Annotated in this window: 54 protein-coding genes (2 of these 54 only partly in view); 31 read left to right on the top strand and 23 right to left on the bottom strand. The window is 69.2% G+C overall.

Annotated features, from left to right (window positions below; translation table 11 throughout):
- Positions 1-786, bottom strand: the 5' portion of a protein-coding gene (locus FGL91_RS10305) for an aldo/keto reductase (protein ID WP_153243767.1). Its footprint begins 177 nt before the window's first position; the window shows 786 of its 963 coding nt (coding positions 1-786); the start codon lies at positions 784-786; the stop codon falls past the left edge of the window.
- Between the two features lie 100 nt (positions 787-886).
- Between FGL91_RS10305 and FGL91_RS10300 the strand changes: the two genes are divergently transcribed.
- From FGL91_RS10300 to FGL91_RS10275, 6 genes are all read left to right on the top strand, one after another.
- Complete coding sequence (locus tag FGL91_RS10300; protein WP_153243766.1) at positions 887-1,621, top strand: SDR family NAD(P)-dependent oxidoreductase; 735 nt, start codon at positions 887-889, stop codon at positions 1,619-1,621.
- Between the two features lie 96 nt (positions 1,622-1,717).
- Positions 1,718-2,818 carry a zinc-binding dehydrogenase gene (locus tag FGL91_RS10295; RefSeq protein WP_153243765.1) on the top strand — a complete coding sequence of 367 codons (1,101 nt, stop codon included), beginning with the start codon at positions 1,718-1,720 and terminating at the stop codon, positions 2,816-2,818.
- A gap of 7 nt (positions 2,819-2,825) precedes the next feature.
- On the top strand, positions 2,826-3,788 hold the full coding sequence (locus tag FGL91_RS10290; protein WP_153243764.1) for an aldo/keto reductase: 963 nt from the start codon (positions 2,826-2,828) through the stop codon (positions 3,786-3,788).
- A 35-nt stretch (positions 3,789-3,823) separates the two neighbouring features.
- Positions 3,824-4,822 (top strand): alpha/beta hydrolase, encoded by a 999-nt coding sequence (locus FGL91_RS10285; protein ID WP_153243763.1) that lies wholly within the window; start codon positions 3,824-3,826, stop codon positions 4,820-4,822.
- On the top strand, positions 4,819-5,802 hold the full coding sequence (locus FGL91_RS10280) for an alpha/beta hydrolase (RefSeq protein WP_153243762.1): 984 nt from the start codon (positions 4,819-4,821) through the stop codon (positions 5,800-5,802). Before FGL91_RS10285 ends, FGL91_RS10280 begins: the two co-directional genes overlap by 4 nt.
- Positions 5,799-7,019, top strand: coding sequence for a multidrug effflux MFS transporter (locus tag FGL91_RS10275; RefSeq protein WP_227991487.1), 1,221 nt, complete (start codon positions 5,799-5,801; stop codon positions 7,017-7,019). Before FGL91_RS10280 ends, FGL91_RS10275 begins: the two co-directional genes overlap by 4 nt.
- Here the strand turns inward: FGL91_RS10275 and FGL91_RS10270 are convergent.
- From FGL91_RS10270 to FGL91_RS10240, 7 genes are all read right to left on the bottom strand, one after another.
- Complete coding sequence (locus tag FGL91_RS10270; protein ID WP_165875488.1) at positions 7,013-7,366, bottom strand: Imm8 family immunity protein; 354 nt, start codon at positions 7,364-7,366, stop codon at positions 7,013-7,015. The two genes, FGL91_RS10275 and FGL91_RS10270, sit on opposite strands and share 7 nt — an antisense overlap.
- 549 nt (positions 7,367-7,915) lie before the next feature.
- On the bottom strand, positions 7,916-8,305 hold the full coding sequence (locus tag FGL91_RS10265; protein WP_153243761.1) for a hypothetical protein: 390 nt from the start codon (positions 8,303-8,305) through the stop codon (positions 7,916-7,918).
- 101 nt (positions 8,306-8,406) lie between these two features.
- Positions 8,407-9,201, bottom strand: a complete 795-nt coding sequence (locus tag FGL91_RS10260; protein ID WP_153243760.1) for a hypothetical protein — start codon at positions 9,199-9,201, stop codon at positions 8,407-8,409.
- Positions 9,202-9,524: 323 nt separating this feature from the next.
- Complete coding sequence (locus FGL91_RS10255; RefSeq protein WP_153243759.1) at positions 9,525-10,196, bottom strand: tetratricopeptide repeat protein; 672 nt, start codon at positions 10,194-10,196, stop codon at positions 9,525-9,527.
- Positions 10,197-10,367: 171 nt separating this feature from the next.
- Positions 10,368-10,598 carry a hypothetical protein gene (locus FGL91_RS10250; protein WP_227991485.1) on the bottom strand — a complete coding sequence of 77 codons (231 nt, stop codon included), beginning with the start codon at positions 10,596-10,598 and terminating at the stop codon, positions 10,368-10,370.
- A gap of 1,129 nt (positions 10,599-11,727) precedes the next feature.
- A complete protein-coding gene (locus tag FGL91_RS10245) occupies positions 11,728-12,393 on the bottom strand; it encodes an SDR family oxidoreductase (RefSeq protein ID WP_153243758.1) in 666 nt (221 codons plus the stop codon).
- A 39-nt stretch (positions 12,394-12,432) separates the two neighbouring features.
- A complete protein-coding gene (locus tag FGL91_RS10240) occupies positions 12,433-12,984 on the bottom strand; it encodes a hypothetical protein (protein ID WP_153243757.1) in 552 nt (183 codons plus the stop codon).
- 66 nt (positions 12,985-13,050) lie between these two features.
- On the opposite strand from FGL91_RS10240, the gene FGL91_RS10235 reads away from it, so the two are divergent.
- Both FGL91_RS10235 and FGL91_RS10230 read left to right on the top strand, forming a co-directional pair.
- The gene (locus tag FGL91_RS10235; RefSeq protein ID WP_131493772.1) at positions 13,051-13,635 is read left to right on the top strand and encodes a TetR/AcrR family transcriptional regulator; all 585 of its coding nucleotides are present in this window, start codon (positions 13,051-13,053) and stop codon (positions 13,633-13,635) included.
- A 94-nt stretch (positions 13,636-13,729) separates the two neighbouring features.
- Positions 13,730-15,715, top strand: coding sequence for a primary-amine oxidase (locus FGL91_RS10230; RefSeq protein ID WP_194239197.1), 1,986 nt, complete (start codon positions 13,730-13,732; stop codon positions 15,713-15,715).
- A gap of 196 nt (positions 15,716-15,911) precedes the next feature.
- Here FGL91_RS10230 and murQ read toward each other — a convergent pair whose 3' ends face one another.
- Both murQ and FGL91_RS10220 read right to left on the bottom strand, forming a co-directional pair.
- The gene (gene murQ, locus FGL91_RS10225) at positions 15,912-16,847 is read right to left on the bottom strand and encodes an N-acetylmuramic acid 6-phosphate etherase (protein WP_153243756.1); all 936 of its coding nucleotides are present in this window, start codon (positions 16,845-16,847) and stop codon (positions 15,912-15,914) included.
- Positions 16,837-17,730, bottom strand: a complete 894-nt coding sequence (locus FGL91_RS10220) for an N-acetylglucosamine kinase (RefSeq protein WP_194239196.1) — start codon at positions 17,728-17,730, stop codon at positions 16,837-16,839. Before FGL91_RS10220 ends, murQ begins: the two co-directional genes overlap by 11 nt.
- Before the next feature lie 135 nt (positions 17,731-17,865).
- On the opposite strand from FGL91_RS10220, the gene FGL91_RS10215 reads away from it, so the two are divergent.
- Positions 17,866-18,723: a MurR/RpiR family transcriptional regulator gene (locus tag FGL91_RS10215; protein ID WP_134353243.1), complete on the top strand. Its 858-nt coding sequence runs from the start codon at positions 17,866-17,868 to the stop codon at positions 18,721-18,723.
- Positions 18,724-18,741: 18 nt separating this feature from the next.
- Here the strand turns inward: FGL91_RS10215 and FGL91_RS10210 are convergent, their stop codons facing one another.
- Positions 18,742-19,848 (bottom strand): DUF998 domain-containing protein, encoded by a 1,107-nt coding sequence (locus tag FGL91_RS10210; RefSeq protein ID WP_227991479.1) that lies wholly within the window; start codon positions 19,846-19,848, stop codon positions 18,742-18,744.
- Positions 19,849-19,950: 102 nt separating this feature from the next.
- Between FGL91_RS10210 and FGL91_RS10205 the strand changes: the two genes are divergently transcribed.
- From FGL91_RS10205 to FGL91_RS10170, 8 genes are all read left to right on the top strand, one after another.
- Positions 19,951-20,907, top strand: coding sequence for a helix-turn-helix domain-containing protein (locus FGL91_RS10205; RefSeq protein ID WP_047521664.1), 957 nt, complete (start codon positions 19,951-19,953; stop codon positions 20,905-20,907).
- A 229-nt stretch (positions 20,908-21,136) separates the two neighbouring features.
- Positions 21,137-21,925, top strand: a complete 789-nt coding sequence (locus tag FGL91_RS10200; RefSeq protein ID WP_153243754.1) for a MoaF C-terminal domain-containing protein — start codon at positions 21,137-21,139, stop codon at positions 21,923-21,925.
- A gap of 24 nt (positions 21,926-21,949) precedes the next feature.
- Positions 21,950-22,339 carry a nuclear transport factor 2 family protein gene (locus tag FGL91_RS10195; RefSeq protein WP_153243753.1) on the top strand — a complete coding sequence of 130 codons (390 nt, stop codon included), beginning with the start codon at positions 21,950-21,952 and terminating at the stop codon, positions 22,337-22,339.
- Positions 22,340-22,406: 67 nt separating this feature from the next.
- The gene (locus FGL91_RS10190) at positions 22,407-23,579 is read left to right on the top strand and encodes an ABC transporter substrate-binding protein (protein ID WP_047521669.1); all 1,173 of its coding nucleotides are present in this window, start codon (positions 22,407-22,409) and stop codon (positions 23,577-23,579) included.
- A gap of 71 nt (positions 23,580-23,650) precedes the next feature.
- Positions 23,651-24,511, top strand: a complete 861-nt coding sequence (locus tag FGL91_RS10185; RefSeq protein WP_131493782.1) for a branched-chain amino acid ABC transporter permease — start codon at positions 23,651-23,653, stop codon at positions 24,509-24,511.
- Positions 24,498-26,270, top strand: a complete 1,773-nt coding sequence (locus tag FGL91_RS10180) for an ABC transporter permease subunit (protein WP_153243752.1) — start codon at positions 24,498-24,500, stop codon at positions 26,268-26,270. Before FGL91_RS10185 ends, FGL91_RS10180 begins: the two co-directional genes overlap by 14 nt.
- On the top strand, positions 26,267-26,959 hold the full coding sequence (locus FGL91_RS10175) for an ABC transporter ATP-binding protein (protein ID WP_153243751.1): 693 nt from the start codon (positions 26,267-26,269) through the stop codon (positions 26,957-26,959). The genes FGL91_RS10180 and FGL91_RS10175 overlap by 4 nt, the downstream gene beginning before the upstream one ends.
- Before the next feature lie 39 nt (positions 26,960-26,998).
- Entirely contained in the window at positions 26,999-27,649 is a 651-nt protein-coding gene (locus FGL91_RS10170) for an HAD-IA family hydrolase (RefSeq protein WP_194239195.1), read from the top strand.
- Between the two features lie 12 nt (positions 27,650-27,661).
- Here FGL91_RS10170 and FGL91_RS10165 read toward each other — a convergent pair whose 3' ends face one another.
- Positions 27,662-28,477 (bottom strand): SDR family NAD(P)-dependent oxidoreductase, encoded by an 816-nt coding sequence (locus tag FGL91_RS10165; RefSeq protein WP_047521679.1) that lies wholly within the window; start codon positions 28,475-28,477, stop codon positions 27,662-27,664.
- Positions 28,478-28,530: 53 nt separating this feature from the next.
- The gene (locus FGL91_RS10160) at positions 28,531-29,277 is read right to left on the bottom strand and encodes an SDR family NAD(P)-dependent oxidoreductase (protein ID WP_131493786.1); all 747 of its coding nucleotides are present in this window, start codon (positions 29,275-29,277) and stop codon (positions 28,531-28,533) included.
- Positions 29,278-29,521: 244 nt separating this feature from the next.
- Between FGL91_RS10160 and FGL91_RS10155 the strand changes: the two genes are divergently transcribed.
- Genes FGL91_RS10155 through FGL91_RS10135 form a run of 5 tightly spaced genes read left to right on the top strand, consistent with a single transcriptional unit; the run spans position 29,522 to position 34,289 of the window.
- Entirely contained in the window at positions 29,522-30,979 is a 1,458-nt protein-coding gene (locus FGL91_RS10155) for an APC family permease (protein ID WP_153243750.1), read from the top strand.
- A 44-nt stretch (positions 30,980-31,023) separates the two neighbouring features.
- Positions 31,024-31,863 (top strand): molybdenum cofactor biosynthesis F family protein, encoded by an 840-nt coding sequence (locus FGL91_RS10150; protein WP_153243749.1) that lies wholly within the window; start codon positions 31,024-31,026, stop codon positions 31,861-31,863.
- 1 nt (position 31,864) lies between these two features.
- The gene (locus FGL91_RS10145; RefSeq protein WP_153243748.1) at positions 31,865-33,508 is read left to right on the top strand and encodes an amidohydrolase; all 1,644 of its coding nucleotides are present in this window, start codon (positions 31,865-31,867) and stop codon (positions 33,506-33,508) included.
- A gap of 27 nt (positions 33,509-33,535) precedes the next feature.
- Positions 33,536-33,892 carry a YidH family protein gene (locus FGL91_RS10140; protein WP_047521713.1) on the top strand — a complete coding sequence of 119 codons (357 nt, stop codon included), beginning with the start codon at positions 33,536-33,538 and terminating at the stop codon, positions 33,890-33,892.
- Between the two features lie 13 nt (positions 33,893-33,905).
- Complete coding sequence (locus FGL91_RS10135) at positions 33,906-34,289, top strand: DUF202 domain-containing protein (protein WP_227991460.1); 384 nt, start codon at positions 33,906-33,908, stop codon at positions 34,287-34,289.
- Between the two features lie 72 nt (positions 34,290-34,361).
- Here FGL91_RS10135 and FGL91_RS10130 read toward each other — a convergent pair whose 3' ends face one another.
- Genes FGL91_RS10130 through FGL91_RS10110 form a run of 5 tightly spaced genes read right to left on the bottom strand, consistent with a single transcriptional unit; the run spans position 34,362 to position 40,088 of the window.
- Positions 34,362-36,677, bottom strand: coding sequence for an arylsulfatase (locus FGL91_RS10130; protein WP_153243747.1), 2,316 nt, complete (start codon positions 36,675-36,677; stop codon positions 34,362-34,364).
- Positions 36,678-37,466 (bottom strand): ABC transporter ATP-binding protein, encoded by a 789-nt coding sequence (locus FGL91_RS10125; protein ID WP_131493793.1) that lies wholly within the window; start codon positions 37,464-37,466, stop codon positions 36,678-36,680.
- Positions 37,463-38,299 (bottom strand): ABC transporter permease, encoded by an 837-nt coding sequence (locus FGL91_RS10120; protein WP_153243746.1) that lies wholly within the window; start codon positions 38,297-38,299, stop codon positions 37,463-37,465. Before FGL91_RS10120 ends, FGL91_RS10125 begins: the two co-directional genes overlap by 4 nt.
- Positions 38,299-39,078: an ABC transporter permease gene (locus tag FGL91_RS10115; RefSeq protein WP_194239194.1), complete on the bottom strand. Its 780-nt coding sequence runs from the start codon at positions 39,076-39,078 to the stop codon at positions 38,299-38,301. Before FGL91_RS10115 ends, FGL91_RS10120 begins: the two co-directional genes overlap by 1 nt.
- A gap of 5 nt (positions 39,079-39,083) precedes the next feature.
- Positions 39,084-40,088: an ABC transporter substrate-binding protein gene (locus FGL91_RS10110; protein ID WP_131493796.1), complete on the bottom strand. Its 1,005-nt coding sequence runs from the start codon at positions 40,086-40,088 to the stop codon at positions 39,084-39,086.
- Between the two features lie 150 nt (positions 40,089-40,238).
- Between FGL91_RS10110 and FGL91_RS10105 the strand changes: the two genes are divergently transcribed.
- On the top strand, positions 40,239-40,850 hold the full coding sequence (locus FGL91_RS10105; RefSeq protein ID WP_047521698.1) for a TetR/AcrR family transcriptional regulator: 612 nt from the start codon (positions 40,239-40,241) through the stop codon (positions 40,848-40,850).
- A gap of 92 nt (positions 40,851-40,942) precedes the next feature.
- On the opposite strand, the gene FGL91_RS10100 is transcribed toward FGL91_RS10105, so the two are convergent.
- The 3 genes from FGL91_RS10100 to FGL91_RS10090 all read right to left on the bottom strand — a co-directional run bounded on the left by FGL91_RS10100 (position 40,943) and on the right by FGL91_RS10090 (position 44,640).
- Positions 40,943-42,406 (bottom strand): GMC family oxidoreductase, encoded by a 1,464-nt coding sequence (locus tag FGL91_RS10100; protein WP_153243745.1) that lies wholly within the window; start codon positions 42,404-42,406, stop codon positions 40,943-40,945.
- A gap of 3 nt (positions 42,407-42,409) precedes the next feature.
- Entirely contained in the window at positions 42,410-43,849 is a 1,440-nt protein-coding gene (locus FGL91_RS10095) for an aldehyde dehydrogenase family protein (protein WP_194239193.1), read from the bottom strand.
- Between the two features lie 353 nt (positions 43,850-44,202).
- Positions 44,203-44,640, bottom strand: coding sequence for an Lrp/AsnC family transcriptional regulator (locus FGL91_RS10090; protein ID WP_194239192.1), 438 nt, complete (start codon positions 44,638-44,640; stop codon positions 44,203-44,205).
- A gap of 152 nt (positions 44,641-44,792) precedes the next feature.
- Between FGL91_RS10090 and pdhA the strand changes: the two genes are divergently transcribed.
- The 8 genes from pdhA to paaZ all read left to right on the top strand — a co-directional run bounded on the left by pdhA (position 44,793) and on the right by paaZ (position 54,821).
- Positions 44,793-45,911 (top strand): pyruvate dehydrogenase (acetyl-transferring) E1 component subunit alpha, encoded by a 1,119-nt coding sequence (gene pdhA / locus FGL91_RS10085; RefSeq protein WP_131493801.1) that lies wholly within the window; start codon positions 44,793-44,795, stop codon positions 45,909-45,911.
- The gene (locus FGL91_RS10080; RefSeq protein WP_194239191.1) at positions 45,908-46,936 is read left to right on the top strand and encodes an alpha-ketoacid dehydrogenase subunit beta; all 1,029 of its coding nucleotides are present in this window, start codon (positions 45,908-45,910) and stop codon (positions 46,934-46,936) included. The genes pdhA and FGL91_RS10080 overlap by 4 nt, the downstream gene beginning before the upstream one ends.
- Positions 46,933-48,330 (top strand): dihydrolipoamide acetyltransferase family protein, encoded by a 1,398-nt coding sequence (locus FGL91_RS10075; RefSeq protein WP_153243744.1) that lies wholly within the window; start codon positions 46,933-46,935, stop codon positions 48,328-48,330. The genes FGL91_RS10080 and FGL91_RS10075 overlap by 4 nt, the downstream gene beginning before the upstream one ends.
- A 133-nt stretch (positions 48,331-48,463) precedes the next feature.
- Positions 48,464-49,783, top strand: a complete 1,320-nt coding sequence (locus FGL91_RS10070) for an MFS transporter (RefSeq protein ID WP_153243743.1) — start codon at positions 48,464-48,466, stop codon at positions 49,781-49,783.
- A 130-nt stretch (positions 49,784-49,913) separates the two neighbouring features.
- Positions 49,914-51,104, top strand: coding sequence for an acetyl-CoA C-acyltransferase (locus FGL91_RS10065; protein ID WP_153243742.1), 1,191 nt, complete (start codon positions 49,914-49,916; stop codon positions 51,102-51,104).
- The gene (locus FGL91_RS10060) at positions 51,104-51,859 is read left to right on the top strand and encodes an enoyl-CoA hydratase/isomerase family protein (protein WP_194239190.1); all 756 of its coding nucleotides are present in this window, start codon (positions 51,104-51,106) and stop codon (positions 51,857-51,859) included. Before FGL91_RS10065 ends, FGL91_RS10060 begins: the two co-directional genes overlap by 1 nt.
- Complete coding sequence (locus FGL91_RS10055; RefSeq protein ID WP_153243741.1) at positions 51,856-52,722, top strand: 3-hydroxyacyl-CoA dehydrogenase family protein; 867 nt, start codon at positions 51,856-51,858, stop codon at positions 52,720-52,722. Before FGL91_RS10060 ends, FGL91_RS10055 begins: the two co-directional genes overlap by 4 nt.
- 14 nt (positions 52,723-52,736) lie before the next feature.
- Entirely contained in the window at positions 52,737-54,821 is a 2,085-nt protein-coding gene (gene paaZ / locus FGL91_RS10050) for a phenylacetic acid degradation bifunctional protein PaaZ (protein WP_153243740.1), read from the top strand.
- 200 nt (positions 54,822-55,021) lie between these two features.
- Here paaZ and FGL91_RS10045 read toward each other — a convergent pair whose 3' ends face one another.
- Together FGL91_RS10045 and paaK are read right to left on the bottom strand one after the other, a co-directional pair.
- Positions 55,022-55,630 (bottom strand): TetR/AcrR family transcriptional regulator, encoded by a 609-nt coding sequence (locus FGL91_RS10045; RefSeq protein WP_081997108.1) that lies wholly within the window; start codon positions 55,628-55,630, stop codon positions 55,022-55,024.
- 79 nt (positions 55,631-55,709) lie between these two features.
- On the bottom strand, positions 55,710-56,369 hold the 3' end of the coding sequence (paaK, locus tag FGL91_RS10040) for a phenylacetate--CoA ligase PaaK (protein ID WP_407665261.1). 666 nt of this gene lie beyond the right edge of the window; the window shows 660 of its 1,326 coding nt (coding positions 667-1,326); its start codon lies off the right edge, out of view — the gene reads right to left on this strand; the stop codon is at positions 55,710-55,712.

Genomic DNA, 56,369 nt, shown 5'->3' with positions numbered 1-56,369 from the left:
GACGCCGAGCGCGGCCGGCGTGACCCCGAACTCTCCCGCGACCCGCGCGACCTCGGGGTACACGGCGGCGATCTGCTCCCGGATGCCTCCCACGTCGGCACCGATCTTCCGCTCTGGCATGCGTCCGGTGGCGAGGATTCCGCCCTCGAACACGTCCGACGCCTGGAGCGCGAGAGCCCCCTCGGCGAACAGCGGACCATAGGCGTCCCCCTCCGCCATCGATCGCCGAGCGATCCCGTACTTCAACTGCGCGAACGCCGGGCCAGCCATGCCCTGCGCCGCGGCGACGGCGAGCGCCTCCCGCGTGTGCTCGATCCGCCAGTTGTTGATGCCCCAGGAGCCCACAAGCCCCTCGGCGATCAGCTCGTTCACGTCGGCGACGAGGCGCGGCAGGTCCGGAGCGTCGAGGTAGTCGCCCACGACGAGGGTGTCGAACCGGTCGAGGCCCGCTCGCTCCAGGGACTCGACCAGTTGCGCACGGAAGCCCTGGCTCGGCCAGTCCCACAGCCAGAGCTTGCCGCACAGCACGATGTCATCGCGGTCGACGCCGCTCGCTCTCAGAGCCTGCCCGAAGAGGATGTCGGTCTTCGAGTTCTCGGAGTGCGGACCCATGTTGTAGTACGCGACGTCGAAGAAGCCGGCGTCCAGCTCGACCGCCCGGCGGATCAGCGCCACCGCGTCGTCGGGCGCCATCCGATCCCAGGTGTTCCAGGATCCGAGCGCCAGCGGGGGCACCGGGGCGCTCCGGGAATCCAGCGGCTTCCAGGGATATGTCGTTTCGGGCATGAAGGCTCCTTCGCCGTCTCGAGACACGGGGTTGTGTTTTTCTATGTTTGTAGAATATAACGGAGACATCCCGTCAGAACCGCCGTCAGTGAGGACGAACATGACCGTATCCCCCCGCCGCATCCTGGTCACCGGCGGCGCGTCCGGCCTCGGCCGTGGCATCGCCACCGCGTTCCGCGACCGTGGAGACGAGGTCTTCATCGGCGATGTGAACGCGGACGCCGCCACGGCGATCGCCGCCGAGATCGGCGCCACCGCACTCACCCTCGACATCGGCGACGAGTCCTCCGTGCGCGCCGCAGCCGAACGACTCACTGCCGACGGCGGCATCGATGTCCTGGTCAACAACGCCGGCATCGTCGCCGGCGGCGGCACCCTGCAGGAAGTTCCGGTCGACGTCGTCGACGCGGCCCTGCGGGTCAACGTGCGCGGAACCTTCCTCATGCTCCGGATCTTCGGCGCGCTGCTCGCCGACGCAGGACACGGCGCGATCGTCAACATCTCGTCCATCGGCGCACGGCAGCCCACCCCCGGACTGGGGCACTACGAGGCGACGAAGGCCGCGGTCGACGCCCTCACCCGCACCGCGGCGATCGAGCTCGCCGCCTCGGGTGTCCGGGTCAACGCGGTCGCCCCCGGTCCCGTGCTCACGCCTCTCACCGCGGACTTCGCCTCGAACCCGCAAGCCCGTGCGGCGTGGGAGTCCCGCATCCCGCTCGGCTCCATCGCCGAGGTCGACCAGATCACCCCGCTCGTGCTGTTCCTCGCGAGCGACGCCGCCAGCCACATCACCGGAGTCTCCGTCCCCGTCGACGGCGGACAGCTTCTGGTCTGACGCGAGATCGATTCCGCACCTTCCCGTCCCCTCCGAGGCCCCTTTCTGATCCGCCACCCGCCCCGCTGACCCACCCGCCCGCGACTGGAGAACCGCATGCCCCTCCCCACCCGCACCAAGGCCGCCGTGCTCACCGCGCACGGCGAGCCGCTCACCCTGCAGGAACTGCCTCTCCCCGCCGAGATCGAAGCGGGCGCCGCGCTCGTGCGCATCGCGTGCACCACGCTGTGCGGCACCGACATCGAGATCTGGGAGGGACGGATGACCTTCCCCGGCATGCTCCCGATGGTGCTCGGCCACGAGATGGTCGGCGAGATCGTCGCCACCGGCCCCGACACGAAGGACGCCCTGGGCCACCCCCTCTCCCCCGGAGATCGCATCGGCTGGTCCGAGTCGACCTGCGGCGAGTGCTACGGCTGCGTGGTGCTGCGCGAGCCCGTCGCCTGCTCCCGCCGCGGGTACGGCTTCCTGCAGCGTGCGGACGTGCCTCCGTTCGCCACCGCGGGACTCTCGGAGTACGCCTATGTGACCCCGGGGGCAGCCAAGCTGCTGCTCCCGTCATCCGTCAAGGACACCTGGGCCTCGATGGCCGGATGCGCGGCCAAGACCGTGTTGCGGGCCTTCGAGCGGGCAGGGCGCATCCGCCCCGGCTCGACCGTGGTCGTGCAGGGCGCCGGGGCGCTCGGCATCTTCGCCACGGCCGTCGCGAAGATCTCCGGTGCAGGCCAGGTCATCACGGTGGGCGCCCCCGCCGCCCGGCTCGAACTCGCCGGCCGCTTCGGCGCCGATGCGGTCGTCGACTTCCGCGACGGCCCGGTGGTCGATCAGGTGATGGCGCTCACGGGAGGGCGCGGCGCCGACCACGTGTTCGACTTCGCGGGTGCGCCCAGCGTCGGCCCTGACGCGATCGCGATGGCCGCCCAGCGCGGGACCGTCACGATCGTCGGCTCGACCGGTCCCGCAGGCGACGACTTCCCGCTCAGCACCATCATGGGCAAGGAGCTCACGGTGGTCGGCTCACTCAACGGCGACATCTCCGACTACTCCCGTGCGATCGACTTCTTCACCGCGTTCGCGGATCGCTACCCCTGGGACAACCTCTTCAGCGCGCCGGTCGGCCTCGCCGACGCCTCCGCGAAGATCGCCCACATGCACGACCTCGATGAGGTCAAAGCCGTCATCGACCCGAGACTGTGAGGACTCCATGACCACTCCCCTCCTGCCCCGACGCGAGATCGGCCGCAGCGGCATCGACGCCTCACTGTTCTCTCTCGGCTCCTGGCACACCTACGACCGGATGGACTTCGCCGACGCGGTCGCAATGCTCCGCGAGGCCGTGGACCGCGGTGTGAACCTCTTCGACGTGGGCGTGTACTCCGCGCCTGGAGCGCCACCGGTCTTCACCGACGTGATCTTCTCAGCGATGGTGCGCGCTGCAGGCCTCCGGCGCGACGACTGGCTGCTCTCGTCGAAGCTGTGGCTCGAGGCCTTCGGCGACGACGGCTTCCGCCCCCAGCTCGAGAACGCGCTGATGCGGGTCGGCGTCGAGCACGCAGACCTCGTGATCCTCGGAGACCTGCGGCGCGACGACCTCGACCTGCGTGACCTCGTGCTCGACCTCGCCCGCCTCGCGGAGGCCGGCCTCATCCGCACCTGGGGTGTGAACAACTGGTCGGCATCGAGCATCCAGTCCCTGATCGACATCGCCGCGGCGGAGGGCGTGGCCGGACCGCAGATCGCGCAGTTGAAGTACAGCGTCTCCCGGCGCTCGATCCCCGACGGCGGCCCCTTCGCCCGGCTGTGGGAACAGGGGCTCACTCTGCAGGCCTCCGACTGCCTCGAGGGCGGCGTGCTCGCCGGCAAGATCAACGGCGACCGGCAGATCGGCCGCGACCCCGGTGACATCCGGGAGCGGATCATCCACGATGTGCCCGCCTTCACCGAGGTCGCCGCATCCCTCGACGTCTCACCCGCGCAGCTCGGGATCGCGTTCACCCTCACCCATCCGGCCCTCACCACGACGCTGTTCGGCGCCTCGAGCGGGGAACAACTGCGCGCCAACCTCGACGCCGCAGCCCTGGTCGATCGGGTCGGCGGCGATGAGTTGCGCCGCCTGGTCGAACCGTTCTGGGCCGACCGCGGGGTCGTCGACCCCGAAGGCCCCTGACCCGCCGCTTCGACCTTCCATCCTCAAGGAGAACCATGACCGCCACCGCCGCCGGACGCCCGACCGTCACCCCCGTGCCCTTCGACCCCGAGGTGCAGGCCGTGCTCGACGAGATCGCGAAGAACCCGCAACCGGCCCTCACCCGCGACACCCTTCCGCGTGACGGCGTCGACCAGATGTTCCCCGACAACGACGCCGTGATCGCCGGGCGCGACATCGAGTGGGAGGACCGCGTCATCCCCGGTCCCGCCGGAGCACCCGACCTCGAGATCACGGTGTTCCGCCCCGCCGGCGCCCACGGCGAAGTGCTCCCCGGTTTCGTGAACATCCACGGCGGCGGCATGATCGTCGGCCACCGCTCGTGGGAGACCGGCCGCGTGGTCGACATCGTCGACGAACACCGGGTCGTCGCCGTCAACGTCGAGTACCGCCTCGCTCCGGAGAACCCCTACCCCGCGGGCGTCGAGGACTGCTACGCCGCCTTCGTGTGGGTTCATGAGCACGCCGCGGAACTCGGCATCGACCCGGAGCGCCTCATCGTCGGAGGCGGCAGTGCGGGCGGGGGGCTGACAGCCGCTGTCGCCCTCATGGCGCGCGACCGACAGGGGCCCGTCATGGCCGGGCAGCTCTTGCTGTGCCCGATGATCGACAACACCAACACCAGCGTCGCGAGCCGCCAGTACGACGGCATCGGCACCTGGCAACGCGAGATGAACCTGCTGGCGTGGTCGTGCGTGCTGGGCGACGACCTCGCCTTCCACCCGGACGCCCCCGCCTACGCCGCCCCCAGCCGCGCGACCGATGTGTCGGGGCTCCCGCCCGCCTTCATCGAAGTCGGCGAGGCCGAGGCCTTCCGCGATGAGGACACGGAGTACGCGCTGCGCATCTGGGCCACCGGAGGACAGGCCGAACTGCATGTCTGGGGCGGCGGAGCGCACGGCTTCGACATGTACATGCCGGAGGCTGAGATCTCCCGAGCCGCTCTCGCCGCTCGCGCCTCGTGGTTGCGTCGCATCTGGCGGGCGGACCGATGACCGCGCCGCTGCCTGTCCCGTATGACCCGGAGCTCGTCGCCGGCCTCGACGCGTTCGTCGGGATGGTGGAGATCATCCCGCTGCGTGCCGACACGATCCATGCCAACCGCGACCACTTCGCGACGATCATCCCGCCCATAGCCGCACAGGCCGCGGGTCGGGAGGTCGTCTGGGAGGACCGTGTCATCCCCGGACCGCACGGGGCGCCGGACGTCGAGATCACGATCATCCGCCCCGCCCGCGCGACTTCCGTGCCCGCACCCGCGGTCCTGTCGATCCACGGCGGCGGGATGGTGCTCGGCACCCGGTTCTTCGGCACCGCCGAGCTCATCGACCTCGCCGAGCGGCACGGCATCGTCGGGGTGGCCGTCGAGTACCGGCTGGCACCCGAGCATCCCGGTCCCGCGCAGGCGGAGGACTGCTACGCCGCGCTGGAGTGGATGGCCGCCCACGCCGACGAGCTCGGCATCGATCCCGCCCGCATCATCGCCTCGGGGATGAGCGCCGGCGGGGGCCTGTCGGCTGCCGTCGCGCTGATCGCCCGGGATCGCGGCGGTCCGCACCTGGCCGGCCAGCTGCTCGGCTGTCCGATGCTCGACGACCGCAACGAGACCGCCTCCAGTCGGCAGTACGACGGCTTCGGCGCGTGGGATCGGAACAACAACGACACCGCCTGGGATGCCATCGCCGGGGACGACCGGTTCACCGACCGCGTCTCCCCGTACACCGCGCCCGCCCGCGCCACGGACCTCGCCGGTCTCGCACCCGCGTTCATCGAGGTGGGCGCTGCCGAGACGTTCCGCGACGAAGCCGTCGACTACGCCCTGCGCATCTGGGCGACCGGCGGACAAGCCGAGCTGCATGTGTGGGCCGGCGGGTACCACGGCTTCTCCGGGTTCTCGCCCGAGGCCGAGGTCTCGAAGGCCGCCGTCGCCGCGCGGGAGAGCTGGCTGCGCCGCATCCTGCGCCTGGGCGGATGAGCCTGCCCCTTCCCGAGGAGCTGGCTCGCCCGCGAATGAGCACCCTGCGGGCGATGCTGGTGCTCGGGATGCTGGAGGCTTTCGGGCCGTTGTCGATGGACCTGTATCTGCCACAGTTGCCGCAGCTCGCCGCGTCTCTCGGCACGACGGAGGCTCTGGCGCAGGTGACGATGTCGGCGTGCATGATCGGTCTCGGGCTCGGACAACTCATCGCGGGACCGCTGAGCGATCGACTCGGAAGGCGACTGCCGCTGATGGTCGGAGTCTCGGCCTTCGCGGTGCTGTCGCTGGTGTGCGCCCTCGCGCCGAACATCGAGCTGCTGCTGCTCGCCCGTTTCCTGCAGGGGCTCGCGGGCTCGGCGGGGATCGTGATCTGCCTGGCGATCGCACGAGACCAGTTCGAGGGTGTCGAGCTGTCGCGGATGCTGTCGCTGCTGTTCCTCGTCTCCGGAACCGCACCGATCATCGCGCCGGTCGTCGGTGGGCAACTCGCCCGGGTTATGGACTGGCGGGGCATCTTCGGCGTGCTCAGCGCCGTCGGGGTCGTACTGCTCCTCATCGTCGTGTTCGCCCTGCCCGAGACGCTGCCCGCCTCGGCGCGGCGCGGCGGTGGCCTCGTGGTGCTGCGGGATCATGCCCGTGCCGTGATCCGCGACCGCCTGTTCATCGCGGTGCTGTGCGCGGCGGCGGGAGGCGGCGTCGCGTTCTTCACCTACCTGTCGATGTCATCGTTCGTCCTGCAGGATCAGTTCGGCCTCACCCCGCAGACCTTCAGTGTCGCGTTCGCGGCGGGGGCGCTGGCGAGCATCGTCGGCAGCCAGACCAGCAGGCTCGTCGTGCGGCGGTGGGGGCCGTTGCGCGTCTATCTGGGTGGGATCACGGCGACGCTGCTCTCCACGACGACCTTCCTCGTGCTGACGTTGGCCGGCACCGGCGTCTACGGAGTGATCGCTGCGCTGATCGGGTTCATGCTCTGCTCGGGAGTGGGTGGCCCGAACGGTCAGACGCTGGCCCTCGCGCACCACGGCAGCCGCGCGGGCACAGCCTCCGCCCTGCTCGGCATGGCGACCTTCCTGTTCGGGCCCGTAGTAGCGCCGATCGCGGCCGGATTGGGTGGCTCGAACGCGGTCACGATGGCCGTCACGATGACCCTCGCAGCGGCCGCCGCCGCGGTCGCGGCCTGGGTGTTCGTGCGGCCGGCCGCAGCGCCTCAGTAACGGTAGTTGTCGAACTCCCAACGGCCAATCTGCACCAGGCTGAGCAGGAGTTGTTGCCAGGTCGCTCCAGTGGCCAGCCCAACCTCGCGACGAAGTCGCCGCATCGCGAGCTCGAGGTCGAAGACTTCCATCACGAGGGTGTGCCGAAGCATCTGCACGCGATCGCGATGAATATCACGTGCGAGCCAGCGCGGCGTGCAGACAAGCACGTCGAAAGACTCTTCCCCGGGTCCGTCCTCCGGTCCGATCAGCAATCGAATCCATTGTCCCTCGTCCAAGGGATCACGCGGCCGGTAGGACTCCACGTCCAGATCTGAACTGTAGAACGATTTGATGACTGCTTTCATTCGTATATGTCCGATTGTCCGATTGATTGCCCGGTCCACAGGAACACCGAAGCGACTCAAAGCCTCTAGGAGAGATTCCCGGATCTTCGCAAGCAGATGGCGAAATGCGAGCGAACCTACACCCGCAACCATGGCAACTACGCCAAGCGCGACGAACAGTATCGCAAACATACTATATGCGCGGCCCTCCAGATGTACACCTATCTCTAGGTGGCTCCAAGCTGGAATTGCGTCAGAACATGATACAAATCTTCACCTTCGCGCCATTCGATGGCGCTGGTTCAGCGTCGCAGCGGATCTTCCTTTATCCACGCCCGCTTCAATCGCTCATGTGTTCCTAGACCATCGGGTGGGATGCGCCGATCCGACCACTTTGCTCCGCTACGAATCCACTCAGCTCGGAAATCTGCGGTCGACTCGAACGTGGAGTCTTCATACCCCCATTCCACATTGCAGCATGGGCAGATATCGAAGCTACCGAAGCGGCCGTCCTCTCCCCAAGGCAACCATTCGCTTGCGTCATAGCCACACACTCTACAATATCGAAAATCAAAACTGGGCATAGAAATACTCCAAGTTTGTTGAATACGAATGGTCATTAAGATGGTAATAAGTCTTCGGGGCGCCGAACTTGTTCATCACGCCGAATACGTTGGTTTCTGGGTTATACCGCACAATGTCACCATTCTGCCGCACGCCAGTCAACGTGCCTGGCGGCGGCGTGCGCAAAAACTTCTGCGCCTGCGCGACGTAATCGAGTGAATTCTTCACGCCGGCAAACTCGGCACCATGCTTGTTAAAATGGCTGAGGGCATTCTGAGACGCGGAACGTTTGGAGCTCGAGCTCCAGATCGGCCCCGAAATGCGACTGGAAGGCGTCTGGGTCGATCCTCGCGGGGCGACCGTTGGGGTCATCTTACGGTAGGTGTAGATCCCCATGGGGGTGGTGTATCCGCGCATATTCGAAGGCATCGCCCGCGAAGTCAGATAGTTGCCGCCTTGTGAACCACCCGCCCAGGGGTTCCACCACTTCTCGCCACTCAGGTCGTGGCCGTTGATGGGGTCAGTGGCCAGGAGTAGTCATTCGCTCCGCCGCCCTCGATCGGGTCGACTTGCAGGAACCTCCCCAGAGCGGGGACATACAACCGCACCCCCATCTCGACCACCAGCGTCGAACCTGCAGACTCTGCCGGCTTCAACGCTCCCAGATGCCAGAGGGTGTTTCCTGCGACCTGCCCCGTGTCATCCGATGCGACCGTGCCGATCGCGAACGTCACCGGATCGACCGGCTGACCGAACGGATCCCACAACAACAACGCACTCGTCGTCGTCCCGGTCCGAGTCACGAGCCCATGCCCACCCAACCCGGGGAACGACCACGTCACCTCCCCAGCCCGGCTCATCCACGACACGCCACCCGGCAACCCCACACTCCGCGTGAGATCCGACCCGACCTTCTGACCCCACGCCGCATCGCCACCCGCCGCGAACAGATACTTCGTCGTCACTGGAGCCGCAGACCCCGCCGGATCCATCGTCCGCGACACGATCCGACCCGACACATCCCGCACGATCGCGACAGTCGTCCCATCGTCATACGTCGTCCCGACATGCCGATTCGCAGCGTCATACGAGAACTGCATGTCACCCAGGCGAACCGTGTTCCCCCGCACGTCATACTCGATCTCCGACGCGGCCACCCCGTCCGCAACCGTCGTCGCCCCCGGGATCGCCCCCGTCACCGACGACGACAACAACCGATCCGCCCAGTCATAGCAATACGACGTCGACGTCGTGACCGGAGCCTGCCCCGGCGCAGTCCATACATCGGTCAAGCCGGTCCTGTTGCCCGACATCCCCGCCGCCGCATTCGGACCGCACCCACCCGACGAATCGAACCCATAAGTGAGCTCATGCCCGGGAATGACCGCCGACGTCAACCGCCCCGCTGCATCGCAGCCGTACGTCGAAGAGTACGTCGTCGACCCCATCGAAGAGTGCTGCTTCGCCACACGACCCGACTGCGTCCGCACGACGTTGTCCGAAACGAGCTGCCCCGCGACCAGCCACTCCTCGGCCACGACGCGATCTGCTGCATCACGACCGACACTCTCGTTCGTCGGCAATCGAGAGATCGACACGGTAGCTGCGCTGACCCTTAGTCAGACGATGCCTCCAGAGGCGTCGAGTCGCCCATCCGCTTGGCGAGCTCGTGAAGTTCATGTGCGCGCTCGGTTTCACCCTTCTCAAGCAACATCACCGCAAGGTTGTGTGCACTATGGCCATCCCCGCTAGAAATGCCCGCCCAGTAGGCCGCCTCAGCTGTGTCAAGCTCTCCTGGTTCCTCGGCAAGGAGGTTTCCGAGCAAGAGTGCGGCACCGTAGACGTCGGCAGCAACTGCTCGTGCGAGAAACTCTCGAGCCTCGGCTGTCCTACCTTGACGGAGCAAAAGGTCTGCCAATGGCACTCCGAATTCCTCCGAGTCGTCTAGCCCCTTCTTGAGCAGATCCTCCGCTTCGTGGAGATCTGTAGACGTTCTCGCGCTTACGAGGCTCTCCCCAAGAAGGCCAGCGAGTCGAGCGGGGTTGCCGGCCTCCGCGGCGATCGCTTTCCTCAACCACACCTCCGCTTCTTCGTTGTGCCCCATCCAGTTGAGACTCTCGCCGAGTGCTGCGAGCGCTGCGCTTGAGCCGCCATCGGCAGCTTCGCGAAACATCGAAATCGCCAGACGCTCGTCGACGTCCCATACAGCAGCTGCAAGCTCGAACAGGGTGCTTGGTGTCGCCCCTGCTTCGAAATCGACAGAATCCAGGTCGACGGTGGGAATCATTCGGCTGATGGCAGCTCGGTCACACGCGCCATCCCGTCCGCACGCCGCCCGCAAGAAGTCCAAGTATTGCCCCGCGACAAACGCATCCTCCGCGGCACGTCGATCCGGTTTCACCGGTGCCTCCTCAGGCGATTTCGGTCAGCGGTGCAGATTGATGCCCTCTCGTTCGGCCTAGGGCTTACCATCCTGGCCGATCGTGTCCCTGGCCTCTCGTACGCGCTCGGAATAGTCCGCGTCAAAAACCATCGGCAATCGGGACTCGAGTTGCGATTCGAGATCCCACAGGACCCTCTGTTCGACTGACTCAACAGCTTGAGCCTCAGAGTCGTTGATTCTCGCTATCAAGTCGTACAACACGAGCGCTTCCTCCATGCTCAATGCAAGCATCACACTGTCAGCCACCGCCAACCCTTCCTGTTGTCAGCGAGTTCTCGATCTGCGCCGAAGTCAGCTTCCATCCCGACAAAGAAACCGTCCCCGTGGAGCATGACGTCGGCCTGCCTGGCGGAGTTGTTGTGCTCGCCTCATCGGCTCCTACCATTCCTTCTCGTGAGCAGTCGCAAGCCAATCGTAGAAAACCAGAGCTTCGCTTGAACTCGAATCGAGCACGATTCTGTTGTCCACCACCCAGCCTCCCTGTCGTCATTTGACGATGAAGCTGCGTTTGGTGGAGAGTCCACGCAGCAGACATCACGCGGCCGGTAGGAACCATTAGACACCTCTTCGACGAGAGAGGGCTCCCCTCGGCGACCGAGTCCGAACGCGCGGTGTAACATCCGACTCCGAAAAGATCCCCAGTCTGTGATTCAAGGATCGAGCGACTTCGTTCGCCGTGCGCCGACTACACACAGTCCCCCCCCCAGACGCACCGCACTCCCGTCTTCGAATTCAGCGTGCAACTCACCGCTCTCAAAGGGGCCGGAATCTATTGCCCACGCCAGGTAGTAGAAGGGGCCCCCATACGGTTGCACTCGAAACCGCTTTAGATCCCCGCGCTTGAACACTCTGCGCGACCACCAGCCGCGCACGCGCACATCGTCACCCTTGATTGCCACGCCTGTGAAAGGAAGTCGAACCCAAAGCCATACCGTAAGCAGGAGTAGCGCGACGGCGAGGAATCGAAGAGGGCCGAGTGCATCTCTTGCTGATGGACTCGCAAGGATCAGCGCTGGAACCAGGCCGCTGTAGACAGAAGCCACCGCAAGTCTCCCCGCGCGCCCAAGTCGTCCCGAACGGCCCTCATCGCTATGACGAGACATGGAAGCGTCCGACTTTGAAGCCCCCGCCCGGTGCGAGCGGACGGTTGGTTCGGAGTGGCTTGAGAAGACTCTGCACACTGTTCGACGACACGACCTCAGCTCCCGCCCGCGATGATCGAATGCCGCATAGGAAACAAATAGCGGATGCTGAGGTCTCACCGCGAGCGGCACCGCATCACGAATTCATAACTTCCTTCGACTTAAGGGGATGATCACCCGCGACTGCGGCCCCGCCGCGCCCGATCAGCCCTCGACGCCCGCCGCGCGCCCCCTCAGTAGCGAGCCGAGAACGCCCCGTCCGACTGGAGCAGCTGACCGGAGATCCAGCGCCCCTCATCCGACACGACGAACTCCACGACCGCGGCGACATCCGCCGGACGCCCCAACCGCCCCAGAGGGGTCATCGCTCCGAGCGAGGCCCGCGTCTCGTCGTCCATCCAGCCGGTGTCGATCGGTCCCGGGTTCAGCACGTTCGCGGAGATCCCACGAGGACCGAGCTCACGAGCGGCCGAGATCACGAGCCGGTCGAGTGCGCCCTTCGATGCACCGTAGGGCAGGTTCCCGGTCACGTGGTCGCTGGTGAGCGCCAGGATCACTCCCCCGTCATCGCCGACCTGACGCGCGAAGGCCGCGATCAGCAGCAGACTCGCCCGCGCGTTCACGGCGACGTGCCTGTCGAAACTCTCCGCAGTGGTGTCGAGGATGCCGGACTCGACGTCGTGGGCGTGACTCAGGATGAGCGCGGTGATGGGCCCGTGCGCGGCGACGACCGCATCCACGAGTGCGCCGGGGCCGTCGGGGGTCGCGAGGTCGGCGAGGTGGTCGGCGTCGTGGAGATCGCTGGTCACGACCGTCCACCCGGCCGCACGCAGACGAGGGACGATGCCGGCGGCGATGCTGTTCGCCCGGGCAGCGCCGGTGATCAGAGCGAGGGGCATCCGGCCACCGTACCGGAGCGCACACGCGTCCCGCTGCCTTCAGAACCCCACGCACATGATCACGACGCCCGCTGCCATGGCCCACGATTCCGTCGCCAGCAACCGTGCCGTCCTGCCACGATGCACGGAAGGGAGGAACCACTCCGAGACGACGGTCCATACGACGACCCCGGCCACCCCGACCAGCATCACAACGGAGAGGACGCCGTTCATCCCGTGCCCGCCGTGCCCTGAGACCGCGATCTCCGCGCCCGCACCGGCGGACTCCGCCGCGTGCGTCGAGGCGCTCTGGAACGCGCAGACGGCCATCACGAGCGACCCGAGCGCCCGGTGACAGCACGCGGCGGCCGCCGCGGTTCCCCGAACGCCCATCGTTCCGAGCATCGCCGAGACCAGCAGCACCGCCCCGAGCAGGAGTCCCGCGAGCGCGTCGCCGGGCGAGACCGCGAGCGCCAGCATCGCCGTCGCCATGATCAGCGCCGCCTGCCGCCCCTGCCACGGCACCGCACGCCACGCACCGATGCAGGCGACCGCAGCGACGATCGCCGCCACAGCCATCAGCCACGGTGCTGCAGGGAGGAGGAGCTCCATCCGGGAAGTATATTGATCGATCGCTCAATAACGCTAGACCTAGGTCGGATGCGACAAGATGGGCACGTGCCCCGCATCGTCGACCATGATGAGCGCCGCCGGCAGATCGCCGAGGCGCTGCTCGCCGTCGCCGCTCGCGATGGACACGAAAGCGTCTCCTCGCGCGCCGTCGCCAAGGAACTCGGTGTCGCGACCGGCTCGCTCTGGCACTACTTCGACGGATTCGACGAGGTCGTGCGCGCCGCAGCCGCTGAGGTGACGCGCCGCACCGACGCGCGCATCGCCGCCGCCACAGACGGCCTCCGGGGACTGGACCGGCTGCACGCACTGATGCGCGAGGTCCTTCCGATCGACGACGACACCCGCACGGAAGCGCACGTGGTCGTCGGCTTCTGGGGGCGCCTGGCCGCCCTCGCGCCGACCCCCGACGCGGGTGCCCCGACCCTCGCGACCTGGCAGGACAGCATCCGTCTCGCCCTGGCCGAGGCCGTGGACGACGGAGAGCTGCGTGCCGACACCCCCGCCGACGCCGTGATGGCCTTGCTGCGCTCGATCACGTACGGACAGCAGATCGTCGAGGTCACCGAACCTCAGCCCGCGGCGGCGCATCTCGCCGTCCTGGACAGCATCCTCGCCCCCTGGCGCGCCTGAGCCCCGCGAAAACGGTGCTTGTGGACCTCCGGCGAGCCGTCGTATCATCATCGCAACCCGTTTATTGAGCATCTGCTCGAAAATAGTGAGGTCGATGATGTCCCACCACGCACCGCAGCCCGTCTCCCTCGACAAGATCGCGGCCCCGCACCCGCACGATCCACTCTCGGGCGAGGAGATCGCCGCCGCCCGAGCCATCCTCGACGCGGCCGGGCTCCTGACCGAGACCACCCGCGTGCCGATGCTGCTGCCCGATGAGCCCACGAAACAGGAGTTCGCCGCCTGGACCCCCGGCTCCCCCATCGACCGCCGCGTCGACGTGACACTGCTCGACACGGCGACCGGCGTCGCGACCGAAGCCATCGTGTCGATCACCCGCGGCGAGGTCCTGCGCACCGAACGCGTGCCGAATGACGCCCCGCCCTACGGCCAGCCGCAGTACCTGTTCGAGGAGTACGAACGCGCCGAGGCGATCGCGAAGGCCTCCCCCGAGTGGCAGGCGGCCATGACGCGCCGCGGCCTCGCCGACCACATGGACCTCGCGTTCTGCGGACCGCTCGCCCCGGGCTACACCGGTCGTGCCGATGAAGTCGGTCGCCGCGTGATCCGCTCCCTGACGTTCCTCAAGTACGACGAGCAGGACTCCCCGTGGGCGCACCCCGTCGAAGGACTCGTCGTGCACATCGACCTCACCTCGAACAGCGTCATCCGCGTCGAGGACCACGGCGACGTGCCCGTGCCCGCCGGCCACGGAAACTACTACCCCGAGGTGCAGGGCGAGGCGCGCACCTCGCTCAAGCCGATCGAGATCACGCAGCCGGAGGGACCGAGCTTCACCGTCACCGGCTCGCTCGTCGAGTGGGAGGGCTGGTCGATGCGTGTCGACTTCAACGCCCGCGAAGGCCTCGTGCTGCACGACGTCACCTTCCAGGACCGCTCCGTGCTCAGCCGCGCCAGCGTTCCCGAGATGGTGGTCCCCTACGGCGACACCGCCCCCGGCCGCTTCTGGATCAGCTACTTCGATGCCGGCGAATATCTCCTCGGCAAGAACTCCAACCACCTCGAACTCGGCTGCGACTGCTTGGGGGTGATCCGCTACCTCGACGGCTACGTGGCCGACGACCACGGCAACCCGGTGCGCATCCCGAACGTGGTCTGCATGCACGAGGAGGACGACGGGATCCTCTGGAAGCACACCGACCTCGCGGGCCGCGCCGACGTGCGCCGCTCCCGCCGGTTCGTGGTCTCGTACTTCTCCACGATCGGCAACTACGACTACGGCTTCTACTGGTACTTCGGCCTGGACGGTTCGATCGAGGTCGTCGCCAAGGCCACCGGCATCGTGTTCGTGGGCGGCGGCGAGCCCGGCGTCCGGCAGCGCCACGCGACCGAACTCGCCCCGGGCGTCTTCGCGCCCGTGCACCAGCACCTGTTCTGCGCGCGACTCGACGTCGCCATCGACGGCGACCGGAATCGGCTCGTCGAGGTGGACGCACAGCGCGTGCCGATGGGGCCGGACAACCCGTTCGGCAACGCGTTCAGCTGGTCCGAGACCCCGCTCACGACCGAGACCGCCGCGCAGCGTGACGCAGACTCCTCCGTCGCGCGCGTCTGGGAGGTGCAGAGCACGTCCCGCACGAATCACGTCGGGCGGCCGACCGCGTATCACCTCGTCCCCGAGCCCACCGCGCTGCTCATGGCCGATCCGGAGTCCTCGGTCGCCGCGCGCGCCGCGTTCGCCACCAAGCACCTCTGGGCGACACGCTACGAACACGGTCAGATCTGGCCTGCGGGGCGGTATCCCAACGCACACCAGGGCGGCGGCGGACTCCCCGCCTACACGGCAGGCGACCGATCGATCGACGGCGAGGACATGGTGCTGTGGCACACGTTCGGCCTCACGCACTTCCCGCGCACGGAGGACTGGCCGATCATGCCCGTCGACACCACCGGGTTCCGGTTCAAGCCCAACGGCTTCCTCGACCAGAACCCCGCGATGGATGTGCCCGAATCCTCGCAGGCGCACGCGGTCTCATCCGGCAGCTGCTGCGGCGGAGGCACCTGCACCTGCGAGCACTGACCCCGGGACCCTGTTCCGGTCGCGAAACCCCACGCTCCGGTCGCGAAACCCCATGCTCCGGTCGCGAAATGGTCGCGAATCCGGGCAATTAGGATGCGAATTCGCGACGGGAACGTTGAGAGGTGCGAATTCGCGACGGGAACGGACGGCGACCGGAGGGAACCGGGAGCGGACGCAGGAGCGAGCGGAGGGAGGGTCAGGCGAGCGCGGCGATGGCGTCGCGGAGAATGCCGTCGGCACCCTCGAGAGCCGAGGCCGCGGACTGCGGCGACGCACCGCTGGCGAGCATCAGCAGGGCGAGCTTGACGGAGCCGTCCGCCCCCTCCAGAGCGGCGGCGGCTTCGTCGATCCCGACGCCGGCGAGCTGCGAGACCGTGCGGATCGACCGCGCACGCAGCTTCTCGTTGGTCGCGAGCAGGTCGACCATCACGCCGCGGTAGGTCTTGCCGAGGTTGATCATCGAGAGCGTCGTGAGCATGTTGACCACGAGCTTCTGCGCGGTCCCGGATTTCAGGCGCGTGGAGCCGGAGATGAACTCGGGCCCGGTGACGACTTCGATCGCGATCTCCGCGACGGCACCGATCTCGGATGCGGCGTTGGACGCGATCGCGACCGTGAGCGCCCCGACACTGCGGGCGTACTCCAGGCCACCGACGACGTAGGGCGTGCGTCCGGAGGCGGAGATGCCCACGACGGTGTCGCTCTCCGACAGGTCGAGCTCGCGCAGGGAGACACCCGCTGCGTCGGCGTCGTCCTCGGCATTCTCGACGGCCGAGCGGATCGCGGTCTCCCCGCCGGCGATCAGGCCGACGACCAGCGAAGGATCCGTGCCGAACGTGGGCGGGCACTCGCTCGCGTCGAGCACGCCGATGCGCCCCGCGGTCCCGGCTCCGATGTAGATGAGTCGTCCCCCGCGCCGGAACCGCGCCGTGATGCCGTCGACGGCGGCGGCGATCTCCTCGGCGCGCTCGGCGACGGCTTCGGGTACGCGGCGGTCCTCGGCGTTCATCCTCCGCACGAGCTCGGCGGTGCCGAGGAGGTCCAGGTCGCCGCGCTCGGTCGTGGAGGCCTCGGTGTCGAGGTTCTCCAGCACCGAGAGGAGAGCGGCGAGGCGGGGGGTGTCATTCGGCACGGTGCACGAACCTTTCATGGGGGAGATCAGCGCGACGCGCGAGCAACTGCGCGCCGTCGAGGGCGTCGCCCGCAGCCGGTACGACACGGCGACCGGCGGCGAGGAGGGCGGATCCGAGGGCGGCGCGGAACCAGGAGTGTTCGGCGAGCCCTCCGTGCACCACCACGTCGCAGGTCACGGCTGAGGCGGCGACCGCGGTCGCGGTGAGCAGCCGGACCCCCTCGGTCACGATGCCCGAGGCGACCGGGTCGCCGGCTTCCGCCGTGTCGAGGACGAGAGGCGCCAGCGTGGCGAGATGGCGGGCCAGCGGCGCGCTCCGGGCGAGCCAGCCCTGGATGTCGGAGGCAGCGCCGACCGGATCCGCGAGCGCGGCGGTGAGCGCGGTCGCCGGGCCGAGTCCGTCGTCCGCACGCAGCACGGCGCGAAGCCCCTCGCGGCCGAGCCACGATCCACTGCCGAGATCTCCGAGCTCGGGACCCCAGCCGTCGACGAGTCTGACGCCATCGGCGTCGATCCCGAGTGCCGCGGCACCGGTGCCGGCGATCAGGAGTACACCGGGTGCCCCCTCGAGGGCGCCGGCATGGGCGGTGACGACATCGGAGGCGACGGCGACCCGCGCCGCGGTCGCCGCGGCCAGGCCCCCCGCGAGTTCCCGGGCGGCTTCCGGGGCGAGCCAGCCCCCAGCGGCACCGACCCCGATGCTGTCGAGGACCGGTGCATCGGCGAGCAGCGGGAGGATCGCATCGAGGGCGGCATCGACGCCGCCTGCCGCGGCGAGCCCGGGCGCTCCCGTCCCCGAGCGCTCGATACGCGTAGCGTCGTGGATGACGACTCGGCACCGTGACTTGCCGAGATCGACGGATGCGGTCGACTGCGCGGTCATCGGCTCTCCTCGGGACTCGGTCGGGACGTAACGAAAAGAGACTACATGCGACATAGACTCTCTGAAAAGAATTTACCATCCTTGTCGTGAGCCCCGTCACGACATACTGAGAATCCCACACCCCCGGAGGACTGATTGAGCATCCAGTCGACGATCGAAGCCGCCGCCTCGACCCTGCCGCCGTCGCTCGCACGCATCGCCGCGGTGGTCCGAGAGAACCCCTCGATCGTCATCGACAAGACCATCAACGAATTGGCGGACGAGTGCCGGACCTCGGTCGCCTCCGTGGTGCGGTTCTGCCGGGCGATCGGATTCAGCGGCTACGCCCCGCTGCGCATGGCACTGGCGACCGAGCTCGGCAAGGAAGCGGCTCAGTTCTCCGCCCGCGGTGCCTTCGGATCGGAGATCTCCGATGAGGACACCCTGCAGGAGGCGGTGTCGAAGCTCGCCGCACTCGAACTGCTGGCCATCGAGGAGACCGTCGCGAAGCTCGACTTCGACGTGCTCGAAGCGGCGATCGACGCGATCGACAGCGCCGACCGCATCCTGCTCTACGGCATCGGGGCGAGCCAGTTCGTGGCCGAAGACCTCGCACACAAGCTTCTGCGCGTCGGACGCAATGCGCATGTGCTCTCCGACTCCCACGAGGCGGTGGCCGCCAGCGTCCTGCAGTCAGCGCCCACCGTCGCGATCGGGTTCTCCCACGCGGGATCGACGATCGAGACCGTCCGCTTCCTCGAGACCGCCCGCGCCAACGGCTCCGCCACGGTGGCGGTGACGTCGGCGAAGGACTCCCCCCTCGCGCGTGCGGCCGACCACGCCCTGTTCACCGAGGTGCGCGAATCGACCTTCCGCGCCGGCGCGATGGTCAGCAGGATCGCACAGCTCGCCCTCGTCGACTGCCTGTTCATCGGTGTGGCGAAGCGACGGTTCACCGAGACCGTCGACGCTCTGCAGCGCACCCGCGAGGCGACGCGCGCGCTCCGCGACTGAGGCCGGACGACCGACCGCTCACGTGGTCGCGCGCGCTCCGATCGAGCCTGCGGTGCGCAGGAACACGATGATCCAGCTGAAGATCAGCACGGCGGCGATCAGCTCGACGGCGGTGAGGTTGTAGTAACCGACCGCGAAGAACGCGGCGAGCAGGATGATCACGAGCACATAGGCCCACCCCAGACCCACGAAGACCCGCGGGATCGTGCGGAGGAACCAGGGCAGACCCACCACGATGACCGCGAACACCACGCACATCCCGGTCGCCACGGTGTTGTGCAGCAGGAAGAACTCGTCGACGGGGAAGAGACCGACGCAGGCGAGCAGGATCCCGAGCAGGATCAGGCCTCCCCTCACCATGAACCGCCCGCGGCGATCCACCCGATCCTCCGCGGGCAGACCCGCCGTCGCGTAGCGGGAGATCGTCGTCACCATGATCCCGGCGATGACAAGCGTGGTGTTGAACGCGATCGAGGAGCTGTTGCTGCTCATGCCCAGCGCCGAGAGGTTGTCGCGCCACCAGTGCACATCGCTGGAGGCGAGCATGCTCGCGAACGCCCCCACGACCAGGAACACCGCGAGCACGAGGGAGAGCACCATCGGCGTGAGAGCGACCGCGCTCAGGAACGAGACGTATCCGGTCAGCGCGAACGCCACGGCCACCAGCACGGCACCGGGGAACGCATAGACCGGGGCGTCCGAGAAGCTCCGCTCGAGGAGCTCGGCGACCCCGAGCCATCCCAGGTATGCGATCGCCGCGTGCGCGAAGGCGATGGCGGCCAGGTCGTACCAGCGCAGCCGATCACCCGGAACGCTGAAGCCGTCGCGCGCAGTCCCGGGATCGACCTCCTCCGGACGGACGGCGAGGCGTCCGAGCGCGAAGGCGATCGCGGCGGCGAGCGCACCCCCGAAGGCGGCGAAGACGCCGATCGAACCGGACCCGCTGATCGCCAGCTCGTGACCCCAGAACACCGGCAGCGCCACCAGGAAACCGATCACGAGGAAGGCACTGCCCACGATCAGGGCCGTGGCCTCGAACACCGCATCGGAGGCGTCCGGCCCGCGGACCTGTCGCAGCACCTGCAGCACACGGTCGGCGAGCGTCTTCATCGGTCGTTCGGTCACGGTCCACATCCTAGAAGTCGCCCACGCGGGCGGAGCCGGTGATACCATCGCGGAACGGATCGTATACAACGTCGTCGTTCCACCATCCCGAGGTGATCAGTCATGAACGGTGCACCCGCCGCCACCGCCGAATCGGTTTCCACGCTCGTCGCGCGCAACATCAGCGACTTCCGCGCGGCCGTCTCCGAGTCGTTCGTCCCGTTGCAGGTCACGACCGAGGGCCCCGACCACTTCCGCGGGGTGATCCGCGGTGCCTCCGTGGACGAGGTGCACGTGAGCGACGTGCGCGCGACCTCGCACATCGTCGAGCGCACCCCCGAGCTCATCGCCCGTGGTGACCGCTCGTACTTCAAGGTCAGCCTGATGCTCGCCGGCACCGGTCTGCTGATCCAAGACGACCGCGAGGCCGTGCTGCAGGCCGGTGACCTCGCCGTGTACGACACGGACCGCCCGTACTCCCTGGTGTTCGACGAGGACTTCCGCACCATGGTCGTGATGTTCCCGAAGCATCTCATCAGCCTCCCCGCGGACATGGTCGGGCAGCTCACCGCGGTGCGGATCTCCGGCCACGAAGGCCTCGGCGGCATGGTCGTGCCGTATCTCACGCAGCTCGCCGGCAACCTGGATCAGCTCGCCGGCACCACCGGCGCACGCCTCGCGCACAGCGGGCTCGACCTCGTGACCACCGTCTTCACCCGCGAACTCGGACTCGACCAGGTGTCGGCCGACCCGCACCGCGCTCTCGTCCAGCGCATCCGCGCCCACATCGACCGCAACCTGGCCTCGACGGACCTCGGCCCCGCATCGATCGCCGCCGCGCACTTCATCTCCACGCGCCACCTGCACGGGCTCTTCCAGGAGCAGGGAGTCACCGTCTCGACCTGGATCCGCACCCGCCGCCTCGAACAGTGCCGCCGGGATCTGCTCGACCCGATGCTCGCCGACCGTCCGGTCGCAGCGATCGCCGCCCGGTGGGGCTTCGTCGACGCCGCGCACTTCAGCCGGGCGTTCAAGTCGACCTTCGGGGTCTCCCCCAGCGAGTACCGCGCCGGCCACTGAGCCCCGGCCCCGCTGCGGGATCGATAACGCTCCTCGGCGAGCGCCGTGGCGCACGTTTTCGATCCCGCACCGCGCTTGCCCCGGAGGGCACGCCGGTTGACTCTCGGCGCGCGATGGCGGCTGCGACCTTGAGGGGATGACGGGCGCGGACACAGCATGAGGCAAGCGCACCGCGATGAGGCGGTGCCCGGGGCGATGCGGCCCCGCCGCGTGCGACGTCAGGACCCCGATGACCGACATCTCCGCCGACCCCGCCCTCGACCAGTGGCGCACCTATGACGAGTTCGCCGCGGGAATCGACACGTTCCGGCTGCCGAACACGACGCTCACCGGAACCGACCTCGCCCTCACGCTCGACGATGGATCGGCGCTGACCCTGCGGTTCGCCGACGACACCGTCTCCTGGACCGGCCTCGAGGCATCCGGAGCCGACCCGTACGATGCCGTGCGGGTGCGGGAGGACGTGGTGTTCGTCAACGTCCCGCTGCAGAGCCGCCCCCGTGAAGCGATCACCGTCGTGTTCTCGACCGGCACGAACCGGGCCACCGTCATCCGCTCCCGGATCGCCGCCGAACCCGTGGAGGGGATGCCTCAGGTCGGCCAGGATTTCTGGGCGGCGACGATCGACGGGGCTCCTGTGAGCGGGGAGGCCCCCGGCCCGAGCCGCGACCTCATCGGCAAGCGCAACCTCTACCGCTACAGCCCGCACCATCTGTACGAGCACGTGTACATCTCCAGCCAGCGCTACGCCTGGCAGTGCGTGGAGGGCGTGCAGCGGGGCCACGGAGACATGGACCTGTCGACCGTGTGGAAGTTCGCCGACGGCCTGTACCTGTTCTGCTTCCGCGAGTTCCGCATCGCCGTCGCCAGCGTGTGGTTGCACGACCTCGGCTATCAGCTCATGACCACGGGGATCTTCCTCGGACTCAACGGGGACGGCGACGCCGAGCACTCCCGCGGCGGCGGCCACATCTATCCGCTGGGCTCCGTCGCCTACCCCGACGCACAGCCCGTCTGACGCTCCGGCATCCGAGGAGACCCCATGAGCAACGCAGACCTGATCCGAGAGCACTACGCCGCCAACGACCGCGGTGACCTCGACGGGATGCTGGCCCCTTTCGCCGCCGACATCCAGTGGACGGAGGCCGCCGGCTTCCCGTACGCCGGCACCTACATCGGTCCCGACGCCGTGGCCCGGAACGTGTTCGGCCGCATCCAGGAGGAGTGGGACGACTACACCGTCGCGATCGACGAGGTCGTCGACGGCGGCGATGTCGTCGTGGGCATCGGCACCTACTCCGGCACGTACAGGCAGACCGGCCGGTTCTTCGCCGCGCGCGTCGCGCACGTGTGGCGGGTCTCCGGCGGCCAGGTCGTCGCCTTCGAGCAGTTCACCGACACGGAACTCGTCAACCGCGCGCTGCGCAGCTGAACACCGCACCATCCCCACACCGCACCACCTGACACAGCACCACCTGAACACGAGAGGCAGGAAGCACATGAACACACGAGCATCCGGCACTGCGGCGCTCCTCGCCGTGGCCGCCCTCACCCTCGCCGGCTGCGCCGGTGGAGACGGCGGCGCAGGCGGAGGTGGGGGCGACCCGATCGTCGTCGGCTCCGTCAACACCATCAGCGGCCCGGCGACCTTCCCGGAAGCCTCTCAGGCTGCTGCCGCCGTGTTCGACGCGTTCAACGACGCGGGCGGGCTCGACGGGCGCACGATCGACTACAAGATGCTGGACGACAAGGGCGACCCGGCCACGGCCACGGCCTCCGCCCGGGAACTGGTCGGCAGTGACGGCGCGGTCGCGCTCGTCGGCTCCGCCAGCCTGATCGAGTGCGAGATCAACGCCAAGTACTACGAGCAGGAGGGCATCCTCTCGATGCCCGGCATCGGGGTGGACACGGGCTGCTTCGCCAGTGACAACATCTCTCCGGCGAACGTCGGACCGTTCAACGACATGACCCTCACGCTGCAGTACGGCTCCGAGGTGCTCGGCATGGACGACATCTGCATCCTGCTCGAGATCGCCGGCTCGACCCGTCCGACCTACCAGGCCGCGATCGACAAGTGGACCGAGATCACCGGCAAGGAGCCGAAGTACGTCGACGACACCGTCCCGTACGGCGCTTCCGACTACACGCCCTACATCGTCAAGGCGCGGGACCAGGGCTGCAAGGCGCTGGCGATCAACCCGGTGGAGCCCGACGCGATCGGCCAGGTCAAGGCCGCGAACGCCCAGGGCTGGGATGACGTGACCTGGCTGTACCTCACCAGCGTCTACAGCGAGAACTTCGCCGACGCGATCGACAACGCGGGCGCCGGCATCTACGTCCCGGCCGAGTTCTACCCGTTCACCGACGACGACGAGATCAACGCCGACTGGCGCGAGCTGATGGAGGCCAACGACATCCCGCTCACCTCGTTCAGTCAGGGCGGCTACCTCGCCGCGAAGTACTTCATCGAGGTACTCGAGGGCATGGACGGCGACATCACCCGCGAGACCGTCTCCGAGGCCCTGAAGAGCATGGAGCCGATCGAGAACCCGATGGTCGGGACGCCCTACGCGTTCGGCACGCAGAACACCGCGGGCTGGCCCATCGTCCTCGAGTCCGGCACCAACGCCTGGGAGAAGGTCGCCGACGACTGGCTCCGCATCGGCGAGTAGCCACCCCTCGCCTGCCGCCGGGCGCATTCCCGGCGGCAGGCCCACTCCCCTCGGAACAGAAAGGACGCCTCATGCTGCAAGGCGCCATCGCCGGTCTCGCCGCCGGCGGCCTCTACGCCGTCCTCGGCGTGTGCCTGACGTTGATGTCACGCCTGGTGCGGGTGGTGAACTTCGCTCAAGCCGCGACCGGCATGTTCGGCGCCTTCACGGCGGTGTGGTTCGTGCGCGAGCTCGGTCTACCGATCTGGCTGGGATCCGTCCTCGGTGTCCTGGTCGCCGGGCTCCTCGCCGCGGCGATCGGCTTCATCGCCGCCACCTGGCTCTCCGAGGCGTCGACCACCACGCGCTCGGCGATGACCGTGAGCCCGCTCCTCCTGCTCATCTCGATGTCGTTCATCCTGTTCGGCAACAAGCCGCAGCCGTTCACGCCGATCATCGCGGGCCCGGCCTTCTCGTTCGGCGGCGTCGTGATCAGCCAGGTCACGGTCGCGACCGTGGCGATGGCGATCGTCACGGCCATCGTCGTCCACCTCGTCCTGCGCCGCACGAGGGTCGGCACCCAGCTGCGGGCGCTCTCGGAACGCCCGACCACCGCCGAGCTCCTCGGCATCCGCTCACGCCCGTTGTCGATCGCGGTCTGGTTCGTCACGGGCGTCATCAGCGCGATCGCGATCATCATCGTCGCCCCCTCGCAGTCCAACGACGCGACCAGCCTGTCGATGCTCATCGTCCCCGCCGCGGCGGCCGCCCTGCTCGGCGGCTTCCGCCGACTCGACCTCGCCGTCGTCGGCGGCATCGTCCTGGGCGTCTTGGGCGGCCTCGTCGCCCAGATCGACGAAGTGGCGCTGGTGCGCAACTTCCTCCCGTTCCTGTTCATCGTCGTCCTGTTGCTCTGGACGCAGCGCAAGGAGGTGTGGGATGCCGCTCGCTGACCGTCCCTGGTTCCGGACCACCTGGCCGTTCGCGGTCGCCCTCGCCGGCATCGGCGTGGGCGCGATCCTCAGCGCCGCCCTGCCGGGGTACTTCGTCTTCCTCGCGATCAGCGCCGTCACCGCCGCGATCGCCATCCTCGGCCTCGGCATCGTCACCGGCTCGGCCGGGATGATCGCGCTCTGCCAGCTCACCTTCGCCGCCGTCGGCGCCTGGATCGTCTCGTTGCTGAACGTCATGCAGGCCCCGGGCGGGTTCATCGTCTGGCTCATCCTCGGGGGGATCGCGGCGGGCCTGGTCGGCATCCTCGTCGGCCTCCCGGCGCTGCGGTTGCGCGGCGTGAACCTCGCCGTCGTCACCCTGGGCTTCGCAGCGGCGGCCGGCGTGACCCTCGTGCAGATCCAGTTCCCCGGCTCGGCCGACGGGATCGCGGTCGAACGCCCCGAGATGTTCTCCAACGACCGGCAGTTCTTCTTCCTCTCGATCATCGCCCTCGCCGTCTGCGCGCTCGGTGCCTTCTTCCTGCAGCGGGGCCGCTGGGGGTCGAGCTGGAAGGCCGTCGCATTCTCCGAGCGCGGTACGGCCGCAGCGGGGCAGAGCGTGCGGACCGCGAAGCTCACCGCCTTCGCGGTCTCGGCCGCGCTCGGCGGCATCTCGGGCGGGCTGCTCGCCGGCCAGGTGCAGCTTCCGTTCGCGTCCAGCTTCACCCCGTTGCAGTCGCTCGCGCTCTACGTGCTCGCGATCATGTCCGGCGCCCATCTGATCGACATGGCGATCTTCGGCGGGATCCTCTGGGTGCTGGTCCCCGAGCTCCTCAAGCGCTGGGACGTCCCCCAGGACTGGGCCTTCGTCGTCTTCGGCGTGCTCGGCGTGCAGGCGCTCACCAGCGGCACGAACCTCGGACAGGGCATCCGCAACCTGATCTGGCGTCGCGCGGACCGCAAGACGGCCGCAGCCGCACTGTCGGCGCTTCCTCCGGATGCCGGTCCGGACGCCACGGAGATCACCACCACGACCACGGCGACCGTCGACGAAGCGATGCTCGACGGCGCACCCGTGCTGACCGTCGAGGGCCTGACCGTGCAGTTCGGTGCCCTCAAAGCCCTGGACGACGTCTCCTTCCAGGTTCCGCCCGCCTCGATCATGGGACTCATCGGTCCGAACGGTGCGGGGAAGTCGACCTTCGTCGATGCGATCAGCGGTTTCCTCCCGAAGCACGGCGGACGCATTCTGCTCGGGGACCGCGACCTCGCCGGCCTGTCCCCCACCCGACGCGCCCGCCTGGGCCTGCGCCGGACGTTCCAGCAGGACCGGGTGCCTCCCTCGCTCACGGTCGGCGCGTACGTGAGGTTCGTGGCCCGGCGCCGACTCGCGGCCGCCGACATCGACGAGGTGCTCGAGTTCTTCGGCTGCCCTCCCGCGCGAGCGCGGCTGTCGAGCGTCGACGTCGGCACTCGGAGGCTCGTGGAGGTCGCCGCGAACGTGGTCTCCCGCCCCCGGCTTCTGATCCTCGACGAGCCGGCTGCCGGCCTGTCCCACGAAGAGCATCTGGCGCTCGCGGCGCGGTTGCGGGAACTGCCGGCGCGCTACGGTGTGGCGCTGATCATCATCGAGCACGATCTCGATCTCGTCCGCTCCGTCTGCCCCACCCTCACGGTGCTCGACTTCGGCCGCGTGCTGGCGAGCGGACCGCAGGCCGAGGTCCTCGCGAACCCCGACGTCGTCAAGGCGTACATGGGAGAGACGGAGCTGCTGAAATGAGCGAACTCGTCCTGGACTCCGTGACCGTCCGCCGCGGCGCCGGGCCCGTGATCTCCGACGTCTCGTTGCGGGTCGCCGGCGGCGAGGTGCTGGCCCTCGTGGGTCCGAACGGCGCGGGCAAGACCAGCCTGATCGAGTCGGTGTCGGGCGTCACCGCCCACTCGGCAGGCACGATGACCCTCGACGGCGAACCGATCGACAAGCTGTCGCGCGTCACGCGAGCCCGCCGTGGGATCGTCCACATCGAGCAGGGGCGCGCCGTGTTCCCGTCGCTGACCGTGCGCGAGAACATCTCCCTCACCGCACGGACCGCCGGTGAACTCGACGCCGCGCTCGCGCCGTTCCCCGAGCTCCAGAAGCGCATCGATGCGCCGACCGCCCTGCTCTCCGGGGGCGAGCAGCAGATGGTGGTGCTCGCGCGCGCCTTCGCCGCGAAGCCGCGCATCCTGTTGATCGACGAGATGTCCCTCGGCCTCGCGCCCGTGGTGTTCATGCGGCTGATGCCGATCGTGAAGTCGATCGCGGACTCCGGGGTGGGCGTGCTGCTGGTCGAGCAGTTCACCCAGCTCGCGCTCGGCCTCGCGCAGGAAGCGGTGGTCGTCGCCGGCGGCCGGGTCTCGTTCCAGGGGACCTCCGAGGCCCTGCAGGCGGATCCGGAGCTGCTGCACCGCGCCTACCTCGGCGGCTGACCCGGCACTCGCGGAGCCTTCGGGCGTTAGCCTGAAGAGGTGACCCAGACGATCTCCGCCCGCGCCGCCCTCCTCGACATGGACGGCACCCTCGTCGACTCGACCGCGGTGGTGGAACGGCTGTGGCTCGCGTGGGCCGAGCCGCACGGGATCGCCCCGGAGACCGTGCTCAGCGTGGTCCACGGCCGACAGGGTCACCAGAGCATGGCGATCCTGCTGCCGGAGCGCGACCACGAGATCAACCTTCGCGAGAACGACGTGATGCTCGCCACCGAGGCCGACGACGTCGACGGCGTGATCCGGATCGCCGGCGCCGACGCCCTGCTCGAGGCCCTGCGCCCCCACCCGCACGCGATCGTCACCTCCGCGAACGTGGCCCTGATGACCGCGCGCATGGGAGAGGCCGGACTCACGATCCCCGAGCTCACCGTGACCGCCGAGAACGTCTCGGCGTCGAAGCCGGATCCCGAGGGCTTCCTCCGTGCGGCGGAGCTGCTGGGAGTCGATCCCGCCGACTGCGTGGTTTTCGAAGACTCCGGCGCCGGGATCCAGGCCGGTCTCGCCGCAGGCATGCGGGTGATCGGGGTGGGCCGCCACGCGGCCGCCCACGAGCCCACCTACCGCGTGGACGACCTCACCGCGGTGCGCATCGTCCCGACCGCCCAGGGCTTCGACCTCACCATCGGCTGACCTCGCGCCGGGTCACATCCCGGCATGGTCGAACGCGATCGTGGGCACATCGACCACGTGCGACCCCCCGTCGGCGACGATCACCGCACCGGTGATGTACGACGACTCGCCCGAGCCGAGGAACCGCACGACCGACGCGATCTCCGCGGGGCGCGCCGGTCGGCGCAGCGGAACATCGGCGGTGACCTTGGCGTAGGCCTCCTCCCGGGAGTCGAGCCCGGCGTGCGAGGCGAACTCGTCCATCTCCTCGTCGGCCATCGGCGTCTGCACCCAGCCGGGGCAGATCGCGTTCACGCGCACGCCGTGGCGACCGTAGTCCCGCGCGAGCGTGCGGGTGAGGCCGACCAGGGCGTGCTTGCCGACGGTGTACCCGGCCACCGACGGCCCGGCGAACAACCCGGCGAGCGACGAGACGATCACGATCTGCCCCTTCGCCTCGATCAGAGCGGGAAGCGCCTCCCTCGCCATCGTGAACGCCGTCGTGAGGTTGGCGCGGATCGCCGCGTCCCAGCTCTCGTCGTCGGTCTCCCCCACCGGAGAGAAGCCGTGACCACCGGCGTTCGCGACCAGCACGTCGATGCGGCCGAACCGCGCCAGCACCTCGGCCACGGCGGACTTCGCCGAAGCGGTGTCCGCCGCATCGGCGATGATCGGCAGAGCACCGACCGCGCGCTCCACCTCGTGCAGCGGCTCCGGGCGACGCCCGACGACCACGACGTGCGCCCCCTCGGCCGCGTACCGTTCGGCGATGGCGGCGCCGATGCCCGTGCCGCCCCCGGTGATGACGACGACGCGTCCGGAGACGGTCGATCCGACCACGAGTCCCATGTGTGCTCCTGTGTGTTGGCGCGCGTGCGCGGTGGGTGCCCGATGCGGTCGCGTCAGGCGGGGAATCCGGATCGGGCGGTGTACCCGAAGTCACTGAGGATGCTGGTGCCGTTGATGGCCCCGGCCCGGGGCGATACGAGGTAGGTCACGTGCGCGGCGACCTCCGCCGCGCTCTGCACCGGGAAGTCCGGCTCGTCGAACGCGTCGGCCCCGAGGTCGCCCCGGCTCATCGGGGTGTCGACGATCGACGGCGCGACCGCGTTTACGCGGATGCCCGTGTCGGCGAGGTCGACCGAGAGGGCACGCCCGAACTGGAGCAGGGCCGCCTTCGACGTGCAGTAGGGCACCATGCCGGGTGAGGCGACGAACGCCGAATCGCTCGCGAGCAGCACGACCGCGGCGGCCTCCGCCTCGCGCAACGCGGGCAGCGCGTGCTTGAGAACCAGGAACGCCCCGGTCACGTTGACCGCGAGCACCCGGTTCCAGGCGTCGAGAGCGGTGTCTTCGAGAGACGAGCCCACCGGACCGGACACCCCGGCGCAGCAGACGACGGCGTCGAGTCGGCCCAGCGCGGCGACGCCGGTGCGCACCGCGAGTTCGACCTGCACCTCATCGGTGACATCCGCGACGAGGAGCACGGCATCCCGGCAGGCGTCCGCCACGTCCTGAAGCGCGGCTTCATCGCGGTCCAGGAGGGCGACCCTGACCCCTTCGGCGGCGAGCGCGAGCGCGGTCGCGCGGCCGATACCGCCGGCCGCCCCGGTGATGAGGGCGGTCGTCCCGTGCAGCTGCAGATCCATGTCGTCCTTCGTGCGCCGTCCGGCACCCGGTGGTTCAGGGGGAGGACGGCGATGTCGTCTCGGTCATCCTGCTCTCCCTCTCCGGCCGTGCGAACCTCCGTCCGCGGGCTGTGCACGGTGACACCACCGTCTTTCGCTCAGGGTCAAGCGCAGGGGCGACGGCGCGAGCAGACTCGCTCTATCGATGATTCCCCTCGTCGTCGATGCCGTGTCCGCACGGCCGTCACCCAGCAAAGGAGCCGACGTGGCAGAACCGACATCTGCGTCCACGACGACGCAGAACCACACCTCCCTCCGTCCGGGCGCCCTCGGCGTCGCCGGCATCGTCTTCCTCGTCCTCGCCGCGGTCGCGCCCCTGACGGGCATCGTCGTCGTCGCTTCCCTGGCCATCGCCCTCGGCAACGGCGGCGGCACGCCGATGTCCTTCTTCCTCGTCGCGGCCATCCTGCTGCTCTTCGCAATCGGCTACGCCCAGATGTCGAAGCAGCTGGTCAACGCCGGGGGCTTCTACGCCTTCGTGGTGAAGGGCCTCGGGCGCACGGGAGGGCTGATCGCCGGGCTGATCGCGACGCTCGGGTACAACTTCTTCGTCGTCGGCACGATCGGCACGAGCGGCTTCTTCATGCAGACGATCATCCGCGACCTCACCGGGCTCGACGTCAACTGGCTGGTCTGGGGCCTCCTCTCGATCGTGGTGTGCTTCGTGCTCGCTCGGATCGGTGTCGACTTCAGCTCCAAGGTGCTGGGCGTGTGCCTCGTGCTGGAGGTGCTGATGCTGGTCGTGTTCGACATCTCGGTGCTCGTGCAGACCGGCTACGACGTGGCGGCGTTCAGCCCCGAAGCCGTGTTCTCCGGGTCGCTGCCGATCGGCCTGCTGCTCGCGGCCACCGGCTTCCTCGGGTTCGAGGCGACGGCGCTGTTCAGCGAAGAGGCGAAGCAGCCGCTGCGCACGATCCCGCGGGCCACCTACACCTCGATCATCGCGATCGGCGTCATCCTCGGTGTCACCACGTGGGCCGTGGTGAGTGCGACCGGCGTCGCGCAGGCGCAAGCGACCGCTCTCGAGCATCTCCCCACCGGCGACCTGATCTTCTCGCTCTCGCAGCAGTATCTCGGCGGTCCGCTCACGACCGTGATGATGGTCCTGCTGCTGGTGAGCCTGTTCGCGGCGATGCTCGCCTTCCACAACTCCGCGACCCGATACCTGTACTCCCTCGGGCGCGCGAAGATCCTGCCGCAGGCGCTGGCCCGCACCCGCGCGAACGGCGCCCCGCAACTCGCCGGTATCGTGCAGGCCTCGTTCGCCGGCATCGTCGCGATCATCTTCGCGATCGCCGGAGCCGACCCGATCCTCACCCTCGTGCCCGCCATGCTGGGCTTCGGCACCCTGAGCGTGCTCATCCTGCAGGGCCTCGCGGCGATCTCGATCGTCGTGTACTTCCGCCGCCGCCGTGACCCGCGCTGGTGGAGCACCTTCGTCGCCCCCGGCATCGGATTCCTCGGTATCGCCGCGATCTCGATCCTCGCCGTCGTGAACTTCAACATCGTGGCGGGCTCCGAGGAACTGGCCATCCGGCTGATGCCGCTGCTGCTGGTGGTCGCCCTGATCGGCGGCATCGTCTACGGCGCCTATCTCAAGCGATCCCGGCCCGCCGTGTACGAGGGCCTCGCCACCGACCTGGAGAGGTTCAGCACGCGCTGACCGCTCCCCCGCACCCCTCACCGACCGAAGGAACGAACCACACCATGACGACGCTGAACCCCGCCGACACCTCCACCTGGCTGCCGCTCGAGGGGCTCGCCCCCGGCTTCGACGCCAACAAGGCTCCGCACAGCACCGCGCTGAGCGGCCGCGAGATCACGGTCGTCGACGGCCGTGGCACGCGGATCGTGCACCGCTTCGCCGACGACACCGTGACCTGGGACTACCAGCCGGGGACCGACGATGCGACGGAAGCGGCTACCGACACCGACGACTACGAGGCGTTCGAGGTCGATCGCGACCTCTACTTCGTGCAGTTCCACCACCGGTACCTGCCGAACGAGGCGGTCTCGCTGATCCTCGACCTGCGCGACGGTCGCGCGCTGGCCGTGATCTCCGACATCCTCCCCGCTCCCGAGAAGGGACGCACGCGCGTGCAGCACCACTTCGCGCCGGGCGTGATCGAGGGGATCGAGGTCACCGGCACCGAACCCGCCCCCACGACGACGCTCATCGGACGCCGGGTGGAGTGGGTCTACAGCACCGAGCACGCGTACGAGCACGTGTACCTCTCGCCGCGGTGGTACTCGTGGCAGTGCCTCGCCGGCCCCGAGCGCGGGCTGGCCGACACCGACGAGAACAGCGTCTGGGAGGTGCGTCCCGGCATCTACGTGTTCGCCTGGCGCGAGAAGGTGATCCCCTGCGCCTCGGTGACGATCGCCGACCACCGCGACGTCAACGCGATCCGCTCCCACGGCGTGCTCTTCGGCCTCGACGAGAGCGGCGAGGTCCCCACGCACTTCACCTTCGGCGCACACGGACGTCTGCTCTCGACCACGATGCACACGCCCGAGCTCGAGCCCGCGACGTTCGGAGACCGCTGACATGACCGACGTCGCCGACCTCATCGTCACCGGCTCCGTGATCCGCACCGCGGACCGGACGAACCCGATCGTCGAGGCCCTCGCCGTCCGCGACGGGCGGATCCTCGCGGTCGGATCCCGGTCCGACATCGAATCGTTCCGCGGACGCCGGACCCAGTCGCTCGAGGTCGGCGACGCAGCGGTGTACCCCGGTTTCGTCGATGTGCACAACCACCACGCCCTCGCGGGGCGGACCGAGCTGTTCGAGCTGTCGCTGGCTCCCGCGCTGACGCTGGACGAGATCCTCGACCGGGTCCGGGAGAAGGCCGCCGAGCTCCCCGAGGACGCATGGATCGTGGGCGGCGCCGTGGCCACCACCCTGCTGCCCGCGCTCGCGAACACCGCGAGCCGACTCCGCCTGGACGAGGCGGGCGGCGGGCGTCCCGTCATGCTGATGGAGGACTCGCGTCACAACCGGTGGGCGAACAGCCGGGCACTGGAGCTCGCCGGGATCACCGCCGATCGGCTGCCCCCGTCCGGGACGGCTCTTCTCGATCCGGATGACGGCACGCCGACCGGTGTGCTCCTCGAAGCGGCGGGCATCCCCGTGCAGGAGGCCTACGACCGCAGCGGCGGGCTCACTCCCGCGCAGCACGCCGCCGCATCACGCCGCGGAATCGAGATCCTCAACTCGTTCGGCGTCACGGCCTTCCAAGACGCCGGGGTGTCGGTCGAGATCCTCGGCGCGCTGGCCGACCTCGACCGGGCCGACGAGCTCGATGCCTGGGTCGTCTCCTCGCTGCTGATCAACGACGAGATCTTCGGCTTCGACCCGATCGGCGAACCGCTGCTCGACCGCGGCGAGGAGTTCCGCACCGCGCACCACCGTCCCGACTTCGTGAAGATCTTCCTCGACGGAGTCCCCCCGGCACGCACGGCGTCGTTCCTCGAGCCGTATCTGGCGGACGCCGCGCACGGCGCGCACTTCCACGGCGAGACCACCATGACCCTCGACGAGCTCACCGGGTGGCTGCGCTCCGTGGCGCGACGCGGCCTGGGGGCGAAGGTGCACTGCACGGGGGACGGCTCCGCGCGCCTCGTGCTCGACGCCACGGAGCGGGTGCGCCGCGAGGGCTTCACCACCCCCGTTCAGATCGCGCACGGTCAGTTCCTGGCGGAGTCGGACATCCCCCGACTGGAGGCCCTCGACGTCTCGGCCGACATCTCTCCGTTCATCTGGTATCCGGGCGTCATCCCCCAGGCTTTGGCCGAGGTGCTCGGCGAACGCGCGGAGCACTCCCAGCCGAACCGGGCGCTGATCGACGCGGGGGCCCGGGTCGCCGGCGGTTCGGACTGGCCCGTGAGCGAGTCGCCGAACACGCTGGAGGGTCTGCAGGGTCTCGTGACGCGAGCGGACCCGCTCGGACGCGCCCCCGGCACCTTATGGCCCGAACAGGCCATCACCGCCGAGGAGGCACTGGAGGTCTTCACGATCAACGCCGCCGCGGCGATGGGCCTCGACGCCGAGACCGGGTCGCTGACGCCCGGGAAGTCCGCGGACTTCGTCGTGCTCGCCCGTGACGCCATCGCCGGTCCGGCGGACGAGATCGTGCACACCGAGGTCGTGTCGACCTGGTTCGCCGGCCGCCGAGTCCACGGCGACTGAGCGGTGCCGCGCGGATACGATGAGGCGATGAAGCGTTTCCCGGCATCCGTCTACTCCCTCGGCGAGGAGCCCGATCCGCGCTTTTCGCTCGCCAACGAACGGACGTTCCTGGCGTGGACGCGGACCGGACTCGCCCTGATCGCCGGTGGTGTGGCGCTCGAGGTCCTCGGCCTCGACCTTCACCCCGGATTCCGGCTCGCCGCGTCGCTGCTGCTCATGATCGCGGGGACCGCGGTCGCACCGCTCGCCTGGTGGGAGTGGATGCGGGCGGAGCGGGCGCTGCGCCAATCGCGGCCACTTCCGGGCGCGTTCTCCGCCGTGGTCCTCGCCGTGGTCGTCGTACTGGTCGGACTGCTCGTGCTGGCCGGCGTCCTGTGGCGCTGACAGAGCCCCGGTCGTGAGAAGACGTCCGGCCGCGGAGCCCGACCGCCTGTACGATCCCGGGTTGCAGCCCGAACGCACGGAGCTCGCCTGGCGCCGCACGGCCCTCGCGATCGCCGTCGGGTCCCTGATCTCCCTGCGGATCCTGCCGTTGGTCCTCCCCGCCGGCGCCGGGGCCTGGGGGCTCGCTCCCGGCGCGATCGGACTGGGGACCGCGTGCCTGCTCTGGTTCGCCGCACGTCGCCGCCAACGGCGGGTCACCGCCGTGTTGACGGGCGCCGCAGCGGGTCTCCCTCCGGGCGGCGGGCTGCTCCTCGTCCTCACGGTGTTCGGCACGGGCTTCGGCGTCGTCGCCCTCGCTCTCGTGGCGATCGCTCTGGGCGCGAACAGCCCGGTCTGACCGCAACGGATCGACAGGGCGAGCGGCTGATGTCGGCGACCCCTCAGACACCGACCTCAGCCGCTCACCGGATCAGTCGGCGACCGCCAGGACCGCCTGTCCGACGGCGCGCAGCACGGTCGGATCGTGCGGCGAGCGCTCACCCGGCACGTAGCGCACGCGGTGCAGCTCGCCGCCCCGGAACGGGAACGAGCGATGCTGCTCGTGCAGCTCCCAGTCGACCGGGCCACCGAAGTCGTACCCCACGCTGATGCCCGTGAACGGTGACATGCCGATGAGCATGGGCACGCTGTCGATCACCGCCGCGCGGTCGCCGTCCACCTCGACCGTCAGGCTCCAGCGCAGTCCGGGGTGCTCGTCGACGCGCAGCACGATCCGGTGCTCCCCCGGAGACAGCTGCGCTCCGCGGGCACGGTGCATCGCGCCATAGGCGTTGTAGGCGACGAGAGGCGCCCCGTGGTCCAGGGCGAGCAGGTAACCGCCGCCCTGATCGCCGTGAGCCACGATCACGCCTGCCGCGTCGGCCTCGGTCGTGAGGTCGACCTCGACCGCGAAGGAGCGGAGGACCGTGAGCTTCGCCGAACGGAAGCGCTCCAGAGGAGGACGGAAGGGCACCAGGTCTATCGCCGCGGAGAGCGGTTCCTCGGTGTCGGGGCGCAGGCGGAACAGCGCGCCGTCGTCATCGAGGGGGAACACGGTGTTGCGCCAGGCTTCCGCGTGCCAGCGTGCCGCCATCGCCGCGACGCGTTCGGGGTGATCGGCGGAGACGTCCTCGGTCTCGGTCGGGTCGGACGCGAGGTCGTAGAGTTCCCAGACGCCGCCCGCGGGGCCCTCGTCCTTCGTCGGGGGCACGGTCGAGAGGGCCTTCCACTTCCCGTCGACGAGGGCCCGTCGTCCCACGCACTCGAAGTACTGAGCCTCCCGGCCCGGCGCGGTGGGGTGGGCGAGCACGTCGACGACGCTCCCGCCGTCCATCTCGAGTGCCGGTCGGCCGCGCCGCTGGTCCAGGGACGGCACGCCGCACAGTTCCAGGATCGTCGGTGCGAGGTCCGAGACGAACACGAACTGGTCGCGCAGACCGCCCGCCATCGGGGCGTCCGGCCACGAGATGATCAGCGGAGCGTGGACGCCGCCCTCGTACGTCGTGGCCTTGAACGAGCGGAACGGCGTGTTGGACACCCGCGCCCATCCGGTCGGGTACTGGCCGAACACGCGAGGACCACCGAGGTCCTCCAGTGGACGCGGCACGTCGGTGATCCACCCCTCGGGCATCGCACCGTTCGCGCCGAACTGGGCGAAGTAGCTCCGGGTTCCGGTCGGTCCCCCCTCGGCCGTCCCTCCGTTGTCGCTGGCGAGCACGACGATCGTGTTCTCGCGCTCGCCGCTGCGGTCGAGTCGATCGAGCAGTCGCCCCACACTCTGGTCGATCTCGTCCACGGCCGCGGCGTACACCTCCATGTGTCGGGCGAACAACCGTCTCTCCTCGACCGAGAGGTCGTCCCACACGGGGATCCGGTCGCCGTCGGCGATCGCCTCCCCGGGGAGCTCCGCGTGATCGGGGACGATGCCGCGCGCACGCTGGCGGGCGAACCGCTCGGCCCGCAGGGCGTTCCACCCGGCCTCGTAGCGGCCGCGGTACTTCTCGATGTCGGCGTCCTTCGCCTGGATGGGCCCGTGCACGGAGGTGTGCGCGTAGTACAGGAAGAAGGGCTTGTCCGGATCGTTCACCCGCAGGTCGTCGATCATGCCGATGGCGCGGTCGGTCAACTCGTCCGTGAGGAAGAAGCCCTCGGGGTACTCGCGGAGGTCGACGACGGAGTTGTCCTGCACCAGCCGATGCGGATGGTGCAGCGACGTGAAGCCGTCCATGCTCCCGAAATACCGGTCGAATCCGCGCTGCAGCGGCCACGTGCTCCGGTCGGCACCGTCGTGCAGGCGCGATTCGAGCGTGAGATGCCACTTCCCGACCATGAAGGTCGCGTACCCCCCGGCGCGCAGCGACTCCGCCAGTGTCGGCGCGTCCTCGGGGAGCTCGCAGCTGAATCCCGGATAGCCGGGGTCGATGTGCGCGACGAAGCCGAAGCCGGCCCGGTGCGGGTTCAGCCCGGTGAGCAGTGCCGCCCGGGCCGGCGAGCACATCGGCGCGGTGCGGTAGTTCGTGAACACCCACCCCTCGTCGGCGAGACCGTCGATGCGCGGTGTCTCGATCTCGCTCCCGAACGGCCCGAGGTCGCTGAAACCGAGGTCGTCGATCAGCATCACGATCACGTTGGGCGCCTTCGGCCCGGGTCGCTGCGGCTCCGGCCACCAGGGCTCGGACTCGGAGGTGAATTCCGCCGCGTGCCCCGCGAAGCTCTCATAGCCGCGCGCCTCCGTCGGCATCGACATCTAGCCCGCCTTCCGGATCAGGCCGAAGATCTGCGTGCGCAGCTCCGCGAACGCCGGAAGCGCCCGCGTCGTCAGCTGGTCGCGCGGGGCCCCGAAGTCGATCTCGACGATCTCGGTCACCTTCGCCGGGCGCTCCCCCAGCACCACGACTCGGTCCGACAGGTAGACGGCCTCGTCGATGTCGTGCGTGACGACCACGATCGTCATCCCGAACTGCTCGCGGATGCGCAGGCAGAGGTCCTCCAGCTCGAACCGCGTCTGCGCATCGACCGAGGCGAACGGCTCATCCATCACGAGCACCTCGGGCCGATAGGCGATGGCACGCGCGATCGCGACGCGCTGCTGCATGCCGCCCGACAACTGCCACGGGAACTTGGACTCGGCCCCGGAGAGCCCGACCGCGGTGAGCGCGGAGGCGACCCGCTCCTCGCGTTCCGCACCCGGCAGGTGCAGGTGCTTGAGCGGCAACCGCACGTTCTTCTCGACGGTGAGCCAGGGCATCAGCGACCGGGTGTACTCCTGGAACACGAGCGCCATCTCCTCGGGCGGGCCCTCGATGACGTTCCCGTCGATCGCCGCACTGCCCGCCGTGATGCTCTGCAACCCGGTGAGACACTTCAGCAACGTGGTCTTGCCGATGCCGGACGGCCCGACGATGCAGCACACTTCGCCCACGCGCACATCGAAGGTGAGGTCGGCGATCACGGGGACGAGACCGTTCTTCGTCGGATAGGACTTCGCGAGCCCGCGCACACTGAGCCGGACGGGGGTCTGTTCGATGGTGGTCATGCGTTCTTCTCCTGTTGCTGGGAGGCGATGTACCAGCGCAGCACGCGGCGCCGGAAGAGGGTGAACACGGCGGTGGCCGCGTAGCCGATGATCCCGAGGACGAGGATGCCCGCCCACATGTCGGGGATCGCGAAGGACTGCTGGGCGAGCAGGGTCGCGGCACCGAGTCCGGTGGACGACCCCAGCATCTCGCTGGCGATCATGACCACGAACGCGGTGATGAGACTGACCTGCATCCCGGAGAGGATGCGCGGGCCCGCCGCGGGCAGCACCACGGAGAACAGCCGCTCCGGTCCACTCAGTCGGTAGACGCGACTCACCATCTCGAGCGTCGGCTCGCCGGCGCGCACACCGTCGATCGTCGAGATGAGGATGGGGAAGACGGCGGCGAGGGTGATCGACAGGATCCGGGTCTCGTTGCCGAACCCGATGAGCGATACGAAGATCGGCACGAGCGCCACCGGCGGGATCGCACGGAAGAAGTGGATGGTCGGCTCGACCAACCAGCTCAGCGGACGGATCAGTCCGAGCACCAGGCCGAGCAGCACGCCGATCACGGTCGCCAGCAGGAAGGAGACCACGAGATTCCCGACCGACGAGGCGACGTCCACCAGGAAGGCGGGCGTCTGCACGAGCTGCCACAGCCGCTGCAGGATCACCTGGAGCGGCGGGAAGAAGGCGTTGGTGGAAGCGGCGGAGACGAACCACCACAGCGCCAGCAGCAGCACCGGGACCGCGATCTCGGCGCCGACGAGGACGCCGCGGGGAAGCGCGCCCTGCCCGCGACGGCGCGCGAGACGTGCAGGGGTCTGGATCGAGGTGGTGAGCGTCATCAGAGGACCTGCTTCCGGTATTGCGGATGCCAGTGCAGCAGTCGCCGCTCGCCCCATTGACTGAGTCCCTGGACGAGGAGTCCCAGGGTGCCCAGGATGAGCACGTAGGCGAAGAGCTGGGCCTGGTTGCCGGAGATCTGAGAGAGCAGCAGGCTCTGTCCGAGCCCGGGCCCGCCACCGAGGAGTCCGGCGACGACGGCCACGACGAGCGAGGTCGGCGCGGCGACGCGGATCGCGGTTCCGATGTAGGGCAGTGCGCTGGGGAGCACGATGCGCCCCAGGATCTCGGCGCGCCCCATGCCGTACGACCGCCCCGTCGCCCGTGCGACCGGGTCCGTGTCGAAGACGCCGGCGGAGGACTGGACGGCGATCGCGATGAAGCAGCCGAAGAACACCAGGAAGATCCCCATGGCCTGTGTGGGGCCGAGCACGAGGACCACGATCGGCAGGATGACGATCGGCGGGATGGGCTTGAGGAACTCCAGCGGCACGCGGGTCGCGTGCATCGCCAGCGGTGAGGTGCCGATGGCCACCCCGAGCACGACGCCGATGACGATGGCGAGCAGGAGCCCGGTCAACGCCATCGTCAGCGTGTCGCCGACGGCCGTCCAGGTGGCCGGGGTCCCGAGCAGGCGCACGGCCTCGCCGATCGCCTCGGTCGCCGCCGGGAGCGGTGACCCGGCGAGCGGCCCCGTCGTCGCCGACCACTCCCAGAGCGCCAGCGCCGAGACGACGCCGACGGCCCCGATCAGCGGAGGAAGGAGCGTGGAACGGATCATGATGGTCACTCGACTCCGACGATGACGCCCTCGAGGTCGACCGGTGCAGGCAGGTACCCGAGGGCGACGAGCTTCTCGTTGACCCGGTCGAGGTCGATCGGAGCGACCTCCGCGGGCCAGAAGGGCAGCTTCACGTCGTCGACGCTCAGGGTCGAGCCGGTGGCGTCGATGCCGGCCTGGATGGCTTCCTCCGGGTGCTCGTTCGCGTAGGCATTGCTCTTCGCCACGGCACGCTGGAACCCGGCGATCGCATCCGCCTTCGCGGCGATCGTGCTGTCACCGGCCGTCCAGAGCCCGACGGCGCCTTCTTCGAAGAATCCGACCGACGGCGCGGCGAGGAAGACGGCACCGGCGGCCTCCGCCTCGCCCGTGAACGGGCTGACGAGACCCGCTGCATCGACGTTGCCGCTCTGGAGCGCGGCCACGGCGGAGGTGAAGTCCAGGACGACCCACTCCACGGAGGCGGGGTCGACGCCTTCCCGGTCGAGCGTGTCGGAGATGACGACCTCGAGCTGCGCCTTGCGCGCGGGCACCGCGATGGTCGCCCCTTCCAGATCGGCGACCGAGGTGATGCCGCTCGCGGCGGACGCATACAGTCCGGTGTCGTCCATCGAGGCCGGGTCGTCCCCCTCCGCGGCCCCGCCCACGAAACCGTCGGCCGGGGCGATGACCTTCAACGGGACGCCGCTGGAGAGGGCGTTGAGCAGCGGGATGCTCGGCGCGTACGCCACGTCGACCTGTCCGCTCTGGGCCGCAGCGAGGCCGGCGGGCGGGTTCGCCACGACCGAGGTCTCGAGCGCGATCCCCTCGTCCTCGAAGAACCCCTGCTCCTGACCGACGATCAGGGCGCCGTCGGAGACGAGGCCGATCGTCGCCACTTTGAGCGTCGTCAGCTCACCGTCGCCACCCGATGGCGAGGAGGCGGGTGCAGACGTGCAGGCGGCGAGGGCGAGCACGCCGGCCGCCACGGCGACTCCGGATGCCCGACGTGCGAGACGTGTGACGTTCATGAGAACTCCTCTGCGAGTTAGTCACCAGTTGGTGATTTTAAAGATCGTACTCGTGCCTTGCTTTTGATTGATTACGATCGGGTTACATTAGTCACCAGATGGTGACTAAAAACAGCAAACAGATATTTTGAGATGTGAGGGGGAAACAGCATGCCGAAGATCGTCGACCATGAGGAGCGGCGCACGCACATCGCGGACGCTGCGACGCAGGTGATCATCCGGGTGGGGTTCGACAGCCTCACGATGCGGGAGATCGCCACGGAAGCGGGCTACGCCCACGGCGCGATCGCGCGATACTTCCCCGACAAGAGAAGCATCCTCACCGCCGCTTTCCTGCGCTTGTACACGCTCGCGAACGACCGCATCCACGCCCGCATCGAAGGCGTGCGCGGGCTGGAGGCACTCGAACGGATCTGCCGCGAGATCCTCCCGTACAGCCCGAACGGACCGCTGTACGCCAAGGTGGTGATCGCCTTCTGGGACCACGCGTCGCAGGATGACGAGGTCACCCGCATCCACCGGGTGAACAACCTGCACTGGCGCGATCTGTTCCGCCAGTGCCTGGTCGAGGCGCGGGACGACGGCGAGCTCGCCGACGACGTCGACATCGAGACCGCGGTCAACGAGATCGCCTCGCGCAACGCGGGCTGGCAGATGATCTCGGTGCTGATGCCGGATTCGGCGGGTGACGGCCGGCTGAACGACGGACTCGACGCCCTGCTGTCGACGCTCCGCCGTCCTTCCCCTCCACGCCCGAGCTGAGCGGTCGACGCCCCCGCTCATCGTCGACACCCCGCGCTGCAGGCGACCGCAACCGGGGGTCTCGACGACGAACGGGGGCCTCGACATCGCCCTCAGCCCTCCAGGAAGAACTGGGCGCCGCGTTCGCCGATCATCGCGGCGGGGGCGTTCGTGTTGCCGGTGGGCACGGTCGGCATCACCGAGGCATCGATCACCCGCAACCCCGCGACACCGTGGACGCGCAACCGGGGATCGACAACAGCCTCGGGGTCCGTCCCCATGCGGCACGTGCCGACCTGGTGGTGGTAGGTGATGGCGGTGCGCCGCACCCAGTCCTCGACGCCGGAGTCCGACACCTCGGGCCCGGGGTAGACCTCGACCGCACCCCAGTCCTCGGCGAGTGCCGGGCGTGCTCCGATCCGACGCGCCTGCCGCACGGACGCGGCGAGGGAGGCCACATCGCGATCGTCTTCGAGCGCCGCCAGGTCGATCTCCGGAAGGTCGGCGAGTCCCGGGCCGGAGAGCCGGAGGGCTCCGCGGCTGTGCGGCGTCACCAGCCCGGCCATCAGGGTGAACCCGTCGTCGCCGCGCGGCTCGAGCTCCCCCCACATGGGAACGGAGAAGTGGATCGGCTGAGTGTCGGGCTCCGCGAGGTCGTCGCGGCTGCGCCAGAAGAGGTGGCTCTGCGTGACCGACACCCCGGCCTGCGGAGGCCCGACCGGACGCCCCGTCGTGAAGATCACCGGTGAGAGCAGATGGTCGTGCAGGTTCTGCCCGACCCCGGGCGAGTCCTGCACCACCGGAATGCCGAGCGCGGTGAGGTCGGCCGCGGGACCGATTCCCGAGCGGAGCAGGATCACGGGCGAGCCGATCGCGCCGGCTGCGAGGATCACCTCGTCGGCGAGGACCTCCTCGGGCCCCTCCCCCTCCCCGAGCTGCACGCCGACCGCCCTTCCGTCCCGGATGATCACCGAGTGCACCTCGCGTCCGGTGAGGATCGTCAGCCGATCGGCGATGGGCTGCGCGTAGGCCGTCCAGGTGTTCACCCGGCGACCGTCGCGCATGGTCACCTGCTCTTGCGAGACCCCGTCGAGCGTGCCGCTGTTGTAGTCCGGATTGCGCGGAAGCCCCTCCTGCACCGCAGCATCGATGATCGAGGCCTGGATCGGCGAGAGCGCGTAGTCGTCGGTCACCGGGAGCAGATCGTTCTCGATCGCGTCGTAGACGGGCTCGACGTCGGCCCAGCTCCACCCGGTCGCACCTCCGCGTTCCCAGGCGTCGTAGTCGGACGCCGCGCCACGCACCCAGATCATCGCGTTCAACGCGTGCGATCCCCCGGTGACCTTGCCGCGAGGCAGGTGCAACCGACGGCCGCCCGCGTGCTCCTGCGGCACGGTGAAGTAGTCCCAGTCCTCCGCGGAATGCCAGAGCTCGCCCGCCCGGGAGGGGTCGTGGATGGCCGGGTTGGTGTCGTATCCGCCGGCCTCGACCAGGGTCACCGCGACACCGGCATCCACGAGGCGACGCGCGACGATCGATCCCGAGGTTCCTGCTCCGACGACGATGGCAGAGCGCACGGGTCAGCCCTTCCGGCCGGGTCCCGACACGACCTGGGTCACGGCGACGGACTTGAGTCCCTCGACCCCGAACTCCAGCCCGTAGCCCGAGCTCTTCACTCCACCGAACGGCACCATCGGGTGCAGCCCGCCGTGGGAGTTGATCCACACCGTGCCGGACTGCATCCGCGAGGCCGCCTCCCGTGCCGCCTCGGGGTCGCTCGACCAGACGGAGGCGCCGAGCCCCGCGTCCAGGGCGTTCGCCCAGGTGAAGGCCTCGTCCACGTCGGTGTAGCGAATCACCGGGAGCGCGGGACCGAACTGCTCCTCCTGCACCAGTGCCGCGTCATTGTCGATGTCGGCGACGATGGTGGGCCGGTAGAAGAGCTCGCCCAGCTCAGGGGCGGACTCGCCACCGGTGACGATGCGGGCGCCGCGGCTCTTCGCATCGTCGACCAAGCGGCTGACGATGTCGAACTGGGCGCGGTTCTGCAGCGGACCCAGGACGTTGTTCTCGTCGAGCCCGTTCCCCATCGGCACCGATCCGGCGATGGCGGCGAGCGCGGCGACGACCTCGTCGTAGACCGAATCGTGCACGTACAGGCGCTTCATCGCGGCGCAGGTCTGCCCGGTGTTGATGAACGCGCCCCAGAAGAGGTCTTCCGCGATCGCTGCCGGGTCGGTGCCGGGAAGCACGATGCCGGCGTCGTTGCCACCGAGCTCGAGCGTCAGGCGCGCCAGGTTGCCGGCGGAGCTCTCGATGATGCGACGCCCGGTCGCGGTGGAGCCGGTGAACATGATCTTGGCGATGTCGGGGTGCGAGGCGAGCCGGGCGCCGACCTCACGGTCGCCGGAGACGCCGATCAGGACATCCGCGGGCAGCACGTCGTTGATCACCGCGATCATCGCGAGCACGCTCAACGGCGTGTACTCGCTCGGCTTCGCCACGACGGTGTTGCCCATCCGCAGGGAGGGCCCGATCTGCCAGACCGTGATCATGAGCGGCCAGTTCCACGGGCCGATGGCACCGACGACGCCGGCTGCCTTGTAGACGAGCTCGGCATGCAGCGTCTCGTCGTCGACCAGGATCTGCGGCTCGATCGTCGTCGTGGCGTTCGTGCGCAGCCAGGCGGAGCAGGCTCCGAGCTCGAAGCGGGCGTTCGGGCCGTTCAGCGGCTTCCCCTGCTCGCGCGAGAGCAGGTACGCCAGTCCCTCGGCATTCGCGTCGATGGCGTCGGCCGCGGCGAGGAGCAGCGCGCTGCGCTCCTCGTGCCCGAGGGCCTCCCACGCCGGCTGGGCCGCCTTCGCACGAGCGATCGCTGCGTCGAGGTCGTCGACCGTGGCGACGGGTGCACGACCGATGACCTCCCGGGTCGCGGCATCCGGGATCTCCCGGCCTGCGCCTTCCGGCGCCTGGATGCGGTCGAGCAGCGCAGCGGCTGCGGAAGCGGCGGAATCGGACATCGGGGACTCTCCTTCGAGCGTGACGCGGGCCAGCGACGGTCGAGAAGCTGGTCGTCCTCTCATTCTCGACCGGCGTTCCTCCCGGCACTTGTCGCGGAGCGCGCCGCAGATGTCCGAGTGCGAATGATGCCGTGCCCCCGCGCCTGCCCCGCACCTGTCCCGCACGAAGGAGAACCCACGCTTTGAAGGAAGACTCACGCCCTGAAGGAGAACTCACACCCTGAAGGAGAACTCACGCTTTGAAGGAGCATCCACGGGATTCAGTCCTTCGAAACGTGAGTTCTCCTTCATTTCGGGCGGGGCGGACCGGGCGGCACGAAAACGGATCCGGGAGGCACGGACATGCGAGACGCTCAGGCCCGCGGGTAGTCCTCGAAGATCAGTGTGGTCCTGGTCGAACGGATCGACGGGATCGCCTGGATGTCCTCCAGCACGATGCGGCGCAGATCGCGGGCATCGTTGGCCCGCACGAGCAGGATCACGTCGAAGTCGCCGCCGACCAACGCCATGTGCTCGATCTCGGGGATCGCGCGCAACCGCTCACTCACCGCCTGCCAGGTGGCCTGCTCGATGGCGAGCGTGACGTACGCACTCGCATGGTGCCCGAGGAGGACGGGGTCGGTGCGCACCGAGTACCCGATGATCACCCCCGCGTCGGTGAGCCGTTTGATCCGCGCATGCGCGCCGGCGCGCGAGATGTGCACGGCGTCCGCGATCGCCGTCATCGAGGAGCGCGCATCGCGGCGCAGTTCCTCGAGGATCGCTCGATCCGTGTCGTCCAACGCGATCATGTGACCCCTTCCGCCGGCCGGAGAATCCTGACACTTCGATCAAGAATGCCCTATTCGATGCGCTTTCATCCAGGATTCAGCGAACGATCTTGGATGACTGTCGCACACGGAGGCATGCTGTCTCCAACGAGTTCGGCAAGGAGGGCGAACGCATGCTGCACACCGACCTGCTCCCGCGAGACACCGCGGTGCAACTGATCGACGAGAACGGCACCCCCATCGCGGACGCGCCCTACCCGCTCCCCGACGGCGAGACCCTTCTGGCCGCCTACCGAGGACTCGTCGAGGGACGACGGATCAACGATCAGGCCGGCGCGCTCGTGCGCCAGGGGCGTCTTGCCGTCTACCCCTCTTCCCAAGGCCAGGAAGCATGCCAGGTCGGCGCCGCGATGGTCCTCGGAGCCGAAGACTGGCTGTTCCCGACGTACCGCGATTCGGTCGCCGTCATCGCCCGCGGGGTCGAACCCGCTGACGCGCTCGTACTCCTCAAGGGCGACTGGCACTCGGGGTACGACGTCCGCGCCCACCGCGTCGCGCCTCAGGCGACCCCGTTGGCGACCCAGCTGCTGCACGCGGTCGGCTTCGCGCAGGCCGCGAAGCATCGGGGAGAGGAGACCGTGGTGCTCGCCCTCTGCGGCGACGGGGCCACGAGCGAGGGCGACTTCCACGAAGCCATGAACTTCGCGGCCGTGTTCCACGTCCCGGTCGTGTTCTTCGTGCAGAACAACGAGTTCGCCATCTCCGTCCCGCTCTCCCGGCAGACCGCCGCCCCCTCCCTCGCGCACAAGGCGATCGGCTATGGGATGCCCGGCCAGCGGGTCGACGGAAACGACGTCGCCGCGGTGCTGGCCGTGCTCGGCGAGGCCGTGGAGCGAGCGCGCACCGGCGGAGGCCCCTCGCTCGTCGAGGCTCACACGTACCGGATGCAGGCGCACACCAATGCCGACGACGACACCCGCTACCGCGAGCGGGCCGAGGTCCAGGCCTGGGTCGCCCGCGATCCCCTCACCCGCTTGCGCGCGCACCTCACCGCCACGGGCGCTCTCGACGCGGACGCCGAGGAGCGCTTCGCCGCCGGCGCCGAGGAGATCGCGACCGCCATGCGCGCCGCCCTGAACACCGACGCCGAGCTCGACCCCGAAGACCTGTTCCGCCACGTGACCGCGACCCGATCGCCGCAGTTGGACGAGCAGTGGCACCTGCTGCGAGACGAGATCGAACGCTCACGGCTCGCCGACGCGGACACCGCCACGAACGGAGGCCACCGATGACCATCGCGCAGGACGACACCACGACGCACAGCGACGTCGGGACGACGACCACCATGACGATGGCTGCCGCCCTCAATCGTGCTCTCGCCGATGCGATCGAGTCCGATCCGGACGTGGTGGTCTTCGGCGAGGACGTGGGAGCGCTCGGCGGTGTCTTCCGCATCACCGACGGCCTCACGGCCCGCTACGGCGAGGATCGCTGCTTCGACACCCCCCTCGCGGAATCCGGCATCGTGGGAACCGCCGTCGGCATGGCGATGAACGGCCTGCACCCTGTCGTCGAGTTGCAGTTCGACGCGTTCGCGCTCCCCGCGTTCGAGCAGATCGTCAGCCATGTCGCCAAGCTCGGGAACCGCACGCGCGGTGGCCTGCGGATGCCGCTGGTGATCCGCATCCCGTTCGGCGGCGGCATCGGCGGCGTCGAGCACCACTGCGACTCCTCCGAGGCGTACTACGCGCACACCCCCGGTCTCACGGTCGTCAGTCCCGCCACGCCGCAGGACGCGTACTCGTTGCTGCGCGCGGCCATCTCCTCGCCCGACCCCGTGATCTTCCTGGAACCGAAGAAGCTCTACTGGGCCAAGGGCGAGGTCGACACCGCGCAGACCGCCCGGCTCGGCACCGCGCGTGTCGCCCGGGCCGGGACGGACGTGACACTCCTCGCCTACGGCTCCTCCGTCCCCCTCGCGCTCGAGGTCGCCGAGGTCGCCGCCACGGAAGGACGCAGTGTGCAGGTCGTCGACGTCCGCTCGCTCTCCCCCTTCGACGACGCGACCGTCACCGCGGCTGTGAAGTCCACGGGCCGCGCCGTGGTCATCGCCGAAGCCCCGGGCTATGTGAGCGTCGCATCCGAGATCCAGGCGCGCGTGTTCGAGCGCTGCTTCGAGTATCTCGCCGCCCCCGTGCGCAGGGTCACCGGCTTCGACACCCCCTATGCGCCGCCGAAGTTCGAGCACTGGTATCTGCCCGACGTCGACCGCGTGCTCGACGCGATCGACACGCTGCACTGGGAGGACGAGGCATGAGCACCCCGACCACGTCCGCGCAGGCCACTCACGTGTTCCGCCTGCCCGACCTGGGCGAGGGACTGACCGAGGCGGGCCTCGTGCAGTGGCTCGTCGCGGTCGGCGACACGATCGTCACCGACCAGCCCATCGCCGAGGTGGAGACGGCCAAGAGCGTCGTCGAGTTGCCGTCCCCGTTCGCCGGTGTCGTGACCGCACTGCACGGCGCGGTCGGCGACACGATCGACGTCGGCGCCCCGGTGCTCGAGGTCGTCGACCCGACAGCCGCCCCGCACGCCGACGACGTCTCCGCCCCCGAGGAACAGGAGACCACTCCGACGGAGATCGAGCACGAGGCGTACCGGGAGGAGGAGCGCGCCGGCTCGGGCAACGTCCTGATCGGCTACGGCACCACGGCCCCCGCTGCGAAGGGGCGGCGCCGTCCGTCCGCCGCGGCCACGCCCACTCCGCCCGCTCCCCCGGCCCCCGAGCGCACGACGCCGGAGTCTGCGCGCGACCGTCGCCCGGTCGCGGTCCGGTCTCCGCTCGTGCGCCGACTCGCCCGGGATCTGGGACTCGACGTGCATTCGATCACCGCGACCGGTCCGGACGGGGCGATCACCCGCGCCGACGTGCTGCAGGCCGCGGTCGAGAACGCCGTGGACGGCGCCGCGGCACATCACCGCGTGGCCACCGGGAGCGACGGGACCGTCGACGGACTGGGCGTGGTGTCGCGCGAGCGGATGTCGCCCCTTCGTCGAGCCGTCAGCGCCACGCTCACCCGCAGCCGGTCCGAGATTCCCGAGGCGACCGTCTGGGTCGATGTCGATGCGACGGAGCTGTGGGACCTCCGTGCACGGATGGCGCCGGAGGGAGGCAGGGCCCCGTCGGTGACGGCCCTGCTCGCGCGCTTCGTCCTGCTCGCGCTCGAAGACTTCCCCGTGCTGGCATCGCGGCTCAGCGAGAGCGGCGAGGAGGTGATCTCGTTCGACGGCGTGAACCTCGGCATCGCGGCGGACACCGAGCGCGGCCTGCTGGTGCCCGTCCTCCCGCGGGCGCACGCGCTGACCGTGGATCAGCTCGACACCGCTCTGCGAGAGCTCGCCGCCACAGCGCGAGCCGGATCGATGCCGCCGGAGCGCCTGCGCGGTTCGACCTTCACCCTCAACAACTACGGCGGCCTCGGCGTCGACGGCTCGGCCGCGATCATCAACCACCCGGACGTCGCGATCCTCGGCATCGGCCGGATCATCGAGCGCCCGTGGGTCGTGGAGGGTGCGATCGTCGTCCGGCGCATCGCGCAGCTGTCGCTCGTGTTCGACCACCGCGTGTGCGATGGCGGATACGCCGCAGGGTTCCTGCGCCGGGTGACCGAGCTCATCGAGCATCCGCTGCGCGCCTACGGGAGGATCTGACCCGAATACCGCTTCCCCTACACGGCGGCGGCTCCGATGCGATACGCTCGGCGATTAACTGACCGACCATTCGGTCATGAATGCTCGACGGCGCCCGGCCGTCGAACCCGAATCGCAGAACAACGGAGTTCGCATGACGACAGCAGTTTCCGGTCCCACTCAGAAGAGCAGGATGCCCGCCGAAGAACGGCGAGTACTCGCCGGCACCCTCGTCGGGACGTCGATCGAGTGGTACGACTTCTTCATCTACGCGCAGGCCGCGGGGCTGGTGCTCGCTCCCCTCTTCCTCGCCCCCATCGCGGAGTCCAGCCCCGGCTTCGCACAGGTGCTCTCTTTCGCCACGATCGGCATCTCCTTCCTCTTCCGCCCCCTGGGCGCCATCGTCGCGGGGCATCTCGGTGACAAGCTCGGCCGCAAGAAGATGCTCGTCTTCACCCTCATCATGATGGGACTGTCGACCTCGCTGATCGGCGTCCTCCCCACCTACGCGGCGATCGGCGTCGCTGCGCCGATCCTGCTGATCCTGCTCCGCATCCTGCAGGGCTTCTCCGCGGGCGGCGAGTGGGGCGGCGCAGCCCTGATGGCCGTCGAGCACGCTCCGCGCGGACGTCGCGGGCTGTTCGGCGCCTTCCCGCAGATCGGCGTGCCGGTCGGCATGATCCTCGCGACGTTCACGCTGTGGGTGCTCACGAGCTCGATGTCCCCCGAGGCGTTCCTCGAGTGGGGCTGGCGCATCCCCTTCCTGCTGTCGATCGTGTTGATCGGAGTCGGGCACGTGATCCGCCGCGCCGTCGACGAGAGCCCGATCTTCGAAGATCTGGTGCGTCGCCGCAAGGAGGCCTCCGCGCCGCTCGGCCGGCTGTTCCGCCAGAACACCAAGCAGGTCATCCTGACCGCCGTCATCTTCATCGCGAACAATGCCGCCGGCTACCTGCTGATCGCGTTCTTCGCCACCTACGCGGTCACGGCGCTCGGCATGGATCGACCTCCGGTGCTGCTGGCGACGACGCTCGCCTCGTTCGGCTGGCTCGTCTTCACCCTGTGGGGCGGACACCTCTCCGATCGGCTCGGTCGGATCCGCACCTTCCAGATCGGCTACGTGGCGCTCGCTCTGTGGGCGGTGCCGATGTGGTTCCTGATCGACACCGCGAACATCCTCTGGTACTTCGTGGCGCTCTTCGTGATGACGTTCGCGCTCGGCCTCTCCTACGGCCCGCAGGCGGCGCTGTACGCCGAGATGTTCCCGGCGAACGTGCGGTACTCGGGCGTCTCGATCGGGTACGCGCTCGGCGCCATCCTCGGTGGGGCGTTCGCGCCGATGATCGCCGAGGCCCTGTTGAACCAGTTCCAGGCGGCATGGACGATCGGCGTCTACATCGCCGTGGCATCCGTGATCTCGCTCATCGGGGTGTCCTTGGTGAAGGAGACCAAGGGCATCGATCTGTCGGTCTGACCACGGATCGGCCCGCCGGCATCGCGGCGGACTCCGCGCCTGTGCCATAATTACCATACGATCGGTCAGTAATTCACTGGCCGATCGTATGGCACGGCCAGCACCGAGACGACGCAGTCAGGAGATCCGCATGACCGAGGCATTCCTCGTCGCAGGCGCACGCACCCCCGTCGGCCGATACGGAGGCTCTCTCGCTTCCGTCCGCCCCGACGACCTCGCTGCGATCGTCGTCGCGGAAGCCGTGCGTCGGGCGGGCATCGACGCCACCTCGATCGAGATCGACGAGGTGATCCTCGGTGCGGCGAACCAGGCCGGCGAGGACAACCGCAACGTCGCGCGGATGGCGGTGCTGCTCGCCGGACTCCCCGACACGGTCCCCGGCATCACGGTGAACCGGCTGTGCGCCTCGGGGATGTCCGCCGTCACGATGGCCGCGCAGGCGATCCGTGCCGGTGACGCCGACATCATCGTCGCGGGCGGCGTCGAATCCATGACGCGAGCACCCTGGGTGCAGGCCAAGCCGGAGAAGGCATGGGCCAAGCCCGGGGCCGCCTTCGACACCTCGATCGGCTGGCGCTTCCCGAACCCCCGGCTCCAGGCTCGGGACAAGGCGACCTTCACGATGCCCGAGACCGCGGAAGAGGTCGCCCGCGTCGACGGGATCACCCGCGACGAGGCGGATGCCTTCGCTCTGCGCTCCCAGCAGCGCGCCATCGCGGCGATCACCGCGGGCCGCTTCGCCCCCGAGATCGTCGGCGTCCCGGTCGGCGCCGGGGAGGTGCTGGTCGACGAAGGCCCGCGCCCCGAGACCACCCTCGACGCACTCGCGCGGCTGCGTCCCGTCGTCGCCGGAGGCACGGTCGTGACCGCCGGCAACTCGAGTGCGCTCAACGACGGCGCCTCAGCGGTGGTGGTGGCGAGCGCCGCCGCGGTCGAACGCTACGGCCTCATGCCGCGCGCCCGGATCGTCATCGGCACGAGCGCCGGCCTCGCCCCCGAGATCATGGGCCTGGGCCCGGTCCCGGCGACGCAGAAGGCGCTGCACCGCGCCGGCCTGTCGATCGACGACATCGGCTCGATCGAACTCAATGAGGCGTTCGCGACGCAGTCGATCGCGTGCATCCGCCGGCTCGGCCTCGATGAGGAACGGGTCAACGCCGACGGAGGCGCCATCGCGCTCGGCCATCCGCTCGGTTCGTCCGGCTCACGGCTGCTCCTCACGCTGCTCGGTCGCATGGAGCGCGAGGGTTCTGTGCACGGACTCGCGACGATGTGCGTCGGCGTCGGCCAGGGCGCTGCCGTGATCCTGGAGAAGGTCTGATGCACGCCGAGATCGACCCTGAGACGCCCCTGCTCATCGAACGCCGCCCCGACCGGGTGATCGCCACACTGCATCGGCCGCACAAACGGAACGCGATCGACCAGGCGACCATCGATGCGCTGCACCTCCTCTGCGCCGAGCTCGAGGAGACGCCGCGGACCCTGATCCTCACCGGCGCCGACGGCGTCTTCGCCGCAGGTGCCGACATCGCCCAGCTGCGCGAGCGCCGGGCCGCCGACGCGCTGCGCGGCATCAACGCGAACGCCTTCGTGCGCATCGCCGAGCTGCCGATGCCGGTCATCGCGGCGATCGACGGCTACGCCCTGGGCGGCGGCGCCGAACTCGCCTATGCCGCGGACATCCGGATCGCGACGCCCGCCCTCGCGATCGGCAACCCGGAGACGGGTCTCGGCATCATCGCCGCAGCCGGCGCGAGCTGGCGGTTGAAGGAGATCGTCGGCGAGGCCAGGGCCATCGAGCTGCTCCTCACCGGACGCACCGTGAAGGCGGAGGAGGCCCTGCGCATCGGCCTCGTCTCGGCGATCCACGAGAGCGCCGACCTGCTGACCGCGGCCGAGGCGATCGCCGATCGGATCGGCCGCAACGACCCCGCAGCGACCATCGCGACCAAACGCGTGTTCCGCGCTCCCCGCGACCGCCACCCCGCCGTCGACCTGGAAGCCCAGGCCGAGCTCTTCGAGAGCCCGGAGAAGTTCCGACGGATGACCGACTTCCTGGAACGGAGAGACCGATGACCGAGAGCAGCAGCAGCGCTCCCGCCCATGTGGGAGTGCTCGGCGGTGGGCGCATGGGCGCCGGCATCGCCCACGCGTTCCTCCTCGCGGGCTCCCAGGTCACCGTGATCGAGCGCGATGAGATCGCCGCCAACGCCGCCGCCGCGCGCGTGCTCTCGTCCGTGGATGCATCGATCTCCCGCGGCACGGCGCACGAGGCCGGCGACGCCTACCGGGCACGCTTCGAGACCGGGACGGACACCGCGCTGTTCGCTCCCTGCGACCTCGTCGTGGAAGCCGTGCCCGAGGATCTCGCCCTCAAGATCGACGCGCTCACCCGCGTCGAGGCCGCCATCGGCCCCGAGGCCGCACTCGCCTCCAACACCTCGTCGATCTCGATCGACGAGCTCGCGGCGACACTGGACCGCCCCGAGCGCTTCCTCGGCATGCACTTCTTCAATCCGGTGCCGGCCTCGACGCTGGTCGAGATCGTCCGCGGCGCGGCGACCGCTCCCACGCGGGTGGACTCCGCCCGCGGCTGGATCCACGCCCTCGACAAGACCCCGATCGTGGTGACCGATGCCCCCGGCTTCGCGTCGTCGAGACTCGGCGTCGCGATCGGACTCGAGGCGATCCGGATGCTGGAAGAAGGGGTCGCCTCCGCTGAGGACATCGATGCCGCGATGACCCTGGGCTACAAGCATCCGGTCGGTCCGCTGCGCCTGACCGACATCGTCGGGCTCGATGTCCGACTCGGCATCGCCGAGTACCTCGCCGCCCACCTCGGCGAGCGCTTCGAGCCACCGACTCTGCTGCGACGCCTCGTCGCCGAAGGACACCTGGGCCGCAAGAGTGGACGCGGCTTCTACGAATGGGACGCCTGATGAAGGGAACAGACATGACGGAGATCCTCCCCAGCTATCTGCAGGGAGCCTGGTGGACGCCCGGCACCGATACCGATGCGGCCGAGGTGCGCGATGCGTCGACCGGCCGGGTCGTCGCCCGCGTCTCGACGGAGGGCATCGACCTCGAGGGCGCGCTCACCTATGCCCGCCGGGCAGGACAGGCCTCGCTCGGTGAGCTCACGTTCCATCAGCGCGCCGTGCTCCTCAAGCAGCTCGCCCTCGCCCTCACCGCGCGCAAGGAGGAGCTGTACGAGATCTCGAGCCGCACCGGCGCGACCCGTCAGGACTCGTGGGTCGACATCGACGGCGGGATCGGGGTGTTGTTCGCGTACTCCAGCAAGGGACGTCGGGAGCTTCCGAACGCGAAGGTCTATGTCGACGGCGGCATCGAGAACCTCTCCAAGGACGGCTCCTTCCTGGGTCGGCACATCTACACCCGACTCCCCGGTGTCGCGGTACAGATCAACGCGTTCAACTTCCCGGTCTGGGGGGCGCTGGAGAAGTTCGCCCCCGCCTTCCTCGCGGGCGTGCCGACGGTGGTGAAGCCGGCCACCCCGACCGGGTATCTGGCAGAGGCCATGGTGCGGATCATGGTCGAATCGGAGCTCCTGCCCGAGGGCTCGCTGCAACTCGTCTCCGGCGGCGTCCCCGGACTCTTCGAGGCGCTCCGGCTGGGAGACCTCGTCGCTTTCACCGGGTCCGCATCGACCGCCGAACGGCTGCGCGCCCACGATGCGGTGCAGACCGGCGGCGTGCGCTTCACGAGCGAGACCGACTCGATCAACGCCTCGATCCTGGGGACGGACGCGGTCTCCGGGACCCCCGAGTTCGACGCCTACGTCCGACAGCTCGTGGCCGAGATGACCACGAAGGCCGGTCAGAAGTGCACCGCGATCCGGCGCGCGATCGTGCCGGCCGAAGCTGTCGACGACGTCATCCGCGCCGTGCAGGCCCGCCTCTCGGAGCGCGTCGTCCTCGGCGATCCGCGCGCCGAGGGGGTCACGATGGGACCCCTCGCCTCGACCGCCCAGCGCGACGAGGTGCTGCGCCAGGTGTCGCGCCTGCAGGACGGCGGCGGCGAACTGGTGGTCGGATCGACCGACGCACCGAACGTCCGTCACGACGACGGCAGTGAGGGACCAGCTCCGGACGGCGCATTCGTCGCGCCGATGCTGCTCCGCTTCACCGACCCCGAGAGCGCGGCGGTCAACGAGATCGAAGCGTTCGGCCCGGTCTCGAGCATCCTCGGCTATCGCACCCTCGACGAAGCGAGCGCTCTGGTCGCCCGCGGTGGCGGATCGCTGGTGACGAGCGTGGCGACGCACGACCCCGAGGTCGCTGTCGCCCTGACCACCGGAATGGCCGCCTACAACGGTCGTGTCCTGTTCCTCGACCGCGATGACGCCCGCAGTTCGACGGGTCATGGCTCCCCGCTCCCGAACCTCGTCCACGGAGGGCCGGGGCGGGCCGGCGGCGGCGAGGAGCTCGGGGGCATCCGCGCCGTCCTCCATCACATGCAGCGCACCGCCGTGCAGGGGTCTCCCACCATGATGACGGCCCTGACCGGCGTGTGGCACCAGGGGGCGGACGCGCGTCCGTACCAGGAGAGCGGCGGGATCCACCCGTTCCGCAAGTCCCTGGCCGAGCTGAGCATCGGGGACCAGGTCGTGAGCGGATCCCGCACCGTGACCCTCGACGACATCGAGACGTTCGCGGCCTTCACGGGCGACACCTTCTACGCGCACATGGACGAGACCTCCGCGGCGGCGAACCCGTTCTTCCCCGGTCGTGTCGCGCACGGGTACCTGCTCGTGTCGTGGGCGGCGGGGCTCTTCGTCGATCCGGCACCCGGCCCCGTGCTCGCGAACTCCGGGCTGGAGAACCTGCGCTTCGTGACGCCCGTCTCCCCCGGCGACGAGATCCGTGTCGAGCTCACCGCGAAGCAGATCACCCCGCGCGAGACCGACGAGTACGGCGAGGTGCGCTGGGACTCGGTGCTGAAGAACCAGCGCGAGGAGATCGTCGCCACCTACGACGTGCTCACCCTCGTCGCGAAGCAGCAGGCGGAGGCTGCCTGAGTCCGCTCGACGCCCCCTCCCGCCGTCGACGCCCCCTCCCGCCGTCGACGCCCCCTCCCGCCGTCGACGCCCCCTCCCACCGTCGAGGCCCCCTTCCGTCGTCGACGCCCCCTCGAGTCCGCGTCGCCCCAGCGGGGCGTGGACGACAGGACGGGGCCTCGACGACAGGACGGGGTGGCGGGATGGCGGGGCGGCGCGGGTCAGCGACGACGCAGTCCGTCGAGCGCGATGGCCACGACGTCGTCCGCCAGCCGATCCGCGCCTTCCCTGCCCCCGGGTCGGTACCACTCGACGATCGAGTTGATCATGCCGAAGGTCAGGCGGGCGACGACGCTGGCGTCCATGTCGGCGCGCAGTGCGCCCTCAGCCTGCGCCTCGGACACCAAGGCCGTGATCCGACGATCGAAAGCGCGACGACGGGTCAGCGCTCGACGCTCCACCTCGGTGTTGCCGCGCACCCGGAGCAGCAGCGTGACCGCCGGCAGCTGCGCGATCAGGACGTGCACGGCGCCGCGGAGCACATGCTCGAGTCGTGCCACGGCGCTGGCCTCGACCGCCGACGCGGGAAGCGGATCGTCCACCACGGCCTCGAGTCCGCTGAGCGCCGCATCGAGAGCAAGGTCGAGGATCTGGTCCTTGGACCCGAAGTGGTGGTAGATCGCGGACTTCGACAGTCCGAGCCGCTCGGCGAGCATGCCGATCGACGTGGCGTCATACCCGTGCTCGTTGAAAGCGGCGACCGCGACCGCGAGGATGCCCTGCTGGTCGTATCCCGGGCGGCCGCGTCGTGTGCTCTGCATCTCTGACATCATGCACAGTCTCGCATCCGATCGTGCCGTGCGGCGGGAGCGGTGGCCGCGAGGCGTGCTCGGCCACCGCTCCCCCGGGTCAGCGCAGGTCGTAGACCCGCTTGTACTTGCCCTCGCTCCGCGGCAGCGTGCCCGGCTCCTCGAGCTGGACGGCGACCGTGGAGCCGACGAACACCTTGATCCGCTGCGCCAGCACCTTCGCCGCGCTGGTGCAGGTCTCGACCGAGAGGTCGGGGTGCCGCTCGATACGCACGGTCATCGTGTCCATCCGGCCCTCCTTGGAGAGCTCCAGGATGAAGTGGGGGGTCAACTGCTCGATGCCGAGCACCAGTTCCTCGATCTGCGTCGGGAAGAGGTTCACGCCCCGCAGGATGATCATGTCGTCGTTGCGCCCGGTCACCTTCTCCATGCGCCGCATGCCGGGCCGAGCGGTCCCGGGCAGGAGCCGGGTGAGATCGCGGGTGCGGTAGCGGATGACCGGGAAAGCCTCCTTGGTGAGGGAGGTGAACACGAGTTCGCCGAGTTCGCCGTCCGGGAGCGCGGCCCGGGTCTCGGCGTCGATGACCTCCGGCAGGAAGTGGTCCTCCCACAGGTGCGGGCCGTCCTTGGTCTCCAGGCACTCGTTGCCCACGCCCGGTCCCATCACCTCGCTGAGCCCGTAGATGTCGAGGGCGTCGATGCCGAGTCGCAGTTCGAGCTCCTGCCGCATCTCGTTCGTCCACGGCTCCGCTCCGAGCAC

Origin of the sequence: Microbacterium sp. CBA3102 (assembly GCF_007954505.1) — a bacterium.
GTDB lineage: Bacteria > Actinomycetota > Actinomycetes > Actinomycetales > Microbacteriaceae > Microbacterium > Microbacterium aurugineum.
The sequence above is the reverse complement of the archived record's forward strand: the minus strand, read 5'-3'. Positions and strand labels throughout refer to the sequence as shown.

What these genes read in the sequence shown, in the direction of transcription:
- FGL91_RS10300 (WP_153243766.1), top strand. Translation starts at nt 887, where the DNA reads ATGACCGTATCCCCCCGCCGCATCCTGGTCACCGGCGGCGCGTCCGGC.
- FGL91_RS10295 (WP_153243765.1), top strand. Translation starts at nt 1,718, where the DNA reads ATGCCCCTCCCCACCCGCACCAAGGCCGCCGTGCTCACCGCGCACGGC.
- FGL91_RS10290 (WP_153243764.1), top strand. Translation starts at nt 2,826, where the DNA reads ATGACCACTCCCCTCCTGCCCCGACGCGAGATCGGCCGCAGCGGCATC.
- FGL91_RS10285 (WP_153243763.1), top strand. Translation starts at nt 3,824, where the DNA reads ATGACCGCCACCGCCGCCGGACGCCCGACCGTCACCCCCGTGCCCTTC.
- FGL91_RS10280 (WP_153243762.1), top strand. Translation starts at nt 4,819, where the DNA reads ATGACCGCGCCGCTGCCTGTCCCGTATGACCCGGAGCTCGTCGCCGGC.
- FGL91_RS10275 (WP_227991487.1), top strand. Translation starts at nt 5,799, where the DNA reads ATGAGCCTGCCCCTTCCCGAGGAGCTGGCTCGCCCGCGAATGAGCACC.
- FGL91_RS10270 (WP_165875488.1), bottom strand. Translation starts at nt 7,366, where the DNA reads ATGAAAGCAGTCATCAAATCGTTCTACAGTTCAGATCTGGACGTGGAG.
- FGL91_RS10265 (WP_153243761.1), bottom strand. Translation starts at nt 8,305, where the DNA reads ATGGGGATCTACACCTACCGTAAGATGACCCCAACGGTCGCCCCGCGA.
- FGL91_RS10255 (WP_153243759.1), bottom strand. Translation starts at nt 10,196, where the DNA reads ATGATTCCCACCGTCGACCTGGATTCTGTCGATTTCGAAGCAGGGGCG.
- FGL91_RS10245 (WP_153243758.1), bottom strand. Translation starts at nt 12,393, where the DNA reads ATGCCCCTCGCTCTGATCACCGGCGCTGCCCGGGCGAACAGCATCGCC.
- FGL91_RS10240 (WP_153243757.1), bottom strand. Translation starts at nt 12,984, where the DNA reads ATGGAGCTCCTCCTCCCTGCAGCACCGTGGCTGATGGCTGTGGCGGCG.
- FGL91_RS10230 (WP_194239197.1), top strand. Translation starts at nt 13,730, where the DNA reads ATGATGTCCCACCACGCACCGCAGCCCGTCTCCCTCGACAAGATCGCG.
- FGL91_RS10220 (WP_194239196.1), bottom strand. Translation starts at nt 17,730, where the DNA reads ATGACCGCGCAGTCGACCGCATCCGTCGATCTCGGCAAGTCACGGTGC.
- FGL91_RS10205 (WP_047521664.1), top strand. Translation starts at nt 19,951, where the DNA reads ATGAACGGTGCACCCGCCGCCACCGCCGAATCGGTTTCCACGCTCGTC.
- FGL91_RS10200 (WP_153243754.1), top strand. Translation starts at nt 21,137, where the DNA reads ATGACCGACATCTCCGCCGACCCCGCCCTCGACCAGTGGCGCACCTAT.
- FGL91_RS10195 (WP_153243753.1), top strand. Translation starts at nt 21,950, where the DNA reads ATGAGCAACGCAGACCTGATCCGAGAGCACTACGCCGCCAACGACCGC.
- FGL91_RS10190 (WP_047521669.1), top strand. Translation starts at nt 22,407, where the DNA reads ATGAACACACGAGCATCCGGCACTGCGGCGCTCCTCGCCGTGGCCGCC.
- FGL91_RS10185 (WP_131493782.1), top strand. Translation starts at nt 23,651, where the DNA reads ATGCTGCAAGGCGCCATCGCCGGTCTCGCCGCCGGCGGCCTCTACGCC.
- FGL91_RS10180 (WP_153243752.1), top strand. Translation starts at nt 24,498, where the DNA reads ATGCCGCTCGCTGACCGTCCCTGGTTCCGGACCACCTGGCCGTTCGCG.
- FGL91_RS10175 (WP_153243751.1), top strand. Translation starts at nt 26,267, where the DNA reads ATGAGCGAACTCGTCCTGGACTCCGTGACCGTCCGCCGCGGCGCCGGG.
- FGL91_RS10165 (WP_047521679.1), bottom strand. Translation starts at nt 28,477, where the DNA reads ATGGGACTCGTGGTCGGATCGACCGTCTCCGGACGCGTCGTCGTCATC.
- FGL91_RS10160 (WP_131493786.1), bottom strand. Translation starts at nt 29,277, where the DNA reads ATGGATCTGCAGCTGCACGGGACGACCGCCCTCATCACCGGGGCGGCC.
- FGL91_RS10150 (WP_153243749.1), top strand. Translation starts at nt 31,024, where the DNA reads ATGACGACGCTGAACCCCGCCGACACCTCCACCTGGCTGCCGCTCGAG.
- FGL91_RS10145 (WP_153243748.1), top strand. Translation starts at nt 31,865, where the DNA reads ATGACCGACGTCGCCGACCTCATCGTCACCGGCTCCGTGATCCGCACC.
- FGL91_RS10140 (WP_047521713.1), top strand. Translation starts at nt 33,536, where the DNA reads ATGAAGCGTTTCCCGGCATCCGTCTACTCCCTCGGCGAGGAGCCCGAT.
- FGL91_RS10130 (WP_153243747.1), bottom strand. Translation starts at nt 36,677, where the DNA reads ATGTCGATGCCGACGGAGGCGCGCGGCTATGAGAGCTTCGCGGGGCAC.
- FGL91_RS10125 (WP_131493793.1), bottom strand. Translation starts at nt 37,466, where the DNA reads ATGACCACCATCGAACAGACCCCCGTCCGGCTCAGTGTGCGCGGGCTC.
- FGL91_RS10120 (WP_153243746.1), bottom strand. Translation starts at nt 38,299, where the DNA reads ATGACGCTCACCACCTCGATCCAGACCCCTGCACGTCTCGCGCGCCGT.
- FGL91_RS10115 (WP_194239194.1), bottom strand. Translation starts at nt 39,078, where the DNA reads ATGATCCGTTCCACGCTCCTTCCTCCGCTGATCGGGGCCGTCGGCGTC.
- FGL91_RS10110 (WP_131493796.1), bottom strand. Translation starts at nt 40,088, where the DNA reads ATGAACGTCACACGTCTCGCACGTCGGGCATCCGGAGTCGCCGTGGCG.
- FGL91_RS10105 (WP_047521698.1), top strand. Translation starts at nt 40,239, where the DNA reads ATGCCGAAGATCGTCGACCATGAGGAGCGGCGCACGCACATCGCGGAC.
- FGL91_RS10095 (WP_194239193.1), bottom strand. Translation starts at nt 43,849, where the DNA reads ATGTCCGATTCCGCCGCTTCCGCAGCCGCTGCGCTGCTCGACCGCATC.
- FGL91_RS10090 (WP_194239192.1), bottom strand. Translation starts at nt 44,640, where the DNA reads ATGATCGCGTTGGACGACACGGATCGAGCGATCCTCGAGGAACTGCGC.
- pdhA (WP_131493801.1), top strand. Translation starts at nt 44,793, where the DNA reads ATGCTGCACACCGACCTGCTCCCGCGAGACACCGCGGTGCAACTGATC.
- FGL91_RS10080 (WP_194239191.1), top strand. Translation starts at nt 45,908, where the DNA reads ATGACCATCGCGCAGGACGACACCACGACGCACAGCGACGTCGGGACG.
- FGL91_RS10075 (WP_153243744.1), top strand. Translation starts at nt 46,933, where the DNA reads ATGAGCACCCCGACCACGTCCGCGCAGGCCACTCACGTGTTCCGCCTG.
- FGL91_RS10070 (WP_153243743.1), top strand. Translation starts at nt 48,464, where the DNA reads ATGACGACAGCAGTTTCCGGTCCCACTCAGAAGAGCAGGATGCCCGCC.
- FGL91_RS10065 (WP_153243742.1), top strand. Translation starts at nt 49,914, where the DNA reads ATGACCGAGGCATTCCTCGTCGCAGGCGCACGCACCCCCGTCGGCCGA.
- FGL91_RS10060 (WP_194239190.1), top strand. Translation starts at nt 51,104, where the DNA reads ATGCACGCCGAGATCGACCCTGAGACGCCCCTGCTCATCGAACGCCGC.
- FGL91_RS10055 (WP_153243741.1), top strand. Translation starts at nt 51,856, where the DNA reads ATGACCGAGAGCAGCAGCAGCGCTCCCGCCCATGTGGGAGTGCTCGGC.
- paaZ (WP_153243740.1), top strand. Translation starts at nt 52,737, where the DNA reads ATGACGGAGATCCTCCCCAGCTATCTGCAGGGAGCCTGGTGGACGCCC.
- FGL91_RS10045 (WP_081997108.1), bottom strand. Translation starts at nt 55,630, where the DNA reads ATGTCAGAGATGCAGAGCACACGACGCGGCCGCCCGGGATACGACCAG.